Origin of the sequence: Mesorhizobium sp. M5C.F.Cr.IN.023.01.1.1 (assembly GCF_003997585.1) — a bacterium.
Classification (GTDB): Bacteria; Pseudomonadota; Alphaproteobacteria; order Rhizobiales; family Rhizobiaceae; genus Mesorhizobium; species Mesorhizobium wenxiniae.
The window spans coordinates 1-55,729 of the sequence record NZ_RZSU01000039.1; the positions used below are offsets into that span (position 1 = coordinate 1).

Annotated in this window: 57 protein-coding genes, 1 tRNA gene and 2 pseudogenes (1 of these 60 cut by a window edge); 33 read left to right on the top strand and 27 right to left on the bottom strand. The window is 60.7% G+C overall.

The window, feature by feature from the left end; all coding sequences use genetic code 11:
* On the top strand, positions 1 to 1,004 hold a 1,004-nt coding region (locus tag EOA78_RS17165), incomplete at its 5' end, for a beta-propeller fold lactonase family protein (protein WP_127316151.1).
* A gap of 123 nt (positions 1,005 to 1,127) precedes the next feature.
* Here EOA78_RS17165 and EOA78_RS17170 read toward each other — a convergent pair.
* The 8 genes from EOA78_RS17170 to EOA78_RS17205 form a co-directional block, all read right to left on the bottom strand.
* Complete coding sequence (locus EOA78_RS17170; protein WP_127316152.1) at positions 1,128 to 2,195, bottom strand: BMP family ABC transporter substrate-binding protein; 1,068 nt, start codon at positions 2,193 to 2,195, stop codon at positions 1,128 to 1,130.
* A 51-nt stretch (positions 2,196 to 2,246) separates the two neighbouring features.
* Positions 2,247 to 3,167 carry an ABC transporter permease gene (locus EOA78_RS17175; protein WP_127316153.1) on the bottom strand — a complete coding sequence of 307 codons (921 nt, stop codon included), beginning with the start codon at positions 3,165 to 3,167 and terminating at the stop codon, positions 2,247 to 2,249.
* Positions 3,167 to 4,279: an ABC transporter permease gene (locus EOA78_RS17180; protein ID WP_127316154.1), complete on the bottom strand. Its 1,113-nt coding sequence runs from the start codon at positions 4,277 to 4,279 to the stop codon at positions 3,167 to 3,169. Before EOA78_RS17180 ends, EOA78_RS17175 begins: the two co-directional genes overlap by 1 nt.
* On the bottom strand, positions 4,276 to 5,853 hold the full coding sequence (locus tag EOA78_RS17185; RefSeq protein ID WP_164783794.1) for an ABC transporter ATP-binding protein: 1,578 nt from the start codon (positions 5,851 to 5,853) through the stop codon (positions 4,276 to 4,278). The genes EOA78_RS17180 and EOA78_RS17185 overlap by 4 nt, the downstream gene beginning before the upstream one ends.
* Positions 5,854 to 5,978: 125 nt before the next feature.
* Entirely contained in the window at positions 5,979 to 6,956 is a 978-nt protein-coding gene (locus EOA78_RS17190) for a quinone oxidoreductase (protein WP_127316156.1), read from the bottom strand.
* 34 nt (positions 6,957 to 6,990) lie between these two features.
* On the bottom strand, positions 6,991 to 7,809 hold the full coding sequence (gene pcsA / locus EOA78_RS17195; RefSeq protein ID WP_164783795.1) for a phosphatidylcholine synthase: 819 nt from the start codon (positions 7,807 to 7,809) through the stop codon (positions 6,991 to 6,993).
* The gene (locus tag EOA78_RS17200; protein ID WP_127316158.1) at positions 7,806 to 8,420 is read right to left on the bottom strand and encodes a DUF1326 domain-containing protein; all 615 of its coding nucleotides are present in this window, start codon (positions 8,418 to 8,420) and stop codon (positions 7,806 to 7,808) included. The genes pcsA and EOA78_RS17200 overlap by 4 nt, the downstream gene beginning before the upstream one ends.
* A gap of 12 nt (positions 8,421 to 8,432) precedes the next feature.
* Entirely contained in the window at positions 8,433 to 9,329 is an 897-nt protein-coding gene (locus EOA78_RS17205) for a DUF2182 domain-containing protein (protein WP_164783796.1), read from the bottom strand.
* A 105-nt stretch (positions 9,330 to 9,434) separates the two neighbouring features.
* Here EOA78_RS17205 and EOA78_RS17210 point away from each other — a divergent pair, with 105 nt between their 5' ends.
* Together EOA78_RS17210 and hspQ are read left to right on the top strand one after the other, a co-directional pair.
* The gene (locus EOA78_RS17210; protein ID WP_127316159.1) at positions 9,435 to 10,646 is read left to right on the top strand and encodes a UbiH/UbiF family hydroxylase; all 1,212 of its coding nucleotides are present in this window, start codon (positions 9,435 to 9,437) and stop codon (positions 10,644 to 10,646) included.
* Positions 10,647 to 10,849: 203 nt separating this feature from the next.
* Positions 10,850 to 11,173, top strand: a complete 324-nt coding sequence (hspQ, locus tag EOA78_RS17215) for a heat shock protein HspQ (RefSeq protein ID WP_029352484.1) — start codon at positions 10,850 to 10,852, stop codon at positions 11,171 to 11,173.
* A 104-nt stretch (positions 11,174 to 11,277) separates the two neighbouring features.
* On the opposite strand, the gene EOA78_RS17220 is transcribed toward hspQ, so the two are convergent.
* A complete protein-coding gene (locus EOA78_RS17220; protein ID WP_127316160.1) occupies positions 11,278 to 11,907 on the bottom strand; it encodes an invasion associated locus B family protein in 630 nt (209 codons plus the stop codon).
* A 232-nt stretch (positions 11,908 to 12,139) separates the two neighbouring features.
* On the opposite strand from EOA78_RS17220, the gene EOA78_RS17225 reads away from it, so the two are divergent.
* The 3 genes from EOA78_RS17225 (at position 12,140) to EOA78_RS17235 (ending at position 17,205) form a co-directional block, all read left to right on the top strand.
* Positions 12,140 to 13,960, top strand: coding sequence for an extracellular solute-binding protein (locus EOA78_RS17225; protein WP_127316161.1), 1,821 nt, complete (start codon positions 12,140 to 12,142; stop codon positions 13,958 to 13,960).
* A 23-nt stretch (positions 13,961 to 13,983) separates the two neighbouring features.
* Entirely contained in the window at positions 13,984 to 14,664 is a 681-nt protein-coding gene (locus EOA78_RS17230; RefSeq protein ID WP_127316162.1) for a DsbA family protein, read from the top strand.
* Positions 14,665 to 15,318: 654 nt separating this feature from the next.
* On the top strand, positions 15,319 to 17,205 hold the full coding sequence (locus EOA78_RS17235; RefSeq protein ID WP_164783797.1) for an ABC transporter ATP-binding protein/permease: 1,887 nt from the start codon (positions 15,319 to 15,321) through the stop codon (positions 17,203 to 17,205).
* A gap of 150 nt (positions 17,206 to 17,355) precedes the next feature.
* On the opposite strand, the gene gor is transcribed toward EOA78_RS17235, so the two are convergent.
* The 3 genes from gor to rpiA form a co-directional block, all read right to left on the bottom strand.
* Positions 17,356 to 18,744: a glutathione-disulfide reductase gene (gene gor, locus EOA78_RS17240; RefSeq protein WP_127316164.1), complete on the bottom strand. Its 1,389-nt coding sequence runs from the start codon at positions 18,742 to 18,744 to the stop codon at positions 17,356 to 17,358.
* Positions 18,745 to 18,896: 152 nt separating this feature from the next.
* Positions 18,897 to 19,466: a DUF2059 domain-containing protein gene (locus EOA78_RS17245; protein ID WP_127316165.1), complete on the bottom strand. Its 570-nt coding sequence runs from the start codon at positions 19,464 to 19,466 to the stop codon at positions 18,897 to 18,899.
* Positions 19,453 to 20,181, bottom strand: coding sequence for a ribose-5-phosphate isomerase RpiA (rpiA, locus tag EOA78_RS17250; protein ID WP_127316166.1), 729 nt, complete (start codon positions 20,179 to 20,181; stop codon positions 19,453 to 19,455). The genes EOA78_RS17245 and rpiA overlap by 14 nt, the downstream gene beginning before the upstream one ends.
* 150 nt (positions 20,182 to 20,331) lie before the next feature.
* On the opposite strand from rpiA, the gene EOA78_RS17255 reads away from it, so the two are divergent.
* The 3 genes from EOA78_RS17255 to EOA78_RS17265 all read left to right on the top strand — a co-directional run bounded on the left by EOA78_RS17255 (position 20,332) and on the right by EOA78_RS17265 (position 22,000).
* A complete protein-coding gene (locus EOA78_RS17255) occupies positions 20,332 to 21,015 on the top strand; it encodes a phosphoglycolate phosphatase (RefSeq protein ID WP_127316167.1) in 684 nt (227 codons plus the stop codon).
* A 125-nt stretch (positions 21,016 to 21,140) separates the two neighbouring features.
* Positions 21,141 to 21,215 (top strand) — tRNA-Val (locus tag EOA78_RS17260).
* A gap of 284 nt (positions 21,216 to 21,499) precedes the next feature.
* Positions 21,500 to 22,000 (top strand): hypothetical protein, encoded by a 501-nt coding sequence (locus EOA78_RS17265; RefSeq protein WP_127316168.1) that lies wholly within the window; start codon positions 21,500 to 21,502, stop codon positions 21,998 to 22,000.
* Positions 22,001 to 22,033: 33 nt separating this feature from the next.
* Here the strand turns inward: EOA78_RS17265 and EOA78_RS17270 are convergent, their stop codons facing one another.
* Complete coding sequence (locus tag EOA78_RS17270; protein WP_245477549.1) at positions 22,034 to 24,391, bottom strand: type I restriction endonuclease subunit R; 2,358 nt, start codon at positions 24,389 to 24,391, stop codon at positions 22,034 to 22,036.
* The gene (locus EOA78_RS17275; RefSeq protein WP_245477542.1) at positions 24,295 to 25,530 is read right to left on the bottom strand and encodes a class I SAM-dependent DNA methyltransferase; all 1,236 of its coding nucleotides are present in this window, start codon (positions 25,528 to 25,530) and stop codon (positions 24,295 to 24,297) included. Before EOA78_RS17275 ends, EOA78_RS17270 begins: the two co-directional genes overlap by 97 nt.
* A gap of 241 nt (positions 25,531 to 25,771) precedes the next feature.
* Between EOA78_RS17275 and EOA78_RS17280 the strand changes: the two genes are divergently transcribed.
* On the top strand, positions 25,772 to 26,248 hold the full coding sequence (locus EOA78_RS17280) for an ATP-binding protein (protein WP_127316169.1): 477 nt from the start codon (positions 25,772 to 25,774) through the stop codon (positions 26,246 to 26,248).
* A complete protein-coding gene (locus EOA78_RS17285) occupies positions 26,245 to 28,341 on the top strand; it encodes an ATP-binding protein (RefSeq protein ID WP_281034050.1) in 2,097 nt (698 codons plus the stop codon). Before EOA78_RS17280 ends, EOA78_RS17285 begins: the two co-directional genes overlap by 4 nt.
* On the opposite strand, the gene EOA78_RS17290 is transcribed toward EOA78_RS17285, so the two are convergent.
* The 4 genes from EOA78_RS17290 to EOA78_RS17305 all read right to left on the bottom strand — a co-directional run bounded on the left by EOA78_RS17290 (position 28,338) and on the right by EOA78_RS17305 (position 30,950).
* Entirely contained in the window at positions 28,338 to 28,691 is a 354-nt protein-coding gene (locus EOA78_RS17290) for a hypothetical protein (RefSeq protein ID WP_127316171.1), read from the bottom strand. The genes EOA78_RS17285 and EOA78_RS17290 overlap by 4 nt on opposite strands.
* 238 nt (positions 28,692 to 28,929) lie before the next feature.
* On the bottom strand, positions 28,930 to 29,241 hold the full coding sequence (locus EOA78_RS17295) for a helix-turn-helix domain-containing protein (protein ID WP_127316172.1): 312 nt from the start codon (positions 29,239 to 29,241) through the stop codon (positions 28,930 to 28,932).
* Positions 29,242 to 29,455: 214 nt separating this feature from the next.
* Positions 29,456 to 30,538 (bottom strand): DUF3800 domain-containing protein, encoded by a 1,083-nt coding sequence (locus EOA78_RS17300; protein WP_127316173.1) that lies wholly within the window; start codon positions 30,536 to 30,538, stop codon positions 29,456 to 29,458.
* 106 nt (positions 30,539 to 30,644) lie between these two features.
* On the bottom strand, positions 30,645 to 30,950 hold the full coding sequence (locus tag EOA78_RS17305) for a hypothetical protein (protein WP_127316174.1): 306 nt from the start codon (positions 30,948 to 30,950) through the stop codon (positions 30,645 to 30,647).
* A gap of 569 nt (positions 30,951 to 31,519) precedes the next feature.
* Here EOA78_RS17305 and EOA78_RS17310 point away from each other — a divergent pair.
* From EOA78_RS17310 to EOA78_RS17340, 7 genes are all read left to right on the top strand, one after another.
* A complete protein-coding gene (locus EOA78_RS17310; RefSeq protein WP_127316175.1) occupies positions 31,520 to 32,782 on the top strand; it encodes a sugar ABC transporter substrate-binding protein in 1,263 nt (420 codons plus the stop codon).
* 60 nt (positions 32,783 to 32,842) lie between these two features.
* Positions 32,843 to 33,910 (top strand): sugar ABC transporter permease, encoded by a 1,068-nt coding sequence (locus EOA78_RS17315; protein ID WP_127316176.1) that lies wholly within the window; start codon positions 32,843 to 32,845, stop codon positions 33,908 to 33,910.
* Position 33,911: 1 nt separating this feature from the next.
* Entirely contained in the window at positions 33,912 to 34,787 is an 876-nt protein-coding gene (locus EOA78_RS17320) for a carbohydrate ABC transporter permease (RefSeq protein WP_127316177.1), read from the top strand.
* A gap of 4 nt (positions 34,788 to 34,791) precedes the next feature.
* Positions 34,792 to 34,941, top strand: a complete 150-nt coding sequence (locus EOA78_RS17325; protein ID WP_206533454.1) for a hypothetical protein — start codon at positions 34,792 to 34,794, stop codon at positions 34,939 to 34,941.
* Complete coding sequence (gene ugpC / locus EOA78_RS17330) at positions 34,934 to 36,019, top strand: sn-glycerol-3-phosphate ABC transporter ATP-binding protein UgpC (RefSeq protein WP_127316178.1); 1,086 nt, start codon at positions 34,934 to 34,936, stop codon at positions 36,017 to 36,019. Before EOA78_RS17325 ends, ugpC begins: the two co-directional genes overlap by 8 nt.
* A 115-nt stretch (positions 36,020 to 36,134) precedes the next feature.
* Positions 36,135 to 36,392, top strand: a complete 258-nt coding sequence (locus tag EOA78_RS17335) for a PepSY domain-containing protein (RefSeq protein ID WP_127316179.1) — start codon at positions 36,135 to 36,137, stop codon at positions 36,390 to 36,392.
* A gap of 209 nt (positions 36,393 to 36,601) precedes the next feature.
* Complete coding sequence (locus EOA78_RS17340; protein ID WP_127316180.1) at positions 36,602 to 37,078, top strand: hypothetical protein; 477 nt, start codon at positions 36,602 to 36,604, stop codon at positions 37,076 to 37,078.
* Between the two features lie 5 nt (positions 37,079 to 37,083).
* Here the strand turns inward: EOA78_RS17340 and EOA78_RS17345 are convergent, their stop codons facing one another.
* Both EOA78_RS17345 and EOA78_RS17350 read right to left on the bottom strand, forming a co-directional pair.
* Entirely contained in the window at positions 37,084 to 38,973 is a 1,890-nt protein-coding gene (locus EOA78_RS17345; RefSeq protein WP_127316181.1) for a murein L,D-transpeptidase, read from the bottom strand.
* A gap of 212 nt (positions 38,974 to 39,185) precedes the next feature.
* Positions 39,186 to 39,932, bottom strand: a complete 747-nt coding sequence (locus EOA78_RS17350) for a 3-oxoacyl-ACP reductase family protein (protein WP_127316182.1) — start codon at positions 39,930 to 39,932, stop codon at positions 39,186 to 39,188.
* Between the two features lie 98 nt (positions 39,933 to 40,030).
* Here EOA78_RS17350 and EOA78_RS17355 point away from each other — a divergent pair, with 98 nt between their 5' ends.
* Complete coding sequence (locus EOA78_RS17355; RefSeq protein WP_127316183.1) at positions 40,031 to 40,645, top strand: TetR/AcrR family transcriptional regulator; 615 nt, start codon at positions 40,031 to 40,033, stop codon at positions 40,643 to 40,645.
* 53 nt (positions 40,646 to 40,698) lie between these two features.
* Here EOA78_RS17355 and EOA78_RS17360 read toward each other — a convergent pair whose 3' ends face one another.
* On the bottom strand, positions 40,699 to 41,610 hold the full coding sequence (locus EOA78_RS17360) for an alpha/beta fold hydrolase (protein ID WP_127316184.1): 912 nt from the start codon (positions 41,608 to 41,610) through the stop codon (positions 40,699 to 40,701).
* Between the two features lie 48 nt (positions 41,611 to 41,658).
* On the opposite strand from EOA78_RS17360, the gene EOA78_RS17365 reads away from it, so the two are divergent.
* The gene (locus EOA78_RS17365; RefSeq protein ID WP_029352506.1) at positions 41,659 to 42,111 is read left to right on the top strand and encodes a MarR family transcriptional regulator; all 453 of its coding nucleotides are present in this window, start codon (positions 41,659 to 41,661) and stop codon (positions 42,109 to 42,111) included.
* Positions 42,112 to 42,195: 84 nt separating this feature from the next.
* On the opposite strand, the gene EOA78_RS17370 is transcribed toward EOA78_RS17365, so the two are convergent.
* Positions 42,196 to 42,807: a pyridoxamine 5'-phosphate oxidase family protein gene (locus EOA78_RS17370; protein ID WP_127316185.1), complete on the bottom strand. Its 612-nt coding sequence runs from the start codon at positions 42,805 to 42,807 to the stop codon at positions 42,196 to 42,198.
* A 162-nt stretch (positions 42,808 to 42,969) separates the two neighbouring features.
* Here EOA78_RS17370 and EOA78_RS17375 point away from each other — a divergent pair, with 162 nt between their 5' ends.
* The gene (locus tag EOA78_RS17375; RefSeq protein WP_127316186.1) at positions 42,970 to 43,425 is read left to right on the top strand and encodes a nuclear transport factor 2 family protein; all 456 of its coding nucleotides are present in this window, start codon (positions 42,970 to 42,972) and stop codon (positions 43,423 to 43,425) included.
* Between the two features lie 10 nt (positions 43,426 to 43,435).
* On the opposite strand, the gene EOA78_RS17380 is transcribed toward EOA78_RS17375, so the two are convergent.
* The gene (locus EOA78_RS17380) at positions 43,436 to 43,774 is read right to left on the bottom strand and encodes a DUF971 domain-containing protein (RefSeq protein ID WP_127316187.1); all 339 of its coding nucleotides are present in this window, start codon (positions 43,772 to 43,774) and stop codon (positions 43,436 to 43,438) included.
* A 200-nt stretch (positions 43,775 to 43,974) separates the two neighbouring features.
* Between EOA78_RS17380 and moaA the strand changes: the two genes are divergently transcribed.
* From moaA to EOA78_RS17440, 12 genes and pseudogenes are all read left to right on the top strand, one after another.
* A complete protein-coding gene (moaA, locus tag EOA78_RS17385; protein WP_127316188.1) occupies positions 43,975 to 44,970 on the top strand; it encodes a GTP 3',8-cyclase MoaA in 996 nt (331 codons plus the stop codon).
* A 117-nt stretch (positions 44,971 to 45,087) separates the two neighbouring features.
* A pseudogene (locus EOA78_RS37950) lies at positions 45,088 to 45,444 on the top strand (hypothetical protein).
* A gap of 126 nt (positions 45,445 to 45,570) precedes the next feature.
* Positions 45,571 to 46,491 carry a DMT family transporter gene (locus tag EOA78_RS17395; protein WP_127316189.1) on the top strand — a complete coding sequence of 307 codons (921 nt, stop codon included), beginning with the start codon at positions 45,571 to 45,573 and terminating at the stop codon, positions 46,489 to 46,491.
* Positions 46,492 to 46,530: 39 nt separating this feature from the next.
* Positions 46,531 to 47,163, top strand: a complete 633-nt coding sequence (gene mobA, locus EOA78_RS17400) for a molybdenum cofactor guanylyltransferase MobA (protein WP_127316190.1) — start codon at positions 46,531 to 46,533, stop codon at positions 47,161 to 47,163.
* Entirely contained in the window at positions 47,160 to 47,669 is a 510-nt protein-coding gene (gene mobB, locus EOA78_RS17405) for a molybdopterin-guanine dinucleotide biosynthesis protein B (protein WP_127316191.1), read from the top strand. The genes mobA and mobB overlap by 4 nt, the downstream gene beginning before the upstream one ends.
* Positions 47,670 to 47,885: 216 nt before the next feature.
* Positions 47,886 to 48,668 (top strand): ABC transporter substrate-binding protein, encoded by a 783-nt coding sequence (locus tag EOA78_RS17410; protein WP_127316203.1) that lies wholly within the window; start codon positions 47,886 to 47,888, stop codon positions 48,666 to 48,668.
* 116 nt (positions 48,669 to 48,784) lie between these two features.
* Positions 48,785 to 49,498: an ABC transporter permease gene (locus EOA78_RS17415; RefSeq protein ID WP_127316192.1), complete on the top strand. Its 714-nt coding sequence runs from the start codon at positions 48,785 to 48,787 to the stop codon at positions 49,496 to 49,498.
* Positions 49,495 to 50,328 carry an ABC transporter permease gene (locus EOA78_RS17420; RefSeq protein WP_127316193.1) on the top strand — a complete coding sequence of 278 codons (834 nt, stop codon included), beginning with the start codon at positions 49,495 to 49,497 and terminating at the stop codon, positions 50,326 to 50,328. The genes EOA78_RS17415 and EOA78_RS17420 overlap by 4 nt, the downstream gene beginning before the upstream one ends.
* A 63-nt stretch (positions 50,329 to 50,391) precedes the next feature.
* On the top strand, positions 50,392 to 51,261 hold the full coding sequence (locus tag EOA78_RS17425) for an NAD(P)-dependent oxidoreductase (RefSeq protein WP_127316194.1): 870 nt from the start codon (positions 50,392 to 50,394) through the stop codon (positions 51,259 to 51,261).
* Between the two features lie 7 nt (positions 51,262 to 51,268).
* On the top strand, positions 51,269 to 51,970 hold the full coding sequence (locus EOA78_RS17430) for a DNA alkylation repair protein (protein WP_127316195.1): 702 nt from the start codon (positions 51,269 to 51,271) through the stop codon (positions 51,968 to 51,970).
* Positions 51,971 to 52,067: 97 nt separating this feature from the next.
* On the top strand, positions 52,068 to 52,511 hold the full coding sequence (locus EOA78_RS17435) for a GNAT family N-acetyltransferase (protein ID WP_281034051.1): 444 nt from the start codon (positions 52,068 to 52,070) through the stop codon (positions 52,509 to 52,511).
* Positions 52,512 to 52,557: 46 nt separating this feature from the next.
* Positions 52,558 to 53,127, top strand: coding sequence for a DUF3299 domain-containing protein (locus tag EOA78_RS17440; protein WP_127316197.1), 570 nt, complete (start codon positions 52,558 to 52,560; stop codon positions 53,125 to 53,127).
* 11 nt (positions 53,128 to 53,138) lie between these two features.
* Here the strand turns inward: EOA78_RS17440 and EOA78_RS17445 are convergent, their stop codons facing one another.
* From EOA78_RS17445 to EOA78_RS17460, 4 genes and pseudogenes are all read right to left on the bottom strand, one after another.
* On the bottom strand, positions 53,139 to 53,630 hold the full coding sequence (locus EOA78_RS17445) for an Lrp/AsnC family transcriptional regulator (RefSeq protein ID WP_006333679.1): 492 nt from the start codon (positions 53,628 to 53,630) through the stop codon (positions 53,139 to 53,141).
* A 119-nt stretch (positions 53,631 to 53,749) separates the two neighbouring features.
* Positions 53,750 to 54,367 (bottom strand): annotated as a pseudogene (locus EOA78_RS17450) (uracil-DNA glycosylase family protein); the annotation flags it as partial.
* A gap of 16 nt (positions 54,368 to 54,383) precedes the next feature.
* Positions 54,384 to 54,995 carry a glutathione S-transferase gene (locus tag EOA78_RS17455; RefSeq protein WP_127316199.1) on the bottom strand — a complete coding sequence of 204 codons (612 nt, stop codon included), beginning with the start codon at positions 54,993 to 54,995 and terminating at the stop codon, positions 54,384 to 54,386.
* A gap of 143 nt (positions 54,996 to 55,138) precedes the next feature.
* Positions 55,139 to 55,729, bottom strand: the 3' portion of a protein-coding gene (locus tag EOA78_RS17460) for a thermonuclease family protein (protein WP_127316200.1). The gene runs 33 nt beyond the window's last position; 591 of the gene's 624 nt are visible here — the last part of the coding sequence; its start codon lies beyond the right edge, outside the window; its stop codon occupies positions 55,139 to 55,141.

The window sequence follows — 55,729 nt, forward strand, 5'->3', positions numbered from 1 at the left end:
AAACTTTCCGTAAACGGCCCGAACGGGCGCCCCGCCTCGACGAGTTGCAGCAAGGCGACACGATCCGATCGCTCCGGCTCGATGGCGGCCACTCGGCGGTGGTCGACAGCGTGCGGATCGGAATCCAGCCGCAGGCGATCCATCTCAATCCAGCAGGCGATCTTATCGTCGCGATTACTGTCGACGCCGACCGCGAACTCACCTTCGTTCCGGTCAGGGAGGGTCGGTTCGGCCCCGTCTCAAGCTTCGGTCTCGGTCTCGAGCCGTCAACGGGTTTCATTCCGCTGAAGGCGACCTGGGTGCAGTGGCATCCAAGCGGCCGGTACATCGCGATCAATCTCGTCGACCGTGGTCAGGTCGCCTTCTTCGAGGTGCTGCGCGGAAATGACGGAGTGGTTTCGGCCATTCGCCCCTGGGGCAATCGCGTCCAGACGAACAAGTTTCCCTTCGTCGGCCGCTTCTCGCCGGACGGCCGCTACTACATTACCTCCGATGTTCAATGGGGCATCGATACGGCCGGCTTCTATGGGGTTCGGGAGGGCATTCTCACCACAGTTCGGCTTGCCGATGTCGGCGCGATGGGCGATGCGGCAAGGCATATCGTGCCTCACATCGCGCTTGGTGGCTGGGGCGCCGAGACGATCGCCTTCAGCCCCGACGGCCGCTTTCTTGTCACGTCCAATCTTCGCGGCACCGGCAAGCAAGACGGCTCGCGCGACTGGACGGAGCATGCGTCGCTCAGCCTCTATGAGCTGGACGCCGAAACAGGGCGGCTGTCACCGCACGGCGAATGGCCGCTCGCAGGCGTGCTGCCGCAGGGCCTCGCTTTTGATCGGACGGGGCAAAGCCTCTTCGTTGGCATCAACCGTTACCGCAATGACGAAGCGCCCCTTGGCGGTGCCGTCGAGATATGGCGGATCACAACGGAAGGGCGCCCGGCGCTCGCTCCCACATCGGATCGCATCAGGCTGCCCGCGGGCGTCCACACCATAGTCGCCCGCTGAGCCACATGGTGGGACTCGCAGCAGTTCGAAGCTGGCGCACATGAAAAGAGGGCGCCCGAAAGGCGCCCTCCCCGGTTCTGTCGAAGCCGGCCGAACCAAGGCCGGCACAAGCGCTTGCGCAGCTTACTGCGGCAGCTTGTCATCAACGCCTTTGACGTAGAAGTTCATGCCGAGCAGCGTCGCATCGTCGGCGACTTCGCCCTCTTTCAGCCAGGGCGTGCCGTCCTGTTTGGCAATCGGCCCGGTAAAGGGGTTCCATCCTTCGACGATCTTCTTCTCGGTGGCTTCCGCCATCGCCTTCACGTCATCGGGCATGTTGGTGTAAGCGGCCATCTTAACGGCGCCGTCCTTGATGCCCAGCCAGACATTGCCCGGCTTCCAGGTGCCGTCGAGCGCAGCCTTCACCCGGCCGACATAGTACGGCCCCCAATCGTCGACGATCGAGGTCAATTGCGCCTTGGGAGCGAACTTGATCATGTCCGAAGACTGGCCGAAGCCCTGCAGCCCGCGCTCTTCGGCGACTTGCAGGGGAGCAGTCGAGTCGGTGTGCTGGACGATGATGTCGGCACCCTGGTCGAACAGAGCCTTGGCGGCGTCGGCTTCCTTGCCCGGATCGAACCATGAATTGATCCAGACGATCTTCGCCTTGAAGTTAGGATTGATCGACTGGGCGCCGAGCATGAAGGAATTTATGCCCATCACCACTTCGGGAATCGGGAACGAAACGATGTAGCCGGCGACGCCCGACTTCGATTGCTTGGCGGCGATCTGGCCGAGGATGTAGCGGCCTTCGTAGAAACGTGCGTTGTAGATGCCGAGATTTTCGGCCGTCTTGTAGCCGGTCGCGTGTTCGAACATCACGTCGGGGAACTTCTTGGCGACCTTCACTTCGGGGTCCATGAAGCCGAAGGACGTGCCGAAAATGATCTTGCATCCTTCGCGCGCCAGGCGCTCGAAGGCACGATCGGCATCGGGACCCTCGGAGACGTTCTCCAGATATGCGGTCTCGACCTTGTCGCCGAGTGCCTTCTCTACGTCCAGCCGGCCCTGGTCATGCTGGTACGAATAGCCGAAATCGCCGATCGGGCCGGTATAGACCCAACAGGCTTTCAGCTTTTCCTGTGCTTCGGCGGTGGCAGCCAGCGACAATGCTGCCGCCGTGGCTACCAGGGCAATAAGAAGTTTTTTCATCGTGTTACCTCTCTGAGTTAAACCTTGGAGCTTCCCGCTTGTTTTTTATTGTTAACGATCCGGAACGAATGGCTGCCCCAAGGAAGCCGGTGTGTTCATCATCGTCAAACGCTTGTTGCGCGAGATTAGAACGAGAACCACGATGGTTGCCAGATAGGGCAACGAAGAAAGCAGTTGCGAGGGAACCGGGATGCCAAAAGCCTGGGCATGAAGCTGGCCGATCCATACCGCGCCGAAGATATAGGCGCCAGCCAGCACCCGCCATGGCCGCCATGATGCGAACACGACCAGCGCCAGTGCGATCCAGCCGCGTCCCGCGGTCATGTTCTCCACCCATTGCGGCGTATAGACCAGCGACAGGTGGCCCCCGGCAAGGCCTGCACAGGCGCCGCCGAAGATCACCGCCAGATAGCGGTAGCGGATGACCTGGATGCCAAGCGCATGGGCCGATGTGTGGCTGTCGCCGATCGAGCGCAGCGTCAGCCCGGTGCGGGTCTTGAACAGGAACCACATGACGGCGACGGTCAATGCAATCGAGATGTAGAAGATCGGGTCCTGGCCGAACAACAACCTGCCGATGACGGGGATGGCTGTCAGGCCGGGAATGTCGAGGTTTGGCAGCCTCGCGCCGGGCTGGCCGACAAAGCTGGTACCCATCATGCCGGAAAGCCCGAGGCCGAGCAATGTCAGCGACAGGCCGGTCGCCACCTGGTTTGTGGCCAGCGACAACGTCATGACAGCGAACAGCAGCGAAAACACCGCACCCAAGGCGATCGCCGCCAACAACCCGATCCACGGCGATCCGGTGAGATAGCCGGCGCCGAAACCGCCGACCGCCCCCATGATCATCATGCCTTCGACACCGAGATTGAGCACGCCGGAACGTTCGACCACCAGCTCGCCGATCGCCGCGATCAGCAACGGCGTCGCCGCGGTTGCGATGGTCAAAAGAATGTTGACGGTGATATCCATCAGCGGGCCTCCTCCAGCTTCGGTGCGGATTCAAGCTTCGGCGCGGCAAAGCCGATCAGACGAATGCGATAGTGAATGAGCGTGTCGCAGCCGAGCACGAAGAACAGGAGCATGCCCTGGAACACGCGCGCCACCTTGTCGGATATGCCGAGCGCGCTTTGCACCGCTTCGCCGCCGAGATAGGTCAACGCCAGCACCAGGCCCGCCGCGACGATGCCGAGCGGATTGAGCCGGCCGAGGAACGCCACGATGATGGCGGCAAAGCCGTAGCCGGGCGAGATCACCGGCTGCAGCTGGCCGATGGCTCCGGAGACTTCCGAGATGCCGGCAAGCCCGGCCAGTGCACCCGACAGCATGAAGGCGAAGAACACCATCCGGTTGATACCGAAGCCGGCGAAGCGCCCTGCCCTGGGGCTTGAGCCGAGCACGCGAACCTCAAAGCCTTTCAGCATGCGGCTCATCAGGATCCAGACCAGCACCGCCGCGACCATCGCGAACACGAAACCCCAATTGGCACGGCCGGAGGCCGGCATCAGTTCCGGCAATATGGCCGAGTCGTTGAACTGTATCGTCTGCGGGAAATTGAAACCCTTCGGATCGCGCCACGGCCCACGCACCAGCCAGTCGAGGAACAGCTGCGCGACATAGACCAGCATCAGGCTGGTCAGAATCTCGTTGGTGTTGAAGCGCGTCTTGAGCAAGGCGGGAATGGCGGCGTAGGCGGCACCGCCGACCATGCCGAACAGCAGCATCAGCGGCAGCACCAGCGGGCCTTCAAACTGGGGAAACAGCACCGGAATGCTCGAGCCGACGATGCCGCCCAGGATGAATTGGCCTTCCGCGCCGATGTTCCAGATGTTGGCCCTGTAGCAAACCGACAGGCCGACCCCGATCAGGATGAGCGGTGCCGCCTTGATCGCCAGCTCATGCAGCTGCCAGACCTGACTGACCGGCTCGAGGAAGTAAATTTGGAACGCCTGCAAAGGATTAACGCCAAGCAGTGCGAACAGGATGGCGCCGGCAACGATCGTCAGCGCAAAGGCAATGAAGGGCGACAGCGCCGAAAACAGCATTGAGCGCTGTGGCCGTTTGACGAGTTCGAGGCGCATCATGACGTCTCCAGAGCGTGTTCGGCGTGGCCGGGCTCGGCCCCGCCCATCAGCAGTCCGATCTTTTCGAATGTGGCCTCAGCGATTGGCAAAGGCTTCGATAATTCGCCATTGTGCATCACCGCGATCGCGTCGGATATCTCGAACAATTCGTCGAGATCCTGACTGATGACCAGCACTGCCGAGCCGCTGCGCGCCAATTCGATCAGCGTCTGGCGAATGTGGGCGGCGGCACCGGCGTCGACGCCCCATGTCGGCTGATTGACGACCATGACGCTTGGCCTGCGGTCGAGTTCGCGGCCGACGATGAATTTCTGCAGATTGCCGCCTGAAAGCGCTGCCACCTCCGGGTCCGGAGCGCTTTTGCGCACATCCATCGCCTTGATGATGCGCTGGGCGGCGGCATAGATCGCATCGCTTTTGACCATTCCGCCGGCGCCGACAAACACCTTGCCGTCGGTGGCATGGCGCGACAAAAGCAGGTTTTCCGAAAGCTTCATGCGGGGGGCTGCACCGTGGCCGAGCCGCTCTTCCGGCACGAAGGCAGCGCCCATCAGCCGCCTGCCGGTGATGCTGAGGCCGCCGGCATCCTTGCCGCGGATGCGCACCGAGGCGGCATCCTGCTGCGGCACCTCGCCGGAAACGGATTCGAAGAACTCGCCCTGGCCGTTGCCGGCAACGCCTGCAATGCCAATCACTTCGCCGGCGCGTACCGTCAGGTTGATGTTCCTGAGCGGGATCGAGAACGGCGTTGCCGGCCGGCGGCTGAGCGCGCGAATTTCAAGCAGCGGCCGCGCGGTCTCGAGACCCCGAACCGGCGCGCGCACCACGGCCTGCACGTCGTTGCCGACCATCATGCGGGCCAGCGATGCCGCGGTTTCCTTGCGCGGGTTGCAATGGCCAACCACCTTGCCGTGGCGCAGCACGGTGGCGCGGTCGCAGATGCGCTTGACCTCTTCAAGGCGGTGCGAAATGTAGAGGATGGACTTTCCTTCCGAGCGCAACCGTTCGAGCGTCTCGAACAGCTTGTCGGCTTCCTGCGGCGTCAGCACCGAAGTCGGCTCGTCGAGAATGATGAGCTGCGGCGTCTGCAGAAGGCAGCGGATAATCTCTATACGCTGGCGCTCACCGACCGACAGGTCGCCGACCAGCGATTGCGGGTCGAGCGGCAAGCCGTAGCTGTAGGAAAGCGCCCTCGCCTTCGCGGCAATCGTGCTGATCGGCGAACCGTCGTCCAGCGACAGCGCGATGTTCTCCGCCGCCGTCAGTGCCTCGAACAGCGAAAAATGCTGGAACACCATGCCGATGCCGAGCTTCTTCGCAAAGCCGGGATTGGTGATCGTGACCGCCTGACCGTTCCAGAAAATCTCGCCCGAATTGGGCTCCAGTGTTCCGAACAGCATTTTGACGAGCGTCGACTTGCCGGCGCCGTTCTCGCCGAGCAACGCGTGGATTTCGCCTTTTGCGACGTTGAGATCGATATGGTCGCACGCGGTCAGCGTGCCGAACGTTTTGGTAAGGCCACGAACCTCAAGCAGGTCTGCGCCGTCCTGATTTGCACTCACAGTACCTCCCATCTGGTTTGCCAGATATGTTCTGTGTTCCCGCAGGCATCGTATGCGCGGCCTGCTGTCATCGCAAAGCGGCACCCGTCTTGAAAGAGCTTCAAGAATTTCAGCGGAAACTCAAGGGATAGCAAGGCTCAGGGAATAAGAATGGTTGTCCCGGTCGTCCTGCGGCCTTCAAGGTCGGAATGCGCCTTGCCGGCATCCTTGAGCGCGTAGCGCTGGTTGATCTTGATCTTGACCGCGCCGCTGAGCACGATTTCGAACAGCGCGGCGGCGGACGCCTCCAGGTCTTCGCGCTTGGCGTTGTAGACGAACAGCGTCGGACGGGTTGCGAACAGCGAACCTTTCTGCGCCAGCAACGACATGCTGAACGGCGGGACCGGCCCCGACGACTGACCGAAGCTGGCGAACATGCCGAGCGGCTTCAGGCAGTCGAGCGAGGCCGGAAAGGTGTCGTTGCCTACCGAATCATAGACGACGTCGCACTTCTTGCCGCCGGTGATGGCGAGAACGCCGGCGACGAAGTCCTGCTCGCGATAGTTGATGACGTGGTCGAAGCCATGCGCCTTGGCGAGCTCGATCTTGTCGGCGGAACTGGCGGTGCCGATCACGGTTGCGCCAAGACGTTTGGCCCATTGGCCGAGGATCAGCCCGACACCGCCGGCTGCGGCGTGAAACAGGATCGTGTCGCCCGCCTTCACCTTGAAGGTACGGCGCAGCAGATATTCCGCCGTCATCCCTTTCAGCATCATGGCGGCCGCCTGTTCGTCGCTGATGCCGTCCGGCACCTTCACGACGCGGTCGGCGGCGATCACGCGCTGCTCGGCATAGGCGCCAGTCGTCACGGCGTAGGCGATGCGATCGCCCGGCTTCAGCCAGTCGATATCCGCGCCCACTTCCACCACCACCCCAGCCGCCTCGCTGCCGGGTATCAGCGGGAAACCGCCTGGCGGCGGATAAAGGCCGGAGCGATGGTAGACGTCGATGAAATTGAGGCCGATCGCCGTGTGTCTGACCAGGATTTGTCCCGAGCCGGGTTGGCCCGGATCGGCGTCCTCATAGGTCAGAACCTCCGGACCGCCATTGGCGTGGATGCGTATTGCTTTGGACATTGATGAGGCTCTCTTGGGACCAGACTCTCTTGGATCAGGTTTTCTTGGCGCCGAGCGTTGGAAAGAGCTGCATGATACCGCCGATGCATGCGAGGTAAAGTCCGGTGACCGTGATGCCGATCTTGGTGAAGACACTCACCTGCTCCCCCAAGACGCCGATCTGGTCGTAGAAGGCGGCAAGAGCTGCCTGCGCCAGGGCCAGCGCTCCGAAAGCGCACCATAGCAGCGTCATGCCAAGGTTGATCGGGCGCAGCCGTACCACCCGCACCGGGTGGATGAAATTGATCGGCACGAAGGTCAGGATGCCGGCCACCACGACGACGGCGAAGGAAACCCATTGTCCCGGATCGATGACGAACAGCGTGAATACCACCATGTTCCAGACCACCGGAAACCCCTTGAAGAAATTTTCCTTCGTCTTCATGCCGGTGTCGGCATAGTAGATTGCGCTCGACACGACGATGATCGCCGCCGACAGGAACGACAGGCCCTCACCCATGAAGCCGCGCTGGTAAAGCGCGAAGGCCGGTATCAGCACGTAGGTCACGTAGTCGATGATGTTGTCGAGGAGTTCGCCCGACCATGTCGGCAGGATTTCCTTGACCTCGAGTTTCCTGGCGATCGGCCCGTCTATGCCGTCGACGAACAGCGCCAGGCCCAGCCACCAGAACATCGCCGTCCAGCGCTGCTCGCTCGCAGCCACCAGCGACAGGAACGCCAGGAACGACCCCGACGCGGTCAGCAGATGGACAGAAAACGCGCGCGCCTGCGGCCACGTGAGTTTCTTCTTCGGCCTAGGAATCCGGTCGGTGATCTTTTCGGCGATTTTCCGGGCCTTTGTGTTCTTGCTCACGGGCCCCGCCAGTCCAGCTTGCAGATTTCGGCCGAGCGGCCGGCAAAATTCCAGTTGCGGCCGAAGGCCCGCATCTTGCTCTTGTCGGACCTGGCGACGACGATTTCCGGTGCGATCCAGTACTCCGAATTGCTGATCACCGTATCCTTGTCGCGGTCCTTGCCTGGGATCGGCGTCACCGCCCCGTCGATAATCTTCGGTATCTGGAAGATCCGCGTCCTGTCACGCGTCTCATAGGTGATCGGCGCTTGCTCGACGCCGAGGAACTTTCCGACCAGGATGGAGAGCAGCGAGGTGGTTCCGCCAGCCTTGCCGGTGAAAATCCTGGTCAGCGCCTTTACCGCATAGACTGAGGCGCGCTTGTCGATGAACAGTCCGGCGGTCCAGTTGCCGCGGCTCATATAGCCGGGGATTTCCATGACCAGCCCAAGGTTGAGGCCGGACAGGTCGACCTCGCCGAAATGGCCGGCATCGATGCGGAACCCCGCCCAGGTCTGACAATAGCCCTCGGTGGGCGGATGACTGCCGAGAGACAGCACGCAAGGACAAAAAACCGTGCAATTGCAGGAGAGTACCAGCTCTCCTTTCATTGCCCAGCCTTGATCCGCCATCGAATTCTCTCCCTATGCCGAGACTACTAGCAGGGCGGCTGCCCAGACAAGCAGTATCGCACCGGCGATCCGGGTTGGCAGCCTGCCCGCCGTCTGTTTTTCGATCAAGGTGAACAGGCCGATCAGCGCCATCCAAAACACGTTCATCACACCGACGGCGAACATCACCAGCATCAGCGCCCAGCAACAGCCGAGGCACCAGACGCCCTGCTCCATGCCGAGCCGGAAAATCCGGCCGGGCCTCGCGCTCCAGTTCGAAAACAGGATCGAGAACGGGTTTTTGCATTTCATCAGGCAGGCTACCTTCAGGCCGCTGAACTGATAGAGGCCGGCAACCAAAAGCGCGACTGCTCCGGTCGCTCCGACCACCGGATCGAGCATCTGCACAGGTGAGGCGAAGGCGTGGACGATGAGCGTCAGCGCCGCAAACACTGCCGACGCGGCCAACCACACGCTGAGGTAACCGGCGACCAGGACCAGCGGATGGACGACCGCTTCGCCCTTGATCCGCGCGGTATCGGCGATCTCGCAATAGGTGCGGATCATCGGCGCCGCCGAAGGCAGCATGGTGGCGACCGCCATCAGGAACCACATGACGACGAGCGCTCCGGCCTGCGCGCCGACGCCCCCGTCGAGCGGCGCAGGTGCAAGACAAAGGGTGAAGAAGCGCTCAAGAAAATCCGGCAGCGGCAGCTGCGGCAGATATCTGATCAATGTGTCGCCCGGTGCATCGATGCCCGGAACCCGGCTTTCGGCGCCGCGAATCGCCATGGCGCCGAGAAGCAGCCAGGCCAGAAGGACGCCTGCACCCAAAACGATGTTCACCGCCAGTCGAGGATTGCGCGAGATGCTCGCCGTGGCCCGGCCGACACGGTCGAGATGACTGAAATCATGGTCTTGGCCGATCATGGCAATCGAATGGGCCGAATCGCCGCGTTGATCAAGCCGTATGATCTGACCTATATGCTTATCAGGTCGGAACCGACCGCCTCGCATCACAATCCGGAAGCGAACTTGGACCATCAGCAGACAGCACGGATACTGGTTGCCGGCAGTGGCCCGGCAGGGCTGATCGCAGCGCTTGGTTTTGCGGATGCCGGCTTTCCCGTGACGCTCGTCGGACCTGAGGCAAATGGCCAAGACGACCGAACGACGGCCTTGATGAACCCAGCCCTGAATATCCTCGAACGGTTGGGCGTCCTCGATGAGGTGAGGTCCAGAGCCGCACCGCTGAAGGTTATGCGCATCGTCGATGCAACCAGCCGGCTGATCCGCAGCCCGGTGGTCATTTTTCGTGCCAGCGAAATCGACGAGGAGCAGTTCGGGCTGAACTTACCCAACAGCGCGCTCAACCCCGCACTTGCCGGGGCTGTAGTCGCGCATTCCGGCATCGAATGGCGAAAATCGATGGTGGAGACCTGGCGCCTCGACGCCGATCATGCCCATGCGATCCTGTCTGACGGCAGCGAGGTTGCAGCATCGCTGGCGGTCGCTGCCGATGGCCGTCTGTCGCCGGCCCGCGAGGCTGCCGGCATCTCGACATCCGCGCGGTCCTATCCGCAGGCCGCACTGGTTCTCAATTTCGCTCACCGCAGCGACCACGCTTTCACCTCGACCGAATTCCACACCGAGATCGGTCCGTTCACCCAGGTTCCCCTGCCCGGCAACCGGTCCAGCCTCGTCTGGGTAGTAGAACCGGCAACGGCGAAAGAACTCGCCGCACTGGACGATGCTACGCTTTCGATGCGGATCGAACAGCGGATGCAATCGATGCTGGGCCGGGTTTCTGTCGAACCCGGCCGGCAGATCTACCCGCTTTCCGGCGTAACGCCCCGGTGCTTCGCGCGTAACCGGGTGGCACTTGTCGGCGAAGCCGCCCATGTGTTTCCGCCGATCGGCGCGCAAGGGCTCAACCTTGGTATCAGGGATATCGATGATCTGCTTGAAATTACTTGCGAAAACAGGGTTGACCCCGGCGCCGTTAAGGCACTCCGAGCCTATGATTTCAAGCGCCGGCCCGACATCCTGGCGCGCAGCAGTGCGGTCAACCTGCTCAACAAGTCGCTGCTCTCGGACATGCTGCCAGCACAGATGGCGCGCAGCGCTGGTCTCGGCGTGCTCGGCGGCTTCGCGCCGCTTCGCGCCTTTTTCATGCGCGAGGGGCTGCGGCCCGGCAGTGGTTTTGCCGCACTGGCCGGCGGCTTAAGGAAACAAGTCAGGCGGTAGCACGCCCTCGGGCTAGCCCGTAGGGACGGGGCGTCGAGCGCTTGCGGCATTGAATTGATGCGGCGTCTGCGTCAAGTAGGGCCAGGTATCAGCCCTAAGTCGGGCTCGATTTTTTGAAGCGTAATGCGTAAATTCAAAGTCTTAGGGAGTTTTTGCGCGTTCCAAGGACGCGGCGCTCCTAGGACTTAGTGGTGAGTACGATGATGAAAACAGCCAAATTCTCGATCGGGCAGGTGGTTCGCCACCGGCTGTTTCCGTTCCGCGGCATCATTTTCGATGTCGACCCGCAATTCGCCAACACCGACGAATGGTACGAGGCGATCCCCGCGGATGTGCGGCCGCGCAAGGACCAGCCCTTCTACCACTTGCTCGCCGAGAATTCGGAAACGGAATACATCGCCTATGTGTCTGAGCAGAACCTGCTCGAGGATCAGTCTGGCGAACCGGTGCGGCATCCGGAGATCGGTGAGATGTTCGACAAGAGGCCGGACGGGCGCTACGAGCCGAGACGCCAGTCAAGACATTGACCTGACGAAGTTGCGGGCCTGACCGGGATCAGGAAATAGCTGGCCGAAACGAAAAAAGCGGAGCATGCCCCCGCTTTTCCTTAGAAATTGCGCCTGAGGGGCGATCAGTTGGCGGTCTTCGCCTTGTCCTGCTCTTCCTTGAGCTTCTTGGCGAAGTCCTGATTGTTCTTGGCAACGAAATCCTGAAGCTTCTTCTGCCGATCCTCGATGTCCGACTGCTGCAGCGGCGGCCCGTCGAAGGCGCCGCTGAAGCCGGTCAGCGCGACCTTGATCGGGTTCGGCTGGTTCTGGAAATTGACCGAGGTGAGCGTCAGGTTCGAACCCTTCTTGAAGGAGGCGACGAGCTGGTCGGTCAGCGGCACTTCCGCCACGCACCGGTCAGGGAAGCAGATCACATAATCGAGCTTCTGCGCCTTCCCGGCATCGATCTGGAGGCCAATGCCGGGAGGAACCAGGCGGCCGGTCGGAACCGTCACCTGGAACACCTTGCGGTTCACCTTGCCCTTCAATTCGATCAGGCTGACGCCGGTGACGAGCTGCCCGTTGCCGGCAGTGGTGATGTTCTGGACATTGCAGATGTCGACGTCTTCCTGCTTGGTGCAGGCTTTAAACCAGCCCTGCGGAATCTGCTGTTGCTGCTGCGCAAGAGCATTGGGAAGTTGTGCGCCCAGAAAGCCGACCACGCCAGCGGCCATGACCGACAGGCGGTACGCGTTGCTGTTCAGGCTCGTCATATCGTGCACTTCCTCTCAAATGATCCCAGGACCGGCTTCTTCGCGCCGTGTGGTCCAGCTACCTGTTGCCGAAATGAGGCAACAGAATGACTTCGGACGGCGTGTTACACTGCAAGCGGTGCCGAATCCAGCCCGATAGTCGCAATTCTTGAGCTCGCGATTGGCCGGGAGGCGGCCGGCTCATGTTAGGGTGCGCTCCGAATCATCAAGCCGACCCAGTAAGGAGACGGTCATGGGCCGCGTTCTTGTTTGGCTGATTGCCGCGATTTCGTCTATCACCCTTTCGCTTCAGCCAGCTCTGTCGGAGCCGAAACACGCGATCGCCATGCAGGGCGAGCCGGCGCTGCCGGCCGATTATACGCATTTCAACTACGTCAATCCCGATGCGCCGAAGGGCGGCAGCATCACCTATTGCGTCGTTGGCAGCTTCGACAATCTCAACCCGTTCATCCTGAAAAGCCTGCGCACGACCGCACGCGGCATGATCGATAAGATCTTCGGCAATCTGGTCTTCGAGCCGTTGATGCAGCGCAATGACGATGAAGCCTTTAGTCTTTACGGCCTGCTTGCCGACACTGCCGATATGGATCCAGAGCGCAAGAGCATCGAATTCCACCTCGATCCGAGGGCCAAGTGGTCTGATGGCCAACCGGTGACTGCGGAAGACGTGCTGTTCACTTACGACGTTTTTACCGAGAAAGGCCGACCACCCTACAGCGCCCGTATGAGCATGGTCGCCAAACTCGAAAAGATCGGCGACCGCAGCGTGCGCTTTACATTCAATGACAAGGCTAACCGCGAGACTCCGTTGGTTATCGCGATGACGCCAATCGTACCGAAGCACGCTTTCGACAAGGAGACCTTCGACAGGACCACGCTGAAACCGGTGATCGGCAGCGGCCCGTACACCGTGGCGCATGTGGCGCCTGGCCAGCGCATCGTGTTCAAGCGCAACCCAAATTATTGGGGCAAGGACATCCCAGCCAAACGCGGTTTCGACAATTACGACCAGATCACCATAGAATATTTCCTCAATGCCAACGCCAAGCTGGAAGCTTTCAAGAAAGGCATCTGCGCCGTCGACGACGACAGCGATCCGGTCAAGCGCGAGCGCGATCTCGACTTCCCGGCCTTCCACAAGGGCGACGTGATCGCCGAAACGTTCGACACCGGCATCCCACCAGTGGTGACCGGGTTCCTGTTCAACACAAGACAGGAGAAGTTTTCCAATCCGGTCGTTCGACGCGCGCTCGGCATGCTCTACGACTTCGAATGGGCCAACAAGAACTTGTTTGGCGGCAAGTACATGCGCACCATGAGCTATTGGCAGAATTCCGAGCTTTCCGCGCTCGGCCATCCGGCCGACGACAGAGAAAAGGCGCTTCTGGCACCCTACCCGGGTCGTGTGCCAGCCGATGTCATGGACGGAACCTGGCGGCCACCCGTCACCGACGGCTCGGGCCAGGACCGCAAGGTGTTGAAAGCTGCCTTCGACATATTGAAGGGCGCGGGCTATGCCTTGCAGGATGGAGTTATGCTCGATCCCGAGGGGAAACCGTTCGGCTTCGAGATCCTGACCGCCTCGCAGAACGAGGAGCGCCTTGCCGCCATCTACCAGCGCACGCTGGCGAAGATCGGCATCGCTGTCACCATCCGTAGCCTTGACGGCGACCAGATCCAGTCGCGCAAGCAACGTTTCGATTTTGATGTGCTGATCGGCAGCAGCGGCTTCGAGAACTCGCTGTCGCCGGGCATCGAGCAGCTCGGGCGCTGGGGATCAGCTGCCGCCAATGCCGAAGGTTCATTCAATCTTGCCGGCGTCGCCGATCCGGCGATAGATGCCGCGCTAGAGGCGATGCTCGACGCCCGCAGCCGCGAAGATTATGTGGCCGCCGTCCGGGTCCTCGACAGGTTGTTGATCTCCGGCAACTACATGGTTCCGATGCAGCACAACACGCAGCAATGGCTCGCCTACTGGAGCTATCTGGAACATCCGCAAAAGACGCCCATATCAGGTTATCGGCTGCCGACATGGTGGCGCAAGCCGAAGTGACCTCTTCGGAACAGGAGATCAAGATGAGCGACGAGATGTCGATTACCGTCGATGTGGTCTCCGACGTTGTCTGCCCCTGGTGCTTCATCGGCCAGAAGCGGCTCGACAAGGCGATCGCCGCGGCAACCGATGTCGAGGTGCACATTCGCTGGCGGCCGTTCCAGCTCGACCCAACCATCCCGCCCGAAGGCAAAGATCGCCGCGAATACCTGGTGGCCAAATTCGGCAGCGACGAACGCATCCGCGAGATCCACGCCCGCATCGAGCCACTGGGCGAGGCCGAAGGGATCAACTTCGCCTTCGCCGCAATCAAGGTCGCGCCCAACACGCTTGACGCGCACCGCGTCATCCGCTGGGCTGGTGCCGCCGGCGAGGTCGTGCAGAACCGGCTGGTGCGACGCCTGTTCCAGTTGAATTTCGAGGAAGGCGCCAATCTCGGCGATCATGTCGTGCTGATCAGCGCCGCCCGCGAGGCCGGCATGGACGCGTCCCTGGTCGAGACACTTTTGCCGACGGACGCCGATGTCGAGGCGGTGCGCACCGAAATCGCCACCGCTTCGCGCATGGGTATCACGGGCGTGCCGTGCTTCCTGCTTGAGGGCAAGTACGCGGTGATGGGCGCGCAGGACGCCGACACGCTCACCGACGCCATTCGCCAGGTTGCGGCGGCCAAGGCGCGGGGCGAGTTGGAGAACGCGAACTGAATAGGCCCTACTCCACCGTTTCCTTGGCGTGGCTGACGAAAAATCGGTGCCCGTTGCTGCTGGTGCGGGTCAATTCCTTGATTGACGACTTCCCCTTGGTTGGCGGCTTGCAAGAAAGCGACCCCTTGCTGCAGCTGCTTCATAGGCAAGCTTGGCGGCATCGCTGCGCAGGCTTTAGCCAACGCCATTCCCGTTACTCTTTCGGCCGCCGTCAGGTCCGACATGGCAACAAAGACGTGTCGCAGACGGCACTTTTTTGCGCGCGTCCATTTTCCGCAGCATAAAAATCGGCTGATCGACCACGCTCCCTCCTTCACAAAACTGTGGAAAGAGCTTCCCTAAGGGAAGATGCCGGCCAGTGCATGCGTGGCTCAGCAACCCATTGATTTTACGAGTATAATATTCCTTCGGGAACGACACGGCATGGCATTGCAGTCCGGAATTCTGTTGCTTGATGGCAACGGTGAGCGGATCAATCCCCGCAGACCGAGAAAAGATAATGGAAAATGATCAATTGGTGTTACTGTCTGTAACAAAACTAAAAGAGGTTTGGGCGGGATAGTGATTCGGGTCGGTAGACCAGAGCGACATTCAATATCGGAAAAATGGCTCCGCGGTGCCGCAAGGCCGCCGCTCCTGACACCGGTTTCCTCGATGCGCAGCTTCTGGGGACTGATGCGGGCCTACTGGTTCTCGGACCGCTGGGTGGAGGCCTGGACGCTGACGCTGGTGATAGCGCTGTTTACCGCGCTCTCCAGCAAAGCCGGCGTCTGGTTCGCCGAAGCATCCGGGGAACTGGTCAACTCGATCGCCTTTTACCACGATGCCGCGAACACCACGCCGCTCGCATCGCTGCTCACCAATGCCGGCATGCTCATCCTTCTGGTCGTGCTCAAGGACGCGGGCTTTACCGGCATCCGCACCTTTGTTTCCGCAACGCTGCATCGCAAATGGCGAGGTTGGCTGGACAGCCGTTTCAACGAAGCGCTTCTCGACAGCAATCACACGCATTTCCATGCCCAGCATGGTTCCTCCGGCGCCGCCGCTCCCGACAACATCGACCAGCGCGTCCAGGAATCGATCAAGGACATGACCGGCGGAGCCATCGGCCTCGCTATGGGGGTCATGGCTGTCGCCACATCGCTTTATTTCGTCGGCCGGAAACTGCTTGAAACCTCGGCGGAGGTGAAAGGGCTGGAGTTCCTCGGCAGCTATGGCAGCGCGGTCCTGGCTTTCCTGGCGGTCGCCATATACGTGCCGCTGAACACCTGGATCGCGGTGAAGCTCGGCAGACTGCTGGAGCGGCTCAACATCCGGATGCAGCAATCCGAAGGCAGTTATCGCGGCGAGCTGACGACGTTCCTGCGTCGCAGTTTCCACGTCGCCGCCTCACAGGGCGAGAACGTGCAAAAGACGATGCACGACCGGCTTTATGTCGATATCGACAGCACCTGGGCACGGCTGAACATCGTCAACACCGGCTACCGTTCGTTCGAGCTGGTCTACAATTTCATCGGCGCCCGCATTGTCGCCTACGGGCCGGGCCTCGTGCCCTACATCCACAACCGTTTCGATCTCAAGGGCTATATAACCGGCTCCGAGATGGTCAACTCGCTGATCAGTCAATGTTCGTGGTTCATCCACGTCATGCCTTCCATCGCGGCGCTGCGGGCCAACAGCCAACGCGTCACCGAACTCGCCAACGCGATCGAAAACGTCCAGCGCCCGCAGGAATTCTACAGTCTCACCGGCTGCTCCGATTTCCGCTACGATCGCCAGAACCCGGTTTTCGGCTTGACCATACAGAAGCTGGAGCTGACCCATCAGGGCGAGGACGCCACGCCGTTCCTGAGCGCTGCGAATCTGCGCTTCCGACGCGGTGAGTGGACGTTCCTGAAGGGCGAATCGGGTTGCGGCAAGACATCGCTTATCAAGGCAATCAACGGCTTGTGGCCCTATGGCCGCGGGACCATCGTCTTCCCGGAAGGGGTCGAAAGTTTCTACGCCGCCCAGGAAGTCAAGCTGCAGCAGGTCTCGCTGAAGCAACTGGTCTGCCTGCCCGGCTCAGAGCGCGATTACACCGACACGCAGGTTGCATCGGCTTTGCACAGAGCGGGCCTTGGCGATTTCATCGAACACATGGCCGATGAAAGCCGCGAGGGAATGAACTGGGACCAGGTGCTTTCGGGCGGCCAGAAACAGAAGCTGGTTGTCGCTCGCATCGTGCTGCAGCAGCCGGGGCTGCTGTTTCTCGACGAAGCGACCGGCGCGCTCGACCCCGAAGGGAAGATCGCCTTCCATCAAGCGATCAAGGACAATTGTCCAGACGTCACGGTGATCTCGATCATGCACGAGGCCGTGCCGCCAAGGTCGCTTTCAGGCGCCGAATTCTACCACAGCATCGTTGCCATCGCCGATGGCGTCGCGACCAAAAAGCCGCTGGCGCCGAGCCTGCCGGTCGAGCTCACCACCATCCTCGAGCACCCAAGGCCGGTCGAGGAAAGATGGCTGCGCTTCCCTCGCCGCATGAGGCAGAAATAGCGGCGACACAACATCGCTGCCCAGTGTCGCTGGTGATCCTGCCCTGCCCGCTGCAGCCGGCAGTGCCGGGCGGATCACCGCGCCCCGGTTAACAGTGTTCAAGGAGCTTAAGGACATCGACGGCCGTTCCGTCCGGGCGAAAGCAAAACGTCAGACGCGCTCGCCGTCCTTCACCCGGTAGGTCGGCTTGTACATGGTGACGAGTTCTTCCGCCGCGGTCGGATGTACAGCCATCGTGCGATCGAAATCATCCTTGGTCAGCCCCGCCTTCAGCGGAATGCCGAGCAGCTGCGCCATCTCGCCGGCATCCGGCCCGAGGATATGGGCACCGAGCACTTTTTTCGATGTGCCGTCGACCACCAGCTTAATCAGCATCTTTTCGTCGCGCCCGGACAGTGTGTGCCGCATCGGCCGGAAGGTGGCGCGGTAGATCTCAACGTCGGAAAAACGCTTTATCGCCTCATCTTCCGACAGGCCGACCGTGCCGATCTCGGGCTGCGAAAAGACCGCGGTGGCGATCGTATCATGGTCGGGCGCGGTCGGGTTGCCCTTGAAGGCCGTCTCGACGAAACACATCGCCTCGTGGATCGCCACCGGCGTCAATTGCACGCGGTTGGTGACGTCTCCTATCGCCCAGATGTTGTCGATGTTTGTGCGCGAATATTGGTCGACATTGATAGCGCCGGTCTTGGTCATCTCGATGCCGACTCCCTCAAGACCCATGTTTTCGGTATTGGGGAGACGCCCGATGGCGAGCATGACCTGATCGACCGCCAGTATCTTGCCGCCAGTGACGACAGCGTCGAGGCGTCCGTCTGGGCGCTTCCTGATCCATTCGGATACGGCATGGCAGAGGATTTTTATCCCCTTCTTTTCCATCGTCTCGTGCAGCATGCGCCTGAGATCCATATCGAAGCGGGAGAGGATCTCCTTGCCGCGATAGACCAGCGTTGTGTCGACGCCGAGGCCGTGAAAGATGTTGGCGAATTCGACGGCAATATAGCCGCCGCCCTCGATCATGATCGCCTTCGGTAATTCCTTGAGGTCGAAGGCTTCGTTGGAAAAGATGCAGTGTTCGTGGCCGGGCAGAGCCGGGTGCGGCGCTGGGCGGCCGCCGGTGGCGATAAGAATCTGGTCGGCGGTGATGGTGCGGTCGTCGCCGAGAAGGTGCACCACATGCGGATCGACCAGCATGGCGCGCGACTGAAACGTCTCGCCGCCGGCACCTTGGACATTCTTCCTGTAGATGGCTTCCAGCCGGCTGATCTCGCGATCCTTGTTGGCAACCAATGTCTGCCAGTCGAAGTTCGCCTGCGGCACGGTCCAGCCATAACCTGCGGCGTCGGCAAAATGTTCGGGAAATTGCGAGGCATAGACATAGAGCTTCTTCGGCACGCAGCCGCGAATGACGCAGGTGCCGCCATAGCGGTATTCCTCGGCAATGCCGACGCGCTTGCCGAGTGCCGCCGCCGCGCGCGCCGCCCTCACCCCGCCGGAGCCGCCGCCGATGACGAAAAGATCGTAGTCAAAGACGGCCATGGTGCGGCTCCTCGCCCTTCAAAATGTTTGAGACAGGTAGGTTGCAAACCATCAAAAGAAAAGCCCGGACCATCGCGCCGCGCATGCTGTCGGACGCGCAATGGAGGCCGGGCTTTCCGCTCCGGCAGCGATAACGCCGCCGGACAATATGCTCAGTTCTTAGGTGCTTCCGTACCAGCCGTAGGAGCCGCGGCATTCGCCGGTGCCGCCGGCGCTGCAGCCTTCGCTGCCGCGGCCAGCGTTTCCCCGACCTGTTGTGCGAGATCGCGAGCGACGCCGTTCTGCCAGATGTCGGCGGCCTTTAGCAGGTCACGCGTCACGGCCGGGCCGCTGTCGAGCAGCTTCTTGCCGGAGTCGGAATTGTAGAAAGCGGCGATTTCGGTAAGCTCTTTTTCGGAAAAAACCTTGGCATAGGCCATGGCTGCTTCCTTCTCGAGATCAGCGCGGCGCGAGGCCAGCGCCAGAGCCTTTTCGCTGACCGTCCTGCCGATCAGCTCCTGCATGTCCGGGTTCTTCTGGATAAGCTGCTGCTGAAGCGCGGCGGCGGCCTGCGGCAGGATGTTGTCGAACGGGTCCGTCGCGTGGATCGCCGCGACCGCGGCGCGGGCCGCCTTCAGATGCCCGTCGGTGACGTCCTGCGAGAACGCCGGCGATGAAAACGCAAAGACGGCTGAAGCTGCCAGAACGGCAGAAAAACGGCGAACCCGGTTATGCAACGTCATGATCGGTAGAACTCCCTGGTTTTCGGGCGGCATGGACGGTTTGGATGCCGTCGCCGGCTATGATGGCCGCTGATGCCAGCCCGATGAAAAGACCATGCTCGACCACGCCAGGAATGGCATGGAGGGCATTCGAAAGCGCTCTTGTATCCGGAATGCGGCCAAAAGATGCATCGAGGATAAAATGGCCGCCGTCTGTAACAAAAGGCTGGCTCCCCGTCATCCTCAATGTGACGGGACCGGAAAGGCCGAGCCTTCCGGCCGCCGCGGCGACCGCGATTTCCGTGGCACGCAGGCCGAACGGGTTGACCTCGATGGGCAGTGGAAAACGGCCGAGCGTCTCGACCATTTTCGAACGGTCGGCAATGACGATCATCCGGGCGGAAGCCGCCGCTACGATCTTTTCGCGCAGCAGCGCACCGCCGCCGCCCTTGATCAATGTCAGCGCCGGATCGATCTCGTCGGCGCCGTCGACCGTAAGGTCGAGTTCGGGCGTTTCCTCCAGCGTCGACAGCGGCACGCCAAGCTCGCCGCAAAGGATGGCGGTGCGCTCCGAGGTCGGCACGCCGATAATGGTGAGGCCGGTGGCGACCTTCTCGGCAAGCAGCCGAACGAACTCCTCGGCCGTCGAGCCGGTGCCGATGCCGAGCCGCATGCCATCAGTCACATGGGCAAGTGCCGCCCGCGCGGCCTCGACCTTCAGTTGCCTCGCATCCATACCTGCCCCGGATTTCGCTTGTTTCGGCGCTCCTAGCATCTTTGCACGTCCGGTCAAAGACTTTGCCCTGTGGATTGACCAAGCACTGCTTGCCTGGATGGGCTGCAGCGGCTATCGCCTGCCGGCAGCGTAATCGTCACAGGACAGGCCATGACCCGACCGATCATCGTGTTCGACCTCGACGGGACGCTGATCGATACAGCGCCGGACCTGCTCGACAGCCTCAACCACAGCCTTGCCGCCAGCGAACTCGCAGCCGTCGATGAGGCCGGCTTCAAGCGCTTCGTCGGCCATGGTGGACGGGTGATGATCGAGCGCGCGCATGCCGCGCAGCAGAGATCGCTGGAAAGCCAGGAGCATGATCGCTTGCTGAAGCTGTTTCTCGATCATTACACCGACAACATCCCGGGTAAATCGCGCCCCTACCCCGGCGTCGTCGAGACGATCGCCCGATTCGAAGCAGCCGGTTATCTCCTGGCCGTCTGCACGAACAAATACGCAGCCAACTCGGTGGCGCTGATCGAGGCGCTCGGCCTGGCGAAGCATTTCGCGGCAATTTGCGGTCAGGACACGTTTGCGTTCCGCAAGCCCGACCCGCGCCATCTGACCGAAACCATCGTGCTGGCCGGCGGCGATCCGCACCGCGCGCTGATGGTCGGTGATTCGCAGACCGACATCGATACGGCGAAAGCCGCCGGCATTCCCGTGGTCGCGGTCGATTTCGGCTACACCGACCGCCATGTGCGCGAATTCGAACCGTCGGCGGTGATCTCGCATTTCGACTCACTGACGCTTGGTCTGGCCGAACGCCTGATTGCCGCTGCGGGGCACTGAGCGAGGCGACCGGGTCGCTCCCGGCGGGATTGCATTCGATCTTCGTTGGAACGCCAGGGCATCGCCTTGACTTCCCCGGCCGGCCCCCCTTATATCGCGGCGCGCTTGGCCTTCAGGCAAAGAGCGGGCGATTAGCTCAGCGGGAGAGCACACCCTTCACACGGGTGGGGTCGCAGGTTCAATCCCTGCATCGCCCACCAATATTTCTTGAAGAAAATCAAGGCATTAAGCCTTATCGCGGCCAATCAGGAAAATTGTCGCGCCTTTGGGGTCGCCACCGGGTCGCCACTGCGAGCAAAGCGCGACTCGATCCGCGACAGCCTGCCGCACCCTGTCGGGGCGTCGTTGCAAGGACATGCTGGATGCAAGGATGAGCCACGGCTTCGATCCTAGCCCCATCCGCCAGCCCTCCCCTCCCAATTGGTCCGCTTGACGGCTGATTGCCTAGGGGGCAACTTCACAACCAACAGTTGGAGGAGGAACCATGCCGACGAGCAAGGCCTTGGACAAAGCCAAATCGCATCGGGGTTCGTTTTCGCCACTGGCGTTGCGACAAATGTCCTCGACGAGAGCCATCCTTCTCGCTGCCAGCCTCTCGTCCCTGGCTACAGCGGCGTCGGGTGCAGAGTTACAGAGAAGCTGCATAGAACCACCGGCAACAGTCATCGAGATTACCGGCGTTAACACCAAACATGCACGTGCCGTGGCAAAATTCACGGAGCCGGATATCCTCAAGGCATGCCATGAAGGCTATGTGAACCAAGGCGGCTATGCGTCGCCCGCAGAGTGCATTCGCGAGACGAAAGGGAGCCTTCTCGGTGATGCTATTCGTGCGGAAGCAAACTGCAGTAAGGGCACCATCAAGTTGGGGCAAATGTCCTTCAAAATGCCCGTTGAAAACAACTGTGCCTCCGGCGGCATATTTGCCGCGCCAGCTTTCAGAATGCTCTGCCCTCAATATCGAGGCAAGGTTGCGAACGAATAACGAGCATTAGCTTCTTGGTTTTCTTGGTGCACCCTATTTCGCCGGAACCATCACTTCACGGAGAAGCGTTTCTGCCTGCGCCAGCACCGTCTGCACAGCCTCCTGTTCGAGGTCCGGCGGGTAGCCGTATTTCTTCAAGATGCGCTTGACGAGGACGCGCATGCGAGCGCGGGCCGTTGCCTTATGCTGCCAGTCGACGGTCGCTGATCCTCGCATCTGCTGGACAAGCTCATGGGCGATGATCCGCAATTGCTCGCTGCCCATCGCCTCGACGGCGCTCTCATTCTCGGCAAGGGCGTCATAGAAGGCGACCTCCTCCGGCGACAGTCCCTGTTCCTCCCCGCGTGCGGCAGAGGCCTTGATGTCCTTTGCCAGAGCGATCAGTTCCTGGATCATTTCGACCGTCGAGATGGCGTTGGCATGGTAACGAGAGACCGCCTCTTCCAGCCGTTGTGAAAACGACCTCGCCTCCACCACGTTCGACCGCGACCGGCTCCTGATTTCGCCATTGAGGAGCTTCTTCAACGCCTCCAGCGCAAGGTTCTTCTTCTCAAGCTTCTGGATGTCGGCCAAAAACTCGTCCGACAGGATCGAGATGTCCGGCGACTGGATACCGGCCGCCTTCAGTATGTCGACGATTTCGGCATTGGCGACGGCTTGGTTGAGCAACTGCTCCACGGCGAAGCTCTTGGCCCGGTCCGACATCTTGCCGGTGGCCGTGGTCTTGACCAGCGCCGCCCGAACGGCCTGAAAGAAGCCGACCTCGTCACGAATGACGCGTGCCTGGTCGCTGGCCGATGCCAGCGCGTAGGCTTTGCTCAATTCCAGCACGGCGTCAGAAAAGCGGCGATGCGCCTTCTTCTTGTCGTCCACGCCCGTGACCTTGGCAGCTTCCTGTTCCTGCCATTTCAGTAGCCAGTCGATGGCGTCGGCCAGCGCGACAAGCCGCTGCTGCGGCTGGCCAGCAATACCAAGACTGTAGTCGTGGCCATGGAACATGCCGCGCACGATCTCGTACTTCTCCATCAGGACGGCGACGGCCTCTGCCTCGTCGATGCCGGTCTTTTCCTGATCGGACTTCGTGTATTGGCCAAGTGCATTCTTCAGGTTCTGGGCGATGCCGATATAGTCGACGATCAACCCGCCCGGCTTGTCCTTGAACACGCGGTTGACGCGAGCAATCGCCTGCATCAGGCCGTGGCCGCGCATCGGCTTGTCGATGTACATGGTGTGCATGCACGGCGCGTCGAAGCCGGTTAGCCACATGTCGCGGACGATCACCAGCTTGAGCGGATCGTCCGGGTTGCGCGCCCGTTTGGCCAGGTCGTCGCGCCGCTTCTTGTTGCCGATATGCGCCTGCCATTCGACGGGGTCGGATGCCGATCCGGTCATGACGACCTTGATCGCGCCCTTGTCGTCATCATCGGAATGCCATTCAGGCCGAAACGCGACGATCTGCTTGTAGAGGTCGACGCAGATGCGTCTGCTCATGCAGACGGCCATCGCCTTGCCGTTCATCCCGGCGATGCGGGCTTCCAGATGCTCAACCAGATCGGCGGCAATCTGCGACAGTCGCTTTTCGGAGCCGACCAGCCTCTCGACCGTCGTCCACTTAGCCTTCTGCTTCTCCTGCTCGGACAGCGTGTCGTCTTCGAGGATGGCCTCGATCTCGGCGTCGATGCGCGGCTTCTCATCCTCGTCGAGTTCGATGCGCGCCAATCGGCTCTCGTAGAAGATCGGCACGGTCGCACCGTCCTCCACCGCTCGGCTTATGTCGTAAACGTCGATGTACTCGCCGAAGATGGCGGGCGTGTTCACGTCGTCCGCCTCAATCGGGGTGCCGGTGAAGCCAATGAAAGAGGCGTTGGGCATCGCCTGCCGGATGTAGTGGGCATACCCGTAGCGGCGCTTGCCCGTCGCCCTGTCAAGCTTGGCGTCGAAGCCATATTGGCTGCGGTGCGCCTCGTCGGCGATGACGATCACGTTGCGCCGGTCGGTCAGCATCGGAAAACTCTCCTCGCCGGCCTCGGGAGAGAATTTCTGGACTGTCGTGAAGATCACGCCACCCGAAGCGCGATTGAGCAGGCGGCGCAGTTCGTCGCGGTTGTCAGCCTGCTCCGGCTTCTGGCGGATCAGGTCGCGGCACAGGCTGAAGGTCGAGAAAAGCTGGTCATCGAGGTCGTTGCGGTCGGTCAGAACGACCAGCGTCGGGTTCTGCAATTCCTTCGACCGGACGATCAACCCACCGAAGAAGGCCATCAGCAAGCTCTTACCCGAGCCTTGCGTGTGCCAGATTACGCCGATCTTGCGGTCGCCCTCGGGACGCGCCGCTTCGATGGCGCTGGCCAGCGCTTTCCTCGCACCATGGAACTGGTGATACCCCGCGATGATCTTGAACGGCCCCTCGAGGCCGGGATTTGCGTCGAGAAGAACAACTGCCCCGGCAGCGCCACCATGCAATCCACCACGTCGGCCTCGACCATCGCCTTGCGGATGTCGCCTTCGCCGGACTGCTGCGAAGACATCGAGCCGTTGGCCAGAACTACGCCGCCCGTCCCGCGCGGCGCGAGATGATGCAGGATGTGCTGAAGCCAGGCGAAATTTGCTTTGCCTTTCGGCGGCGCGCCGTATCGCCAGCGCACATCGTCCTCCAGTCGCTCGCCACCCCAATCCGAGATGTTGAACGGTGGATTGGCGAGGATGAAATCGGCTCTCAGGTCGGGCAGTTCGTCGCGGTGGAAGCTGCCCTCGTTGTTCCAGCGGACATCGGCATCGATGCCCTGCACGGCAAGGTTCATCTTGGCCAGCCGCCACGTCGTGTGGTTGATTTCCTGTCCATAGACAGCGATGTCGTGCCTACGCCCGCCATGCTCCTCGATAAATTTTTCTGACTGCACGAACATGCCGCCCGAGCCGCAGCACGGGTCATAGACGCGGCCCTTGTAGGGTTCGAGCATCTCGACCAGCGTCCGCACGACCGAGCGGGGCGTGAAGAACTCGCCGCCGCGCTTGCCTTCCGAACTGGCAAACCCCGACAGGAAATATTCATAGACCCGGCCGAGCAGGTCTTTCGCCTTGTCGTTGCCGTCATGCATGCCGATGTTGGAAAACAGGTCGATCAATTCGCCCAGCATCGTCTTGTTCAGCGTCGGGCGGGCATAGTTTTTCGGCAGAACGCCCTTGAGCCCTTCGTTCGAGGGTGCCTTTTCGATGGCCTCCATCGCCTCGTCGATCAGCTTGCCGATCTCGGGCCGCTTGGCGTTGCCTTGCAGGAACGACCAGCGCGCCTCCTTCGGTACCCAGAACACGCTTTCGGCCAGATATTCCTCGGGGTCTTCCGGATCGGCGTATTCGTCCGCCGTAAGTTTGGCGTGAAGCCCTTCGAACGCGTCGGAAATGAACTTGAGAAAAATCAGGCCAAGCGCGACGTGCTTGTATTCCGACGGCTCCAGGTTGCCGCGCAGCTTGTCCGCCGCCTTGAACAATTCCGCCGTGAACGCCAGATCGCCGTTGCCGTTGTTTCCAGCCATCTAGTCCCCTCCCGAAGCACCTGTGCGCCGATACCTACCGGCGGACGTATGCAATCGCAACCAGTCTGACGGACATTAGTTTCCCAACTCCTGCTGAGCCCATTTCATCGGACCATCCGTCGCGTTCAGTGCAGGCCAGTGACAGACGCGATTCACCCGACGGTCGCTTCGTACAGGGCACACCAAGCAGTTGCAGACTGGCGTCAACCGATATAAGCCTCCTGCAGCGGGAGGGGTGTCAATGGATCAAGCTGCGATCAGTAATTGGTGTGCCGAAGGGGTTCTTCCTGATCAAGACGATTTATATGCTGCCTTCCTGAAAGAGGACGGCTTGTTTGATGACGCAGAAGGCATTCAGTGGGACTTCAAAGATCAGTGGCCATTCTCGCTATCTGACGACTATTTTGGCGGAATTGCGAGGCTAATCTGCGCCTTTTCCAACTGTCACGGTGGCGTGATTGTCTTTGGTGTTCACGACAAGAAGCGGACGGGTGGACATAACAAGGTTCGGATCAATCTAGATCGCTTTAACCTCGCAGTTCGCCAGCTTCTTGGCTCGTCGCCGCCCTTGGTCCTTCGGTCATATGTATCGGAAAAGGCCGGTGACGTTGACGTGCTCCTAGTCAGGCCAAGACCCGACGGAGTGCCGCCCTATCGCTTTAACAAACCCATTGGAAAATACCGTTCTGGGGTTATTTGGACGTTGGGCATGAGGTGAGGATAGCAGAGCCCCCGCAGTATCCTGTTCTTTTCTGTCGCGCCCGTTTGCCGGCTGAGGCTAGTGAGGTCCCACCCCTAGACGGGTCAATTCCGCCCAGTCCGGCTACCCTAAAGCAGCGGTTTGTTGGAAGAACCGAGGTGTTGGACCAGCTCTTCCATTGGTTGGAAGCATCCGATGAGCCTCGAACCTATCTCCATGGTAAAGGAGGCTCTGGAAAAACAACGATTGCCTACGAGTTTGCACGCTTAGTTAAAGAAAATGGGGGCAGCCTTGAGCTATACGGAGATGACAAGCTTGACGCAGTTGTTTTCGTAAGCGCCAAGGAAAGTTCTCTTGCTGTTTCAGAAGGTAGAATAGTTCAGAATGAAAATAGGGATTTCAGCAATGAACAAGAATTGCTGAGAGCGATATTACTCTACGGTGGATGGACTAGGGACGAGGGCTACCTACAGAGCCTTTCTCTGGACGTACTTCGTAACGAGGTTAGAGCCTACCTGGATATAAACTCGATACTTCTTGTCATCGACGACGTAGATACTTTGACCACGAAAGGGATCGACCCAGGGTCTGATTTTCTCTACCGCGCACTTTGCCGGGCATCGCGAACCTCCAAGGTGGTATATACCCTTCGCAACGCTCCCAGCCAGTCGCTAGGCAATGCCATAGAAGTTCCGGGCTTGGGCGACGAGGACTATGAGCAGTTTGTCGCTGAATGTGTACAGCACTTCGCTGTGCCACCCCCCACTCCTGAGTTCCGAATGCACCGGCTCTCAGAGATATCTGAAAGACGTCCGCTCGTAATCGAGAGCGTTGTCGCGCTTCGTCGTACCTCTGGCACTTATGAACGCGCTGTCGAACTCTTCCAGCAGCAAACAGGCGACGCGATCCGCGACTACGTGTTTCTGCGTGAGTGGGACGCGCTGCCTTCTAGCGCGCCCAAGCTGCTGTTGGCTGCATTGTCGGAATTTAGTGAGCCTGCAACCTTCAATGACCTGCAGAGCGTGCTGCAGTTTGATGCCTCTGGCGTGAGTGATGCCATAGGCGCTGTACGCGAGATGTTCCTGCAAATCGATGACGCTGGAAGCAATACCCTTTATACGCTTGCCTCACTCACCAAAGCTTTCGTAACGAACAAGCGCTCTCAGCTAGTGGGCTACCAATTGCTAAGGGAGCGAGTAAAAGCCTATCGTCGTCACGTAGCTGTCAGCAATCCGCGCGTAGCAAACATTGCATCACAAATTGAACGTCTCCTTCCTACGCGTTTTCAAGAGCATTCAGCTGACAAGGTTAGGGAGGCTTTTCGCCTAGTTTCCGATAGGACCCTGCCGCCATTTGTGACCGAGGACCCGTTCTTTCGAACTGTTTTAGGCTACGCATTAGCTTGTTTTTCGCCACCGCGCCTCAGCGAGGTGAGAGATGCTTTCGAGTATGCGTTTTCAATGAATTTTGAGCCGGATTATAGGTATCTAAGAGCTTGGTTCGCTGCTGAAAAAAACAGCGGCATCAATGATGGATGGTGCCTCACAATTGCAGACCGCGTTCTTGAGGGGAAGCGCTATAGCGAGCCTGAGAAAATGGAGATGACTGGTCGTAAAGCGACAAGCCTCTACGCCCGCGCCCAGGAGCGACTGGTAACTGACCCGTCAGACGCATTGAAAGACCTAACTGAGGCCTTACGGCTACATCTGAGAGCTTTCCGGCTATATTGTAACGCAGGCGACATTCGCGCAAATACGTCGGAAAGATATGCGCGTGGCACCGCTTTTCAGTTGTTTAATACGTTTGCTAGGTCACCTGTGCCTTGGGAATACATTGATGCCGTCGAGACGATCAGCCAAGGAAAAGATGTTTACTTAGATCCGATAGAGGACCCGATCCGCGAAGCGACCGAGACAGCTCTGAAAAATGTCCTAAGAGCGGAAGCGCTTGCTCGCCTGCGCCATCGGCTTCGCATACTCGCCGATTTAGCCGTAACACCGGAATTTTGGCTCGCAACTGGCACCTGTCAACGCGTTGCAGCCGGCGTGAAGTCTTACATAGCCGACGCCGAAACTAGACAAAAATCATTCAGACAGGCGACAAAGACTTAGCCCAGCATTAATGAGTGCAGGATTGCCTGTATATGCTCTTGCAGATCAAGTTCGCCGCGAGCCTCGACGGCCAGCAAATATTTCGACTTGGCCCGGCGGTCGCCTCGGCCAATCGCCGGATAGGAGCAGACGGCCAGCAGGGCCTCCTGCTCGTCCTTGTCGGCCCGCTCGCGGTCGTACCTGCTGCTCCCCGCCGAATAAATAATATGGTGGAACTCGGCGTAGGCCGCCTCATGTGCAGCGATCAGTGCCTGCAGCTTCGGCGAGGCCGTTACGTCAGCGGACACCGGGTCGACGGCAACCGCTGCGCCGGTCAGCGCGAGAAGAGTGCGGCGGGTGATCGCGGGCATGGATGATGTCCTCCTCGCTGCCGATCATGCCGGACCATAACACCACTGTGCGAGGGCGCAGAGATGGTCAGAGCCTGTCTGCTGACAATGCGGTCAGTTGGCCATTCGAACCTGGTCAAGTGGGCCCACAGACGCCCTGAGCCATCAAGTTTGGGCATCCTGGAGATGGCGAAGTCCAGAGAGATTGGTCCAAAGCTTGCCGATGAGCCGAGGCGGTTGCTCCGTTCGCACCCGTTGATCAGGATACTTCCCGCAAGTACCGCTCCAACTCGGTCGCAAGGACTAGGATGCGCCCACCTGCCTTGCTCCGTCGCAATTTCCCCTCCTTAAACAACCTGTAAAATTTTGCCCTCGAAAGACCCGTAGTCTCGCTCGCCTCACGCAGCGTATAGGCAAGTTTTTTGTTCAGGTGAATGTTGTCAACTTCGGGAGGGTTTACCCTGTTCTGCTGGAGTAATTCCAGAATGTGGGCCACGTCACCTTCTATGCGCCTCAATCGACGATCAAAATCGTCCACCAACGCAGCCATTCCCTCAAATGCGTTGTTCAATGGTTCGGCCTTTGTCTTCCGTCGGAAATCGATAACACAGTGAATTGCCGACCGGCAAACAACGATGATCAGAGAATAGAGGCAGGCGCTGCTGTTTCGGCACTGCGCGCGTGAATATGGGGCCTCACAACGCTACCCGCCCCCGCCGTCGATAATTTGGCGGAGCTAGCCGCGATGTCACAATCTGGCGGCCCTTAGCCACGCTCCTTGCTCGTCAGCCAACCTCCCCTCCACGCTTACCACGCGCGGGCCCGAAGACGTTGTTTGTAAAGTAGTCGATCACTTCGGCGGCCTGTGTCCCCTGCCGGAAGCGGCGCTGCTCTTCGAAGTCGAGTGAAGGCAGCAGATGTATGAACTGGCCTTCGCGATATAGCGAGATCAGCGCTGCTGGATCGAGCCCGCCAGTTCGCAGACCAGTGAGATTGTTGGCTGCCTCGATTGCCGCCCCGATCATCACGTCGGCGAGTTGCACCGCTGGGCTCGATCTGGAGTTGACCTGGTTCACCTCGGTAAGCTGCAGAGGAAACTTGAGGCTCGCGATTGCTGATTGTCGGAATTCGGCGACCTCATCATGGTCGATAAGGCGCTGAAGCAACTCATGGTAAGAGAGTAGGTTCTTCGATTGGTCGTGCTCGACCCTGTAAGGCCCATCAGCCATAACTTCCATGCGGCTGATCAGCGACTGCAACACTACCAATGCTGCGTCCGTATTCACTCCCGGCGTCGCTATGGCATCGAGGCATTCGGGTGCTGCATATTGGGCCAATGGCCCCAACGCTTCAGGCAACTCGCGCCACCCTGTCTTTCGCGCTGCCAACACCAAATCCCTCAACGATCCGGGCGTCTTCTGTTTGACGGCGCGCTGAAAAGCCGCAAGCAGCGCGTCGAATTCCTCTTTGCCAAGAATTGTCGGCCCTGCGGAATAAAGCAGTGACGCCAGGGCGTAGTTTTGCCCGTTCTCGTAGAAGTTAAAGCCCCGCTCGTAATAGTAGGGTTCGACGGCATAGTCGAGAAACATCAGGACCAAGAGGAACCGCTTGTCGCAGACGTAGGTTACGCATTTGTAGTCTCTCAGCAAGTCACGTTGCAGACCTAGAAGCTGCGGATGGTTGGCTGAACGGCGCGACAGATTTCGGTACTTGAGTTCCGTGACATGAAGCTTAGGGAAATACTCCTTGATCAGCCGGGTGGCATCTTCATTGCTTATCGCAATGGCAGTTGCGCCCTGAAAGCGCTGATCTGGATTGAGCAGGTCGTACCCTGTGTACCCGCTCTCGTCGATCCGGAAGCACTCCATAAATAGTCCTTTTCGACGCAGCGCTCTAATTTCCCGGTGCTGCTTAATCCACGAACGTTGATAGATCGCAGCAATCGCCTCTTCTCCTCTACGGATGCCGGGCGCTTCATAGCTCGTTCCTCGGATAGAGCCGCGCGATCTCGGCCGGAGTGAGATCGTCGAGCAGAATGTGCGTCGGGCCGTCGTGGCGAAACACCATCAACGTCCGCCTGCCGTCGACTGTGCACCTAAAGTCAGCGTGGGTCCGCCGCCAGACCTCGTCGAGCGCCTCGGGATTCGCGATCAGGTGCGGCTTATAGCCGGCGGCGTGCAGAGCAGCGAAGCTCTCGGCTTGGGCGCGGATGGGTATGCCCACCATATCGGCGTCGTCCTCTAGTGCCCGCGTCACCAGCAAGCCGAGGATGTCGGCCACGATTATCGCATCCTTGTTGAACGCCTCCAGACAACTGCCGGAAATCCGCAGAAACGCGCAGTTCCACCCTTCACACGGGTGGGGTCGCAGGTTCAATCCCTGCATCGCCCACCAATACCCGCTTCCGGTACAAAGCTACCATCCGCTTCGCAGCCGCCTACGCTTCGAACTTCCGCCTCATCGCCAGGTTTGCCATGACCCGGTTCATGCGATTCGCCAGGCATCTGGGTACACATCGCTAAGCGCTGTCTACCCTTGGAATCGCTCAAGCTGCACATTGAACGCGGCCGGGAGAAAGTTGACGGGCGATAAAATCGTCCTAGGTGAGCTGCTATCTCAGTGGCCCCGGGAACTGACGAGGGGAAATCGCCGTCGACCTCCTGCTCCGACCAGGTGAAACTGCGCATTGCAAATGCGTCCGGCTTCCGCGAACATTGCTGGACCCCATCAAGGGCCCGTAGCGGCCGACCCGAATACTGAGCGCTGGCTTCCCGGCCCGCTGTCCTGGCGGCCTTCGGGATGAGCTTGGATCCAGCCAGCGTCCTTAAGTCAAAAGGGAGGAAAAACCGATGAAACTGACAAAACACCTGACCGGTGTAGTGATCGCGTCGACCTGTCTGTGTGCGCCCGCGCTGGCGCAGACGAAGTTGACCATGTGGTATCACGGCGCCGGCAACGAGGTGGAGTCGCGAACCCTCAACCAGATCGTCTCCGACTTCAACGCCAGCCAGTCCGATTGGGCGGTGACCATCGAGAGCTTCCCAGAGAAGAGCTACAACGATTCCGTCGCGGCGGCGGCCCTGGCGGGCAACCTGCCCGACATCTTGGATGTGGACGGGCCCGTCATGCCCAATTGGGCCTGGGCCGGCTATCTGCAGCCGCTGCCGATCGACGAGAGCGAGTTCGCCGACTTCCTGCCCGGCACCAAAGGCGTGTGGGACGGCAAGCTCTATTCGGTCGGTCTGTGGGACGCGGCGGTGGCGCTTTTTGCACGCCAATCGACGCTGGACGAGCTGGGCCTGCGCACCCCGAGCCTCGACAAGCCCTGGTCGAGAGAGGAATTCATGGCCGCGCTTGATGCCGCCAAGGCCTCCGGCAAATATGAATTCGCCCTTGATCTCGGCATGAACGACCAAGCCGAGTGGTACTCCTATGCCTTCTCGCCGTTCCTGCAGAGCTTCGGCGGAGACATTGTCGACCGTTCGACCTACAAGACCGCGGAAGGCGCGCTGAACGGCGAGACTGCGCAGGCCTTTGGCAAGTGGTGGCAATCGCTGTTTACCGGAGGCTATGCGCCTGGCACCAGCGAGGACCCCGCCGATCAGCAGACCGGCTTCATCGACGGCAAGTTCGCCTTCCAGTGGAACGGCAACTGGCGCGCGGTGGCGACGATGGAAACCGTGGATGACGTTGTCTTCCTTCCAGCCCCCGATTTCGGCGCGGGCAACAAGATCGGCGCGGGCTCCTGGCAGTTCGGCGTCTCGGCCAGGTCCAAGCATCCGGAAGGTGCTGTCGAGTTCATCAAGTTCGCCGCGCAGGACAAGTACCTGGCCGCCTTCTCCGACGGCATCGGCCTGATCCCGCCCACGCCCTCGGCGGCACAGATGACGAAGAACTACAAGGACGGCGGCCCGCTCGCGGTGTTCTTCGACCTCTCGAAAGCACAAGCTCTGGTGCGCCCGGTCACCCCGGGCTACGTGGTCCAGGCCAAGGTCTTCACCAAGGCACTGGCCGACATCGCCAATGGCGCCGATGTGGCCGACACGCTTGATGCGGCGGTCGACGAGATCGATGCCGACATCGAAAGCAACGGCGGCTACGGTCACCGGTAGTTCTGTCGCGCCGGGGTCCCCGCCAGCCGCGGACTCCACGCTTTCTGGCGGATATCGCATATGGCATCGAAACTAACCCTGTCGAACCGGACGGGCTGGACATTCGCCCTGCCGGGTTTCGCACTCATCGTCACGTTCATCGTCCTGCCGTTTTTCTTCGCGATCGGTCTCTCATTGACAAATCAGCGGCTGCTGTCACCGAATGCCACCCAGTTCGTCGGGTTGGAAAATTATCGTCAGCTCCTCGGCCTTGGGGTGGTGACGCTCGAGCCAGAACGCGACGATGCTGGCAAAGTGGTCCGAAACGAGGCCGGCGAAATCCAGTATCCCCGCCTGCGTGAGATCACCCGTAGCGAGGCCTATCCCCAGTATCGCGGCATGCGCGAATGGTTCCGCTGGCAGTCCGGCGAGAACGTCATGGTCGTCATCGCCAGCGACGTTGTGTTCATGAAGGCGCTGGTAAACACCTTCCTGTTCGTCCTGGTCGTGGCGCCGGTGCAGGGCGGCCTCGCGCTGGTGCTTGCTTTGCTCATCAACCAGAAGCTAAGGGGCATCAACATATTCCGGACCATCTACTTCATGCCGGTGGTGGTCTCCATCGTCGTAGTCTCGCTCCTCTGGCGGTTCATCTATGACGGCCAGAACGGGCTGTTGAACAGCATCCTCCAGGGGCTCACCTTCGGCCTCTTCCAGCCCGTCGACTGGCTGGGCAACCCCTCGACCGCGCTGCCCGCGATCATGGCCATGTCGATCTGGCAGGCCGTCGGCTTCCACATGGTCATCTGGCTAGCCGGGTTGCAGATGATCAGTCCCACGCTCTATGAGGCCGCCGCGATCGAGGGTGCTTCGAAATGGCAGACTTTCCGCTATGTCACCTGGCCGGGCCTGCGCAATACCGCCGTGCTCGTCCTTGTCGTGATCACCATGCAGGGCTTCGCCCTGTTCGCCCAGATCGACGTGATGACCAATGGCGGTCCGCTCGACAGCACCCAGACCCTCGTCTTCCAGGCAGTCGAGCGCGGCTATGGCAAGCAGGACATCTCGGGCGGCTCGACCATCTCGGTCATCCTGTTCGCGATCGTGCTGGCGATCTCACTCACTCAGCGCTGGCTGACACGGGAGCGTTAAGATGGCCTTCAATCCTGACAGCTACGGCCTCAGGCTCTTCGTCCGCTATCTGGTGCTGTGCCTGATTGCCTTGATCTTCATCTTTCCGCTCGTGTTCATGATCAACTCGAGCTTCAAGCCCGACAGTCAGCTCCTCGCGGACACCTCCAGCCTGCGTGCTTTCCTGCCCGTCGGGGACATCAGCCTCAACAACTATTTTGGAGCGTTCCGGCGGGCGCCTGTCGGCCTGTTCGTCCTAAACTCGGTTCTGGTCACCGGGACGACCGTCCTTCTCTCGTTGTTGATCTGTTCGCTGGCCGCATTCTCCTTCGCTTTCCTGCGGTGGAAGGGGCGCGACGTGGTGCTCTCGATCGTCATCGCCACGCTGATCATCCCTTTCGAGACCATCGCTATCCCGCTCCTGCTCCTGGTCTCTAAACTGCCCTGGATCGGGCTTGATGGGCTGCACTGGGGCTGGCTCAACACCTACAGGGTACAGATCATCCCCTGGATCGCCGATGGGCTGACGATCTTCCTGTTCGTGCAGTATTTCAAAGGACTGCCGGGCGAGCTGATCGAGGCAAGCCGGGTGGAGGGCGCGAGCTGGTGGCAGGTCTACTATCGCGTTGTCATGCCGCTTTCAGGGCCGGTTCTGGCGACTGCCGCCATCCTGAAGTTCCTCGTCATGTACAACCAATATCTCTGGCCGCTCATCGTCGTTCAGCAGGAAAACTACCGCCCGGTCATGGTCGGTCTCGGCTACTTCTTTCAACTCAACGTCGCCTGGGGCGAAGTCATGGCTTATCTCACCCTTATCACCGTCCCGGTGCTGATCTTCTACCTCTTCCTGCAGCGCGCCTTCATCGCATCGATCGCCTCGACCGGTGTGAAGGGCTGAATGCATGGTTCTCGCGCCCAAGCGCCAGTGGATCTGGGACGACTGGTATGCCCATGACGGCAAGCGCGGGCACGGCTATTTCCTCAAGGCCGACCAATCGATCGGTGACCCCGAATTGCCGCACATGAACCAGGGAGCCATCGCTTATGGCTGAGGTCTCGCTCAAGGCCGTCAAGAAATCCTATGGTCGGGTCGACGTCATCAAAGGCGTCGATATCCACATCAACGATGGCGAGTTCGTCGTCTTTGTCGGACCGTCAGGCTGCGGGAAGTCCACCTTGCTGCGGGTGATCGCCGGACTCGAGGACATAACCGAAGGCATCCTCGAGATCGGAGGCCGGGTGGTCAACGAACTCCCGCCCAAGCAACGCGGTGTTGCGATGGTGTTCCAGAGCTATGCCATCTTTCCGCACATGACGGTGCGCGAGAATATCGCGTTCGGCCTTACGATCGCGGGCGCTTCCAAGCAGGAAAAGGAGCAGAAGGTGGCCGAGGCCGCACGCATCCTGCAAATGGAACATTTGCTCGACCGCCGCCCAAGTCAGCTTTCGGGCGGCCAGCGCCAGCGAGTCGCTATCGGGCGCGCAATCACTCGGAAACCTTCCGTATTCCTGTTTGACGAGCCGCTCTCCAACCTCGACGCCGCGCTGCGCATGGATATGCGTATGGAAATCGGCCGGCTGCGCAGGCAACTCGGAACAACGATGGTCTATGTCACCCATGACCAGGTCGAGGCGATGACGCTGGCTGACAGGATCGTCGTCCTCAAGGATGGTCAAGTCATGCAGATAGGAGCGCCGATGGAACTCTATCACGAGCCGGCCAACAGGTTCGTAGCCGGCTTTCTAGGAGCCCCGTCGATGAATTTCCTGAACGTCGACGTCCTCGACCTCGATGGCGAAGCGGCAACGGTTGGAAATCAATCCCTGGAGCCGATCAGGGTAGCGACCAGAAGGCGCACCTTCCGGAAAGACGGCAAGGCCATCCTGGGTATCCGTCCGCAGTACCTCCGGGCGGCGCAGCCTGGAGAAGGCATGCTGCATGGCATCGTGGCACATACCGAGCGGTTGGGCAGCGAGACGGTCGTGGACCTGACACTTCGCGACGATCACGAGCTCATTGCAGCCTTCGATGAAGACAAGATCTTTGAACCGGGTGACGCCTTGGAGCTCACGTTCGACACGGCCTTAGCCCATCTCTTCCCCGACGAGGGTGAGCTGCAGACGCCGTAAACGTGAGCAACGACAACGCGACGCATCGGCGCGATTCGCGAGTGTCCATTCCAGAACCCCGGAACAAACCTGCATGGCCGCGAGTTTCTACTCCTTGAAGAGTGAGGGAAAGCCCATGTCCAGACGTGTTTTGGCGACAGGTGTCGTAGTCCTCCTTCTCGGCGGACCGGCCTTTGCCGCAGACGGCAGCCCGTTGCCGCCGCAGAATGCCAGGAAACTGTCGGAAATAATCGCCAAGGTCGAGCAGCGCGACGACTTTCGCTACGTCGACGAGGTCGGCTGGGACAGCGGCGCCTACACCGTCACCTATTACACGACCGATAAGGCGAAGGTCGAAATCACCTACGATCCGGTGACAGCCGAGCCGAAATAGATCGCCGCCACCCTTCCTCCAGGCGATACGTGCGGCCGGAACATATTCCGGCAACCAGGTTACAGCGCAGCCTGGCGACGATCCCTCGAAAACTGGCGGCGGCGTGGCTTCACCAAGAGCGGGGCCTGCACCCTTTTCGGCATCCCCTTGCGCCGATGCGGCTTTGATGGCTGACTGCGGCGTAATCATTGAGCCGCACGGGGGTGGGCATGGCGACGGCAAAGCATGTGGCGAAACGCTTTCTGATGATGCTCGCCGGCTATTTCGTTGCGGTACTGGTCGGGCTGATTGCAGTAGTAACGATCTATGGTGCATTGAGTTCGCTGCCTGATGCACCGGCGTATTTCGATTTCATGGGGGTCTCCCCTATCGCGGCGCTGGTCGTGCCGCCGCTCGGCATGTTCATCTATTTCCTGACGATCGTGCTGACCGGTCCGCAGACGCTGATCTTCGCGCTGATCGCCGAACTGTTTTCGCTGCGCAGTTTTTGGCTGCACATGATCTTCGGCGCCGCAGCAGCGGCTGCCGGCTTCGTTCTGATTTGGCCGAGCGCGCCGGGCGACCTGAGCCCCGAGCGCTGGGCCGATATCGGCATCATCGCCGCCGCCGGCCTCGTCGCCGGTCTGGTCTACTGGCTGATCGCCGGGCGCGAAGCCGGGTTGCGGCGCCCGCTCTCCCTGCGTTAGCGTCCTCAGCTCGCCGGCGAGCGCACCGCTTCCGTGCTGTCGAGTGCCTGCTGCAGCCGCGTGTCGCGGTCGTAGACGTCGCTGAAATATTCGACTTTGCCGGAACTATCAGGCCAGGCTGTGAAATAGGCGACATAGACCGGGATCGTGCGCGCCACCTTTTCGGTCGAATGTCCGTGCTTCAGCTTCTCCGCGACATAGTCGACCGAGGTGCCGAGCACGGCCGCCGCCATGCCGCGCGGATCCTGCAGACGAACGCAGCCATGACTGAGCGCGCGCATGTCACGCTGGAAAAACGACTTTTGCGGCGTATCGTGCATGTAGATTGCGTGCTTGTTGGGGAACAGGATCTTCAGTTCGCCCAGCGCATTGGCCTCGCTCGGCAGCTGGCGCACGCCATACGGTATTTTCGCGCCATAGGCGCCCCAGTTGACCGAGGAGGAGGGAATGCGCTTGCCGCGCGCGTTGACCACTTCGTAGCCGGCGCGGTCAAGATAGCCGGGATCCCTGCGCAGCCGGGGCAGCATCTCGTTGACGAGGATCGACTGCGGCACACCCCAATAGGGATGGAAGTCGACCTGCTCGACCTGATCGTAGAAGAAGGAAGTCTGGTTCGTGGTCTTGCCGACGACGGCGCGAGTCTTCAGCTTCTCCTCGCCATTTTCGATGTAGCTCGCCGTAAAGGCCGGCTGGTTGATGAAGACGCGCGGACTGCCGAGATCGGATGGCAACCAGCGCAACTCTTCCAGCGCGACCTGCACCTTTTGAATCTTGTCGGCCTTGGACGTCCCGACCAGCGCTGCGACGGTGCGCGGACCGATGACGCCGTCGCCCTTCATGCCAGCCTTTTTCTGCACCGCCTTGATAACCGGCACCAGTTCCGGATCATAGACCTCGCTGGTGGCGAGCCTGGCCAATATCTCGCCATAGGCGCCGCCCATCTCGTCGTCGAGATTGCGCGCAATCTTGGTCAGTAGCTTCGGCAGTTCGGGGCTGGTCTGCCCCGGTTTCAGCAACAGCTTGGGGTCGACGACGATCTCGTCTTCGGCGCTGGCCTGGAGCGATTCCAGTTCGACGCGCAGCGCCTGATATTCCGCGTTCTGCGGATGCCGTGATTCGAGATAGGTGCGCACTTGCTGGGTGCGCGCCAGCGTTTTCAGCACGCCTTCCATGTCGAGCGGCTTGGCCGGGAAATCGTAATAGCCGGTGATGCGATTGGGATCGACGCGGCCGCTTTGCGCGTCATGGACATAGCGCAAGACGCGCGCCGACAGTGCCATCTCGAAGCGGACGAACCCCTTCAGCCGCGCATCGGCGCCGCCGGTCGATGCGCCGGCAGGCACTTCAACCGTATAGTCGGCCGGCGTGAGGCCATAGCTCGTCGCCTCGCCAAGCACCCGCACCGCATCCTGCGCGCGGCTATTGGCACTGGCTCCCGTCACCCAGATGAAATCTGGATTGGCCGAGTAATAGGCGATGAGCGCCTTGGCGATGTCCTTCTCAGCGTAGAGTTCGTAGTCGTCGAGTCCGGCAATCGCTTCGCGGAAGGCAGCACTGGTGGCGGAATACGGCTGGAAGGCGGCGTCCTGCGGCATTGCCGGCTCCGGCGTTGCTGTCAGCGGAGAGAAGTCGACGCGCACGAGCGGATCGCTCTTGTAGGAGTAATAGGACGGGCTGCTGATACGAGAGGCAGCGGGCGCCGTTGCGTTTGGCATGTACTTCGGCTTCTGCCTTGACGGCGGCGGGGGGAAATCACCTTGCGGCGAGTGCCTGATGCCACCGCCGAAAAGCCTCTCGAAAAGCCCTTGCGCGTCTGCCTGCGGCACACCGAAGGCCAGCATTGCCGCGACCGCCGCAAGCGGCATCGCGGTTGCTTTGTTTCCGAGGAATTTCATGGATCACCCGCTCCGGCTGCAACCGGTTCCCGTTCCGCATCGCTTGACGGTCTCGCCCACCGTACGGCGGATGTAAGACGCAACCACACCGATTCATACCGATTTCGTTAAGCTTCCATAAATTTCGGCTATCCTGTTGCAGAACAGTTTCACAACACCGTGACAACTAAAGCGAATTGGGTCCCCTCCGGTTCCAGGAAATAGTGCACGGGTCAGGCGTTGGCGCCGCCGTCGATAGTCAGTGCGGCGCCTGTCACGAAGCGCCCTTCGGGACCTGCCAGCCAGGCAACCATGCCGGCGATCTCTTCAGCCTTACCGAAACGAGGCGTCGCCATCTTCTGTCGCTGGTGCTCGGCGTGCGGGCCACTTGCCGGGTTCATGTCGGTGTCGGTCGAGCCAGGATGAACGACGTTGGCGGTGATGCCGCGCGAACCAAGGTCGCGCGCCAATGCCTTGGTCAAGCCGACCAATGCCGCCTTGCTGGCCGAATAGGCGCTGAGGCTGGTGTCGGTGACACGCTCCGCCAGATTGCTGCCGATCGAGATGATTCTGCCACCCTCGCCCATATGCATTGCTGCCGCCTTCGACGCCACGAACGGGGCTCTGACGTTGACCTCCATGGTTTCATCGAAGTCGGCGAGCGGCAATTCGTCGATCGGCGCGGCGCGCCAGATACCGGCGCTGTTGACGAGGATGTCGAGCCGCCCGAAGGCTCTCACTGCCTCGCTGACCGCCTCTTGGATTGCGGCGGCGTCGCGATTGTCGGCCTTGAGGGCAATGGCGCGACCGCCGGCTGCCTGAATATCCTTGACGACAGCACGGGCCTGCTCCTGACCGGTCACGTAAGTGAGTGCGACGCTGGCGCCGTCGGCCGCGAGCCTTCGCGCAATCGCTGCGCCGATGCCGCGGCTGCCGCCGGTGACGAGCGCGACCTTGCCGTTCAAGCGTTGCGATGACATTTGTTTCTCCTTTTTGTAATGATTGATACATAAATGTCTGCCAGCCTTGCCCGAGCGCGTCAACAGATTTATGTATCAATCAACACAGAAAGGATGCCATGCCCGAACGAGGCCGCCCCCGCACCTTCGATCGAACCGCCGCCTTGCGGCGTGCAATGGAGGTGTTTTGGGCAAAGGGTTACGAGGGCGCATCGATGAGCGAGCTGACCGCGGCGATGGGCATCAACTCGCCCAGCCTCTATGCCGCCTTCGGCAGCAAGGAAGCGCTCTTCCTCGAAGCGGTCGAGCTCTACACGCAGGTCGAAGGCACCGATATCTGGTCCGCACTGGAAAAAGCGCCGACAGCGCGCCAGGCGGTCGAGCGCTTCCTGCGCCAGACGGCCAAGGCCTATTCGCAGACCGATCGTCCGCAAGGCTGCCTGATCGCACTCGGCGCGCTGCACCAGGATTCAAGCCGCGGCGCCATCTGCGATGACCTGCGCCGCCGGCGCGCTGAAAGCCGCGCAGCTTTGCTGAGACGGCTGGAACGTGGCGTGGCGGAAGGCGAATTGCCGGAAAATTTCGACTGCGGCACGGCCGCGACTTTCTATGCGACGGTGCAGCACGGCATGTCGATCCAGGCGCGCGACGGCGCATCGCGTGCCGCCCTTCTGGCGACGGTGACCGGGGCTATGGCGGCGTGGAAGGTCCTGGCTGGCACGGACATGGTGTGACAAATAATGGCGGCCGAACTCGCGTTCGGACAGGAAGAAATAAGATATTCAGGTCAATGCAGCAGCGACGGTTCCCGGTGTTCGGCAACGAAACCGATCGCACGCTCGACCACGCCCCTATCGGCGAGAATGCGGCGATGGCCGAGCCCGTCGGCCCAATAGAGCCGCACATGGTCGCCGGCGCCGGCATAGAGCCTTGCATGGTCGGCGGACACTTCGCGGTCGTCCGGCGCATGGATGACCAGCGTTGGCACCGGCGTGCTGGCAAGCTGGCGGTCGCCGACGAATTCGTGCAGCGGCCGGCCAGCGATACGTTCGACCCGGTCGGCCATGGCGGCCTGCGAGCGTGGGCCGACACTGAGCATGCGGCTGAAATCATTGAAGATCGCCGGCAGGGAACTCGGCGCCGCAATCAGCACCAGCCGCTCGGCGGCCAGCGGCGGAATGTTCTTGACCGAACCGACGACGGCATTGGCGGCGACGGCACCGCCGAAGGAGTGGCCGACGACCGCCACGAACGGGCCGAACCATTCGCCGGTCAGCCGTGCGGCTTCAACAGCGCTGACCAATGTGAGCCGGCGGCCCTGCGATTGGCCGTGGCCCGGCAGGTCGAGCGAGACAACCTTGTAACCGGCGTCGCGATACCCTTCGATCAGCGTGCGCATATATTCGGTGCGCGAACGCCAGCCATGGATGACGAGTACCGTGCCGGCGGCCCGCCTGCCCGGCTCTGGCCTGAATTCATGCACCATGACGCAGCCGTTTTTGGTCTTGAGCCGATGATGGCGCGCCTCGGTCATGAAGCCGGCGGCGCGGTCGACGGCGCGTCGCTCGCCGTCGCTGAGAACCTTGGCGTTCGGCGTGCGGCAGAACAGTTCGAACGCCGCGCGCCCGGTAAGGCGGGGAGCCACGTGTTCGGCCGCGGCAAACACGCCCCGGATGACCTTCAATCCAAATGATGCCATAGTGGCGAATCCGCCCGTTCGTTCAAGCATGAACATAATAGTTCAAACATGAACATTAAACAAGAGCTACCCTGGGACAACCCGCGTTTTCGCAACTGGGTCGCGGTGGCGCGCGCCTGCCACGTACTGGAACGCACGCTGGCGGCGAAGCTCGCGCCGCTGGACCTGAAGCCGGCGCAGCTCGACGTGCTGATGAACCTTTACCGCCATCCCGGCATGTCGCAGCATGACCTCGCCCGCCGGCTGCTGGTCGGCCGCTCCAACATCACCATGCTTTTGCCGCAACTCGAGACACGCGGCCTGCTGCGCCGCGAAGGCGATCAGAAGGACAAGCGGGTGCTGCGGCTGACCTTGACCGAAGCTGGCACGGAACTGCTGATGCAGGCGCTGAAGGTCCATATGGCGCTGATCGAGAAAGCGATGAGCCAGTCGACGCCGGAGCAATGCGACATGATCGGCGAGCAGATGCGCAAGATTGCCGACGTCCTCAAGGAAGCGTGACTGGAGCATCGGACCCAAAAGCGAAAACCGGTTTTGGGAAAATCCGGTGCTCAAACAAAGGATGGAGCTCGCGGATCGATCCGCTCACCACATCGACTTTTTCGCGCGCTCCGGCCATTCCGTGTCGTAGGTCTCGCCGTCGATGCCTTTCCGGCTGGTGATTTCCAGGATTTTTCCGGGTGTCGGCAGCGACTTCGGGTCGACATGCCTCGCCGGGTTCCAGAGTTCCGACCGATGGACGGCGCGAGCGCACTGGAAATAGACCGAATCGACATCGATGACTGTGACCGAGCGCGCCGGCTTGCCGTCGACGCTGAACGAGGCGCAGAGCGCGGCATCCGTGTTGATATGGGCGCGGCCGTTGACTCGCAGCGTCGTGCCGGAGCCAGGTACCAGGAATAAAAGGCCGACGCGCGGATTGCGGAGGATGTTCCGGAGAGAATCGGCGCGGTTGTTGCCGCGCCGGTCCGGCATCATCAGGGTTTTCGGATCACGGATGCGGACGAAGCCGGCGAGATCGCCGCGCGGCGAGCAATCCAGCCCTTCCGGCCCGCTGGTCGCGAGCGCGGCAAAAGGCGAGGCTTCGATGAAGGCGGCGTATTCGGGAATGATATGGTCGAGTTCCTTGACCAGCGAGGTTTCGCCGGGCAGGCCATAGAGCGCTTCGAGCTGCTCGACCGTGGTGATGACGGACATGTTTTCGTCTCCGAACCTTTGCCGGCGTTACTCCAACTCCATGACGTTTTAGCGACGCGCAAGTGGCTGGCTGTCAGGAAACGGGTGTCGAGGGGACGACATGAAAGTGCAAGCCATGCTGACCGCATGAAACGGATCATGCCGGCAGCACGGAGATCAACAATGGACAAAACCCTCGATCGGCGAAGCACCGCCATGGAACTTCTCGAAAACATGTTCGACGTTGAAATGCGTTTCCTGCGCTCAGACTCCGACAGGGTTGATATGCTTGCCGGCGCATTCCACGCCGAGGTCGTCGTGCATGAGCCGCAATCGCTTCCCTATGCCGGTGACTGGAATGGGCTCGACGGCATCGGTGCTCTTTTCCACAAGATGCAGGAAATATGGAGCGATGTGGCTGTGGAGGGTCTTCAGGCCTCCCAAAGCGATGACACGGTGTATATGAGCTGTACGCTCCGCCTGACTGCCCGTGCAAACGGTGCAGTTGTCGTACAGCCATTTGCGGAAGTCTTGCGTTTCAAGGAGGGTCGCCTGATTGAAGGCACGCCGTTTTACTACGACACCGCCGAGATAGTGACGACTCTTGGGTCGTCGGTGCTTGCGGCAGAGACCGCCTAACGATCGCGGCTTAGCCCTTCTCTTCCAGCTCGGCGAGATAGGCGGCCCAGCGTGCCTCCTTCTCATGACCCAGCGTATGCAGGTAATCCCAGGTGAAGATCCCGGTATCGTGAAAATCGTCGAAGGTGATGCGGACGGCATAGTTGCCGACCGGTTCGATCTTGAGGATCGCAACGTTGCGCTTGCCGGGAACGGTGACACGCTGTTCGGGCGAATGGCCCTGCACTTCGGCCGATGGCGAGGCGACGCGCAGAAACTCCGCCGCCAGTTCGAACGGCTGATGGTCAGGGAACGTCACGGTAAGCAGCCTGCGGTCCTTCGAGACCCTGAGTTCCTTCGGCGCCGTCATGGTGATAGGTTCCGCATCATCTGTCCTATCCCTACGCCGCTTCGCGCAGCGGGAAAAGGCCGCTTCTAAACTTCCGACACAATCTGTCGGGGGCGCGATGCTACCAAGGATCGAGACCTCTTATCTTGAATGGCAGGTTGGATCGTATCACATAGCCATATATAACGAATGCCGTTCGCAGCCACTGGAAACGCACTAGCATGGACATGATCGATCCTTTTGGTCGCACGATCAGCTATCTCAGGGTGTCGGTCACCGACCGCTGCGACTTCCGCTGCACCTATTGCATGGCCGAGGACATGGCGTTCCTTCCCAAGAAGGATCTGCTGTCGCTGGAAGAGCTCGACCGGCTGTGCACGGTTTTCATCGAAAAGGGTGTCAGGAAACTGCGTCTTACCGGCGGCGAGCCGCTGGTGCGCAAGAATATCATGCATCTGGTGCGCCAGATTTCGCGTCATCTCGAAAGCGGCGCTGTGGAAGAACTGACGCTGACCACCAACGGCTCACAGCTTTCGCGTTTTGCCGCTGAACTCGCCGATTGCGGGGTCAAGCGGATCAACGTCTCGCTGGACACCCTGGACCCGGAAAAATTCCGCCAGATTACCCGCTGGGGCAATCTCGACAAGGTCATGGAAGGCATTGACGCTGCGCAGGCAGCGGGACTGAAGGTAAAGCTCAATGCGGTGGCGCTGAAGGATTTCAATGACGCCGAGCTGCCGGAGATGCTGCGCTGGGCGCACGGCCGCGGCATGGAGTTGACGATCATCGAAACCATGCCGATGGGCGAGATCGACGCCGACCGCACCGACCAGTATCTGCCGCTGTCGCTTCTGCGTGCAGCGCTGGAGCGGCAGTTCACGCTGACCGATATCCCTTACAAGACCGGTGGTCCGGCCCGCTACGTCCATGTCGCCGAGACCGGTGGCAGGCTCGGCTTCATCACGCCGATGACGCATAATTTCTGCGAGAGCTGCAACCGCGTCCGGCTGACCTGCACCGGCACGCTCTATATGTGCCTCGGCCAGGAAGATGCCGCCGATCTGCGTGCACCGTTGCGTGCCTCCGAAGGCAACGAATTGGTCGCCGATGCCATCGATGAAGCCATTGGCCGCAAGCCGAAGGGCCATGATTTCATCATCGACCGCCGGACCAACCGCCCGTCGGTGTCGCGGCACATGAGCGTCACCGGCGGCTGATCTTCTCGATCACACCCAGAAAAAGTCTGGTCCGCAAACGGTTGCCGATTTACTGGCGAAACGTTCCAGCCTAGCCTCCTGCTCCGGAGCGGATCCTCGCTCGGTGGGGGACACAACATGCGCAAATTCAGTCTTTCTCTTGCATTGCTTGGGCTCGCGGCTGTGCCCGCGGCCGCCCAGTCGATCGGCGGCACCTATATCGTCGCCGGCACCAATTTTGACGGATCGTCCTAGGGCGGCGAGGCAACCATCACGCTGACCAGCGAGACGACCTGCACAATCCACTGGGAGACAGGCGGCTCGTCCTCGGACGGCATCTGCATGCGAAACGACGATGCCTTCTCGGCAGGCTATGTCATAGGCAAGGCGGTTGGCCTTGTCGTCTATAAGGTACAGGAGGACGGCTCGCTGCACGGCCTGTGGACGATTGCCGGCAAGGAAGGCAATGGCACCGAAATGCTGACGCCGAACTAAGTTCTGCTGTCCTGGCACACCAGACATCGCTGGGCCACGCGAAAGGCTGTGGCCCAGCCTTTTGACGTTGCTGTCTTATGACCGGCTGCTACAGGCTTGATGCAAAAGCACAACCTGGTAACGCCTTTGCGTCTTTCTCCAAATCTTCGCGGCGCGCTGTTCATGGTGGTGGCCATGATTGGTTTCACCCTCAACGACGCGATCACCAAAGTCTCGTCGGAATCCATGAACATGGCGCAGGTCATGCTGATCCGCGGCGCCTTCGCTTCGCTTTTCGTGGGCCTGCTTGCCTGGCAACGCGGTGCGCTTGCCCTGCCCGGCTCGATGCTGCAGCCGATGGTTGCAGTGCGCGTCGCCGGCGAAGCCGGCGCTACTGTGTCGTTCCTGGTTGCTTTGGCACATCTGCCGATCGCCAACGTCTCGGCCGTGCTGCAGGCGCTGCCGCTGGCGGTGACGATGGGCGCAGCGCTTGTGTTCAACGAAGGCGTCGGCTGGCGGCGCTGGCTGGCCATCGCCAGCGGCTTTGCCGGGGTGCTGATTATCGTGCGGCCCGGCTTCGAGGGATTCAGTGTCTATTCGCTGCTGGCGCTGGCCTGTGTCGCCTGTTGTGCGGTGCGTGATCTCGCCACCAAGCGGATACCGCAAGCCATTCCGACATTGCTGGTGTCGACCGCCACGGCACTTGCCATGACAGTGCTCGGCGCGGCGCTGCTTTCGCCAATGGGTGGGTGGACACCGATGACGGGAGAAAGCACGGCGTTGCTGGCATTGGCGGCAGTGCTCGTGGTCATCGGTTACCAGTTCATCATCATGGCGATGCGGGAGGGCGACATCTCGTTCATCGCGCCATTCCGCTACACAGCCCTGCTCTGGTCGATCCTGCTTGGCCTGTTCATCTTCGGCGACGTCCCCGACCTGCCGATGATCCTCGGCGCCAGCGTCATTGTCGGTTCCGGCCTCTACGCCCTCTACCGCGAACGGGTCGTCGGCCGGCAAAAGACAGCCGCCGAAAGCGCTGGACCTGACATGGCGCCGGACGGCATATAGGCTGCCGATCGCGGCGAGCGACCGCATGGACGAAAGACGATGACTAAAGACATTGCCGGCGTCATTCTGGCCGGTGGCCAGTCGCGGCGAATGGGCGGCGGCGACAAGGGCCTGCTTGCGCTCGGCGGCGGCAGCCTGCTGGACCATGTCGTTGCGCGCTTTGCTCCGCAGGTCGGTCCGCTGGTGCTCAGCGCCAATGGTGACCTGGCACGGTTTGCCGGGGTTGGGCTTCCGGTGTTTGCCGATACGGTGAAAGGTTTCGCCGGACCGCTCGCCGGGATCCTGACCGGCCTCGAATGGGCTGCCGCGAACACGACTTGCGGGGCACTTGTCACGGCTGCGGGCGATACACCGTTCCTGCCCGAAAATCTGGTTGAGCGGCTGGCCGCGAGAGTCGACGAACGTCCCGGCGCGATCGCCGTCGCCTGTTCAGGCGGCAAACGGCATCCGACATTCGCGCTTTGGCCGCTGGGGCTTCACGACGCATTGCGGCGTTTTCTGGTCGATGAGGATGTCAGGCGGGTTTCCGCTTTCATCGACCGGCATGATTTTGTCGATGTGGAATTCCCGATGCTGATCTCGGGAGGCCATCTGCACGACCCTTTCTTCAACATCAATACGTCAGACGACCTCGTTCGGGCCGAACGTCTGTTGCAGAGCACGGAGCCATGATGAGACGCGTCTTCGGTATCACCGGCTGGAAGAATTCCGGCAAGACGACACTGACCGAAAAGCTGGTCGCCGAACTCGTTCGGCGTGGCTGGAAAGTCTCGACGGTGAAACACGCCCATCATGATTTCGACATCGATAAACCGGGGGCGGACAGTTTTCGCCACCGGCAGGCCGGAGCCACTGAAGTCGCCATCGTGTCTGACAGGCGCTGGGCGCTGATGCACGAATTGCGCGGCGATGACGAGCCGACGCTGGACGCGATCCTGTCGCGGCTCGGCACCTCCGACATCGTGCTGGTCGAAGGCTACAAGCGCGAGGCGCACAGCAAGATCGAAACGCGGCGGCTGGAGGCTAAGGACCAGGCACCGCTTTCGGCAAATGATCCACATATCGTCGCCATCGCCGCCGACTTCGCCTTAGCGGACGAAAGGCTGCCTGTCTTCGATCTCGACGACACGAAATCGATAGCCGACTTCATCGAGCGCGCGACAGGTTTGAGGCGCTGAGGGTACTGCTGAAGGAGCATTCGGCCGCCCCCTATTTCCTCGCTGATATGCCTGCCCCAACGTCAGCATTGTCTGGGAATACGAACCCCCGCAAGCAACGGTTTTACAGTTGCTTTTTTTTGGGAAAGAATGGGAGTATCGCGTCAGCGGGCGGTCAAAAGAACCGCCCACAGAGCCGTTTGGAACGACGGCCGGGAACATACAGAGAGGACCATCATGCGTACTGCACTGCGTATAGCGCTCGCCGCATCGGCCGCGCTGCTGACCCTGGGCGTTGCCCAGGCCCAGGAGAAAACCTTGAGGATCGGCACGGAGGGAGCCTATCCGCCATTCAACAACCTGACTGCCGATGGCCAGCTCGTGGGCTTCGACATCGACATCGCCAACGCGCTTTGCGAAGAGATGAAGGTGAAGTGCACCTTCGTCGCGCAGGATTGGGACGGCATTATCCCGGCGCTTCAGGCCGGCAAGTTCGACGCCATCGTCGCCTCGATGTCGATTACGCCGGAGCGTGCCGAGAAGGTCGACTTCACCAACAAATACTACAACACGCCGCCGTCGATCGCCGCGCCCAAGGACAGCGACATCAAGGGCGTGACTAAGGAGGACCTAGCCGGCAAGACGATCGGCGTGCAGGCGTCCACTACCCACTTCAATTATTCAACCAAGGCTTATACCGACAGTACAATCAAGCCGTACCCGACCGCGCAGGAATACCAGCTCGATCTCGCCAATGGCCGCGTTGATGCGGTCAACGATGATATCACTGTTCTCGAAGGCTGGCTTGCCACGCCGGACGGCGCCTGCTGCAAGCTGATCGGTGCGATCACACCTGACATCGAGATCCATGGCCCGGGCGCCGGCATCGCGGTACGCAAGGGCGATACCGAGTTGGTCAATCAATTCAATAAGGCGATCGACGCCATCCGCGCCAACGGAAAGTACAAGGAAATCAACGACAAGTACTTCAAGTACGATGTCTACGGCGGCGAGTCTTGATCCTTCCGGATTGACAGCGAACGGCGGGACATTCCCGCCGTTCGCATAAGGAGCGGCGCACGAGGAGTGACGCCGCGCTGCTCTCAAAGAACCCATAGAGGAGAACAGGCAGGCGGATGCAAAGCGTTTGGACGCTGCTCAGTTGGGGACCCGAGGGCTGGCTCGACGATATTGCCTACGGCGTTTTCATCACCGTTTCGCTTGCTGCCGCGACCCTGCCTGTCGGTCTGATGATCGGGTTTCTGGTCGCACTGGCCAAGCAATCCAATGAGCCGTCGCTGCGGCTGGCCGGCAATGTCTACACCACGATCTTTCGTGGATTGCCCGAGCTGCTGACCTTGTTCATGATCTTTTACGGCGCGCAAATCGGCATCCAGCAGTTGATGCGCCTGTATGACCCGACCGCTGCGGTCGAAGTGAACGCATTTGTTTCCGGCATGATCGCGCTCGGCGTCGTCTTCTCGTCCTACGCCAGCGAGGTCTTCCTCTCCGCGTTCCGCGCCATCCCGAAGGGACAGTATGAGGGCGGCTATTCGGTTGGCCTGTCGGGCTGGCAGACGATGCGACTGGTGGTGCTGCCGCAGCTTATTCGTATTGCCCTGCCGGGCCTTGCCAATCTGTGGCTCATCCTGCTCAAGGATACAGCGCTGGTTTCCGCCATCGGTCTTGCCGACATATTGCGGCAAGCGGGCGTCGCCGCCCGCGTCACCAAGCACGCATTCCTTTTTTTTGGGGTCGCTGCTCTTATCTATCTGCTCCTCGCCATCATCTCGTCCTTCGGTATCAATGCCATTGAACGCAGGGTTGGCCGACAACAGGTGCAGCGATGAGCGCGGCAGCAGCCGACGTGGCGACCAAGGTCGAAAAACCGCCAGCAATACCGCGCGGCTGGTCCCGGCAACGTGTATTGGGATATGCGTTGGTCGGTCTCTGGATCGTGCTCGGCATCGGCATGATTGTATACTTGGTCGAGGCTTGGAATTCCGAACTCGTCCAAAAATACGCCCCGGGCTACATCTCTGGCCTGGGCGTGACTCTCACGCTTGTCGCTGTGTCGATCGTGTTGGGAGCCGTCCTTTCAGTTCCTGTCGCCTACGCGCGGATGTCCAGGAACCGGATCCTGTCCAGCTTTGCCTACGCTTATGTCTACTTCTTCCGCGGCACTCCGCTTTTGACCCAAGTCTTTCTTATCTACTATGGAGTGGGTTCGTTTCGACCGGCACTTGAAGCTGTCGGCCTGTGGGGCTTTTTTCGCGAAGCCTGGTACTGCGCCATTTTCTCGTTCACCCTCAATACAGCAGCCTATCAGGCTGAGATCCTGCGTGGCGCAATCGAGAGCGTCCCCAGGGGTCAGTGGGAAGGCGCTGCCTCGCTTGGCCTGCACAAACTGCAAACACTGCGCAAGATCATCCTGCCACAGGCGCTGATCGTGGCGCTGCGTCCCTATGGCAATGAGATCATCCTGATGATCAAAGGCTCTGCCATCGTGGCCCTCATCACCGTCTATGATCTGATGGGCATTACGAAGCTCACCTATTCGCGCACTTTCGACTTCCAGTCCTATATCTGGGCGGCGATCATCTATCTGATCATTGTCGAGATACTCCGCCACGCGGTCGAGTGGATAGAACGGCGTATTACCATCCATCTGCACCGCTGACTCCCATAGCTTTGCCCGATCCGCTAAGAAGGCCGGAAAACACGGCTTGAAGGGATTCGAAATATGGCATCGGTGGCATTTCTCGGTCTTGGCGTCATGGGCTATCCAATGGCCGGACATCTCAGGAACAAGGGCGGCCACGACGTCACCGTCTACAACCGCACCAAGGCAAAGGCCGAGCAATGGGTCGCCCAGCATGGCGGGAGTGCCGCCAACACGCCGGCAGAAGCGGCCGACGGCAAGGATTTTGTCTTTTCCTGCGTTGGCAATGACGACGACCTGCGCGCGGTGACGATTGGAGCCGAGGGTGCGTTCCAGACGATGAAGAAGGGGGCCGTCTTCATCGACAACACCACGGCCTCCGCTGAAGTTGCGCGCGAACTGGCCGAGAAGGCGGTATTGGGCGGTTTCTCGTTCCTCGACGCACCGGTCTCCGGCGGTCAGGCCGGCGCCGAAAACGGCGTGCTGACCGTCATGGTCGGCGGCGATCAGCATGCCTTCGAGCAGGCGAAGCCTGTCATCGATGCTTATGCCCGCATGGTCGGGCTGATGGGCCCGGCCGGCTCCGGCCAGCTCACCAAAATGATCAACCAAATCTGCATCGCCGGTCTTGTCCAAGGGCTGGCCGAAGGCATCCATTTCGGCAAGAAGGCCGGGCTCGACATCGAGAAAGTCATCGAGGTGATCTCGAAGGGAGCGGCCGGCTCATGGCAGATGGAGAACCGCCACAAGACGATGAATGCCGGCAAATATGATTTCGGCTTCGCTGTCGACTGGATGCGCAAGGACCTCGGCATCTGCCTGGCGGAGGCCGACCGCAATGGCGCCAAGCTCCCGGTGACGGCACTTGTCGACCAATTCTACAAGGATGTGCAGGGGATGGGCGGCAAACGCTGGGATACGTCTTCGCTGCTGGCGCGATTGGAAAAGTAGGTTTGCCGTGGCCGAGCTGTCGCCTCAATCCAGCGCCGAGGAAATTGTCGTCCATCTGCGCTCGATCGGCTCGGAGGAGAATCGCCTTGGCATGCTGCGCTACGGCATCAAGATCGAACGTGCGCTCGGGATCTCGCATGGCGTGCAGCGGCAGATTGCCAAGAAAATCAAGCGCAACCATGAGCGTGCCTTCGAGCTATGGCAGACAGGCATCATGGAAGCGCAGTTCATCGCTTCCGTCACGGCCGATCCGAAGCGGTTCTCTGCCGCGGATGCAAGACGATGGGCGGCGACTTTCGACTCATGGGATATCGTCGACGGCGTCTCCGATCTCTTTGTCGATACGGATTGCTGGAGGGAACTGATCGCCGAATTCGCAGTCGACGAACGGGAATTCGTTCGACGCACGGCTTTTGCCATGATGGCCTGGTCGGTGGTCCACCGGAAGAATGAACCAGAGGCGACCTTTCTCGACTTCCTGTCGATCATCGAAGTGCATGCCACCGACGGCCGCAATTTTGTGAAGAAGGCGGTGAACTGGGCGCTTCGTTCGATCGGCAAGCGATCGATGAATTTGCACGGCGCTGCCCTTGCCCTGGCACAGAAGCTGGCTGTTTCGACCGACAAGACGGCGCGCTGGATCGGCAAGGATGCCGCAAGGGAACTTTCCGATGCCAAAACGCTCGAGCGACTCGCCAGGAAAGGCTGACTGGGACGAAATCCGCTTTACGGAGGTGACGCGATCGACACGCGCTGATTTCGAAAATCTGTTCGAGCAGGCGGGCGGACCAAAATATTGCTGGTGCATGGCTTGGCGCCACCTCGAAAACCGCGAACATGCGTCCAACGATGAGAGGAGACGGGCTATGATGGCGCTCATCGAAGCCGGCACGCCGCTCGGCATCGTCGCCCGTGCCGAAGGCAAGACCGTCGGCTGGTGCTCCGTGGCGCCGCGCGAGACCTATCGCAAGCTGTCGCAGGAGCAGGACGACAGCGAGGCGGGCGTTTGGTCGATCGTCTGCTTCTATGTGCCGAGGGCGTTGCGCGGCCGTGGACTGGCAAGCGCACTGCTCGACGCGGCCATCAATCACGCCTTCGCCAAAGGCGCCAGGACGATCGAGGCTTATCCGGTCGACCAGGCATCGCCGAGTTACCGTTTCATGGGCTTTCGAGACATGTTCGTGGCCCGCGGATTCCACGAGATCGGCATGGCCGGCTCGCGCCGGCATGTGATGCGGCTCGACCGTTGACGCCGTCGGCGACGGCAGCTTTACTCCTGTCAATGGAGAGCACACGATGAGCAATCGTCTCAAATCGACAGCGGCGCTGGCGGCCGTGCTGATTTCCATCGCGGCGGGCAGCGCTTCCGCCGAAACCGCGCGCATATTCTGGAAGGATCTGCGTCCGGCGATCCAGCCTGCTGCCGAAAGTGTCGGTTTGCCGATGATCGCAGCAAAAATGCCCGATCATGGCGAGACGCTGTCTCTCAATCTGCAGGACAAGACCGTCCAACTGGCGGGGTACGCGTTACCGGTCGATCGCGAAGACGATCTCGTCTACCAGTTCCTGCTGGTGCCGTGGACGGGTGCGTGCAGCCACATGCCGACGCCGCCGCCCAATCAGATCGTCCTCGTCACGCCCTCCCATCCCTATAGGATGTCTGAGGCTTACCAGCCGGTTTCCGTGACCGGCGCCCTGGAGCTGGGCATGGAGAAAAGTCAGCTCTTCGTTCTCGACGGCGCCAGCGTCATCCAGTCGGGCTACGCGGTGCGCAAGGCGGAGGTGATGGACGTCGACGTGGTGCCGGACATCATCACACAGCCGGCAAACTCACCGTGGGGTTTTCTCAACAAAAAGAAGAACTAAGCGACAAAACCTCACGCAGCGTTCGCGCCCGATTCCTTGTCCAGCACCATGTAGTCCAGCGGCATTTCGGTCGTGTACTTGATCTGCTCCATGGCAAAGGACGATGAGACGTCGCGGATCTCGATCTTGGCGATCAGGCGCTTGTAGAATGCGTCGTAAGCAGCGATGTCGGGCACCACCACGCGCAAGAGGTAGTCGACGTCGCCGCTCATGCGGTAGAACTCGACCACTTCCGGAAATTCCTGGATGACCTCCGAAAAGCGCCGCAGCCACTCATGGCTGTGCGAATTGGTGCGGATCGACACAAAGACGGTGACGCGCACATTGACCTTTTCATGATCGAGGATGGCGACGCGCCGCTTGATGACGCCTTCCTCCTCGAGCTTCTGGATGCGCCGCCAGCAGGGCGTGGTCGACAGTCCGACTTTTTTGGCGACATCGGCGACCGCGAGCGTCGCGTCCTCCTGCAAGAGGCGGAGGATTTTTCTGTCAAGACGGTCCATTGGGTGCTCCCACAGGGATAGACTAGGAATAGATTGGCTATAGTCCTTCTTATTTAGGCCATTCACAAGAAAGAAATTCTGCCGGATGGCGTAAAAGCAAGTGATTTCTTGCTCACGCTTCAGCCGAGGCGATAGCGGATTTCCGATCTCAGAAACGGCAGCAAATCCATTTCAAACCATGGATTGCGCTTCAGCCAGCCGGTGTTGCGCCACGACGGATGCGGCAGCGGCAGCACTTTCGGGTAGCTAGGCGCATTCCAGATGGTGCGCCAATCCATCACCGTCTCCGTCAGCGAAGGCCGGCGTGCGGCGCCCATGTGCCAGGATTGCGCATAGCTGCCGATCGTCAGCACCAGGTCGATGCGCGGCATCAGTGCCATCAGCGGCGCACGCCAGGCCGCTGCACATTCGCGGCGCGGCGGCAGGTCGCCGCCCTTGGCATCCTGGCCGGGAAAGCAAAAGCCCATCGGCACGATAGCGAATTTTGTCGTGTCGTAGAATTCTTCGCTGCTGACGCCCAGCCAGTTCCGCAACCGATCGCCGGAGGCGTCGGTGAACGGCATGCCTGACACATGCACCTTGGTGCCCGGTGCCTGGCTGGCAATCAGGATACGGGCGCTCGACGACGGTCTCAGCACCGGGCGCGGCTCGTGCTGCAACGGGCGGCCGACCGGGTTTTCGACGCAGATACGGCAGGCGCGTACCCTCGCCGCGAAGTTTTCCAGCTCTTCGCTCATTCTCGGGAACTCGTTCTCAGGCGGCGGCGCTCCGCCGGATGGAGATCGCCTGATGCCAGCGCAGCACGTTGGGACAATCTTCCGGCACCTTGATACGCGCCGGCTTCATGAAGTCGATGGCAATCAGCCCGGTGATGTCGGCGATCGAATAGGCATCGCCGGCGACGAATTCCCGGTTCGCCAACTCGTCGTCGAGGAGTTTCAGGAATCCAACGGCTTTCGGCTTGTTGGCCTCGCCCCATTCGGGAATTTGCGGAACCTCCCATTCCTTCATCGCCGGATGAATGTGCCGGAACGCGGCGGCGACGCAACTGAGCAGGTTGAGCTCCATGCGTCTTTGCCACATCTCGACTAGCGCCTTGCCGAGCGCGCCGCGTCCGAACAACGCTGGTTCCGGGTGCAACTCCTCGAAATAGCGGCAGATGGCGACGGATTCGGTGATGACGGTGCCGTCGTCGAGTTCGAGCACCGGCAGACGCTGCAGCGGGTTGCGCGAACTGACCGGCTGCTCTCTGTGTTCCAGCGCCCCCATGTCGACGGGCACCAGCGGAACTTGAAGCCCCTTTTCGGCAAGGAAGACGCGAACCCGCCGTGGATTGGGCGCCCGGCCGCCGTCGAAGAGTTTCATTCTATCCTCCTATCGCATCGGCCCGAAATCCGAATCGATTTTCGTAAGCACGATGCGAAGATTCAAAAATCTTAGCGCATGCCTTGTCCAATGAAAGCACGTCGCTCTGATCAGGTCTGTTGCAATAACTATAAGGTTGACCATCACCAGAAGCGAAAAATTTCTCGCAAGCCATCGCCGATCGAAGCCAAACGACCGTGCTTTCTTTGGACCGCCTCGGGATCGTGGCTCTCGCGCCAATCGTGCGGCTCGTCGAAAGTGCCGGCCCAGATACCGGCCTTGCCGGAGCGGGCAGCGGCTTCCTCGGTTTCGAAATCGCCATAGGCAACTGCCCAGCCGGCCTCGACCTGGGCGCGGTTGAGGTCCTTGCCGCCGGCGTTGCAATCGCCGAGCAGCCGGCCGTAGCGATCGCGCTGCCAGCCGGTGCAGGAGACGGGTTTGCCTGATATCAGACGCACCAGCGACTGCCGCGCCAGCTTGCCGCAGGGATAGTCGACGCCGTCCTTGCGGCAGACTTGCGAATATTCGGGGGCGTCAATGCCGCGCATACGGATGCGCTCGGTACCGAGCGTGATCGTATCGCCGTCATTGATGACGGCGGCACCGTCCGTCTTGCGCGTCTCGATCCGGTCAAGGCGCGCCGCCAGAAGGATCAGCAGACCGAGGACGATGACGGTCAGTGCGTAGTCTACCAGCCGGCGCCAAACGCTTCGCGGCCGCGGCGGGACGTACCG

Coding starts and splice junctions, on each gene's coding strand:
- EOA78_RS17360 (WP_127316184.1), bottom strand. CDS start 41,610: ATGGCATCATTTGGATTGAAGGTCATCCGGGGCGTGTTTGCCGCGGCC.
- moaA (WP_127316188.1), top strand. CDS start 43,975: ATGGACATGATCGATCCTTTTGGTCGCACGATCAGCTATCTCAGGGTG.
- mobA (WP_127316190.1), top strand. CDS start 46,531: ATGACTAAAGACATTGCCGGCGTCATTCTGGCCGGTGGCCAGTCGCGG.
- EOA78_RS17455 (WP_127316199.1), bottom strand. CDS start 54,995: ATGAAACTCTTCGACGGCGGCCGGGCGCCCAATCCACGGCGGGTTCGC.
- EOA78_RS17255 (WP_127316167.1), top strand. CDS start 20,332: ATGACCCGACCGATCATCGTGTTCGACCTCGACGGGACGCTGATCGAT.
- EOA78_RS17225 (WP_127316161.1), top strand. CDS start 12,140: ATGGGCCGCGTTCTTGTTTGGCTGATTGCCGCGATTTCGTCTATCACC.
- rpiA (WP_127316166.1), bottom strand. CDS start 20,181: ATGGATGCGAGGCAACTGAAGGTCGAGGCCGCGCGGGCGGCACTTGCC.
- EOA78_RS17420 (WP_127316193.1), top strand. CDS start 49,495: ATGAGCGCGGCAGCAGCCGACGTGGCGACCAAGGTCGAAAAACCGCCA.
- EOA78_RS17265 (WP_127316168.1), top strand. CDS start 21,500: ATGCCGACGAGCAAGGCCTTGGACAAAGCCAAATCGCATCGGGGTTCG.
- EOA78_RS17300 (WP_127316173.1), bottom strand. CDS start 30,538: ATGGAGTGCTTCCGGATCGACGAGAGCGGGTACACAGGGTACGACCTG.
- EOA78_RS17220 (WP_127316160.1), bottom strand. CDS start 11,907: ATGACGAGCCTGAACAGCAACGCGTACCGCCTGTCGGTCATGGCCGCT.
- EOA78_RS17345 (WP_127316181.1), bottom strand. CDS start 38,973: ATGAAATTCCTCGGAAACAAAGCAACCGCGATGCCGCTTGCGGCGGTC.
- EOA78_RS17410 (WP_127316203.1), top strand. CDS start 47,886: ATGCGTACTGCACTGCGTATAGCGCTCGCCGCATCGGCCGCGCTGCTG.
- EOA78_RS17350 (WP_127316182.1), bottom strand. CDS start 39,932: ATGTCATCGCAACGCTTGAACGGCAAGGTCGCGCTCGTCACCGGCGGC.
- EOA78_RS17290 (WP_127316171.1), bottom strand. CDS start 28,691: ATGCCCGCGATCACCCGCCGCACTCTTCTCGCGCTGACCGGCGCAGCG.
- EOA78_RS17375 (WP_127316186.1), top strand. CDS start 42,970: ATGGACAAAACCCTCGATCGGCGAAGCACCGCCATGGAACTTCTCGAA.
- gor (WP_127316164.1), bottom strand. CDS start 18,744: ATGGCCGTCTTTGACTACGATCTTTTCGTCATCGGCGGCGGCTCCGGC.
- EOA78_RS17325 (WP_206533454.1), top strand. CDS start 34,792: ATGGTTCTCGCGCCCAAGCGCCAGTGGATCTGGGACGACTGGTATGCC.
- EOA78_RS17340 (WP_127316180.1), top strand. CDS start 36,602: ATGGCGACGGCAAAGCATGTGGCGAAACGCTTTCTGATGATGCTCGCC.
- EOA78_RS17175 (WP_127316153.1), bottom strand. CDS start 3,167: ATGGATATCACCGTCAACATTCTTTTGACCATCGCAACCGCGGCGACG.
- EOA78_RS17435 (WP_281034051.1), top strand. CDS start 52,068: ATGGCTTGGCGCCACCTCGAAAACCGCGAACATGCGTCCAACGATGAG.
- EOA78_RS17365 (WP_029352506.1), top strand. CDS start 41,659: ATGAACATTAAACAAGAGCTACCCTGGGACAACCCGCGTTTTCGCAAC.
- EOA78_RS17310 (WP_127316175.1), top strand. CDS start 31,520: ATGAAACTGACAAAACACCTGACCGGTGTAGTGATCGCGTCGACCTGT.
- EOA78_RS17355 (WP_127316183.1), top strand. CDS start 40,031: ATGCCCGAACGAGGCCGCCCCCGCACCTTCGATCGAACCGCCGCCTTG.
- EOA78_RS17335 (WP_127316179.1), top strand. CDS start 36,135: ATGTCCAGACGTGTTTTGGCGACAGGTGTCGTAGTCCTCCTTCTCGGC.
- EOA78_RS17425 (WP_127316194.1), top strand. CDS start 50,392: ATGGCATCGGTGGCATTTCTCGGTCTTGGCGTCATGGGCTATCCAATG.
- EOA78_RS17445 (WP_006333679.1), bottom strand. CDS start 53,630: ATGGACCGTCTTGACAGAAAAATCCTCCGCCTCTTGCAGGAGGACGCG.
- ugpC (WP_127316178.1), top strand. CDS start 34,934: ATGGCTGAGGTCTCGCTCAAGGCCGTCAAGAAATCCTATGGTCGGGTC.
- EOA78_RS17235 (WP_164783797.1), top strand. CDS start 15,319: ATGCGCAGCTTCTGGGGACTGATGCGGGCCTACTGGTTCTCGGACCGC.
- EOA78_RS17180 (WP_127316154.1), bottom strand. CDS start 4,279: ATGATGCGCCTCGAACTCGTCAAACGGCCACAGCGCTCAATGCTGTTT.
- EOA78_RS17370 (WP_127316185.1), bottom strand. CDS start 42,807: ATGTCCGTCATCACCACGGTCGAGCAGCTCGAAGCGCTCTATGGCCTG.
- EOA78_RS17415 (WP_127316192.1), top strand. CDS start 48,785: ATGCAAAGCGTTTGGACGCTGCTCAGTTGGGGACCCGAGGGCTGGCTC.
- mobB (WP_127316191.1), top strand. CDS start 47,160: ATGATGAGACGCGTCTTCGGTATCACCGGCTGGAAGAATTCCGGCAAG.
- hspQ (WP_029352484.1), top strand. CDS start 10,850: ATGAAAACAGCCAAATTCTCGATCGGGCAGGTGGTTCGCCACCGGCTG.
- EOA78_RS17320 (WP_127316177.1), top strand. CDS start 33,912: ATGGCCTTCAATCCTGACAGCTACGGCCTCAGGCTCTTCGTCCGCTAT.
- EOA78_RS17380 (WP_127316187.1), bottom strand. CDS start 43,774: ATGACGGCGCCGAAGGAACTCAGGGTCTCGAAGGACCGCAGGCTGCTT.
- EOA78_RS17190 (WP_127316156.1), bottom strand. CDS start 6,956: ATGTCCAAAGCAATACGCATCCACGCCAATGGCGGTCCGGAGGTTCTG.
- EOA78_RS17280 (WP_127316169.1), top strand. CDS start 25,772: ATGGATCAAGCTGCGATCAGTAATTGGTGTGCCGAAGGGGTTCTTCCT.
- EOA78_RS17275 (WP_245477542.1), bottom strand. CDS start 25,530: ATGGCTGGAAACAACGGCAACGGCGATCTGGCGTTCACGGCGGAATTG.
- EOA78_RS17200 (WP_127316158.1), bottom strand. CDS start 8,420: ATGGCGGATCAAGGCTGGGCAATGAAAGGAGAGCTGGTACTCTCCTGC.
- EOA78_RS17205 (WP_164783796.1), bottom strand. CDS start 9,329: ATGATCGGCCAAGACCATGATTTCAGTCATCTCGACCGTGTCGGCCGG.
- EOA78_RS17230 (WP_127316162.1), top strand. CDS start 13,984: ATGAGCGACGAGATGTCGATTACCGTCGATGTGGTCTCCGACGTTGTC.
- EOA78_RS17315 (WP_127316176.1), top strand. CDS start 32,843: ATGGCATCGAAACTAACCCTGTCGAACCGGACGGGCTGGACATTCGCC.
- EOA78_RS17440 (WP_127316197.1), top strand. CDS start 52,558: ATGAGCAATCGTCTCAAATCGACAGCGGCGCTGGCGGCCGTGCTGATT.
- EOA78_RS17245 (WP_127316165.1), bottom strand. CDS start 19,466: ATGACGTTGCATAACCGGGTTCGCCGTTTTTCTGCCGTTCTGGCAGCT.
- EOA78_RS17170 (WP_127316152.1), bottom strand. CDS start 2,195: ATGAAAAAACTTCTTATTGCCCTGGTAGCCACGGCGGCAGCATTGTCG.
- EOA78_RS17185 (WP_164783794.1), bottom strand. CDS start 5,853: ATGGGAGGTACTGTGAGTGCAAATCAGGACGGCGCAGACCTGCTTGAG.